This window comes from Paenibacillus mesotrionivorans (assembly GCF_046098205.1).
Taxonomy (GTDB): domain Bacteria; phylum Bacillota; class Bacilli; order Paenibacillales; family NBRC-103111; genus Paenibacillus_AR; species Paenibacillus_AR mesotrionivorans.
Map to the genome: position 1 here is coordinate 285,403 of NZ_JBJURJ010000003.1, position 57,671 is coordinate 343,073.

Sequence of the window (57,671 nt, forward strand, 5' to 3'; positions counted from 1 at the left end):
AATGCTCACCATGGCTCAATACTCCCATCCCTTGGCCCGGGAGGTGTACCGGAGGCTGTACCTGGAGGGTGCCATCGAGTTTCAAAGCCAATTATTCCGGCACATGATCGGTCTGGGTGTGTTTATTGAAGCGGATCCGGGAAGTATGGCGGCCCAATTCTATGCGCCGATATGGCTGATGTTAGGCTGGTCCGATCTTCAGACGGGAGGCGGGGAGCAGGCGTTGGAAGCTCTGCGCAGCCACATCCGCCAGTTCAGTGCGGTGTATGCCAAAGGAAAGGGGAGCATATGATGAAAGTAGCCATTGTGCACGGGCAAATGCACCGCGGAAGCACCTACCATATTGCCCGGATGGTCGCAGACCGGCTGGTTTCCCGGGATGAGGATGTGGAGGAATTTTTTCTGCCTAAGGACGGGCCAACCTTCTGTGTGGGCTGCTACAGCTGCTTCAACCGGGGGGAGGAGCATTGCGGCCATCATGAGCCTGTGCAGCGGATTGTGGAGGCTTTCCGGCGGGCGGATGTGATTATTCTGGATTCGCCTTGTTACGTATTCGGAGTGACCGGTCAAATGAAAACCTTCCTGGACCATATGGGCTATGCCTGGATGTCCCACCGTCCCGATCCTCTGATGTTCCAAAAAACAGCGCTGGTTATCTCCACTGCTGCGGGAGCGGGCGCCAAGTCCGTCACCAAGCAGCTCAAGCAGAATCTGTTCTATTGGGGTGTGCCTCAGGTGCTCCAGTATCCCTGCATTGTTGGGGCTGCCAGTTGGGGGGAGGTCAAGGAGGAAAAGAAGGCGGCCATCGTAAAGGATACGGCCAAGCTTGCGGCGCGGCTTGCCCGGATGGCAGGCAACGTGAAGCCGGGCTTGAAAACCCGGTTTATGTTTACGGTTATGCGTTTGAACCAGAAGCGCAACGATTGGAATCCGCTGGATAAGGAGCATTGGGAGCGGCAGGGCTGGCTGGGCAAAAAACGCCCTTGGTGAAGACCTGTTAGCCTTCTTTGGAACCCGATCACTGAAAATACTGGATGAATGGGAATTTCTGTTTTAGAATGAGGGCATCTCCATTGTTCGATCAGACGAATCCATGGACAAAGGACTGATCCCATTTGTTGAAAATATCAAATTCTGTGTTTGTTAATCAGGCGGGGTATCCGCTGAAGGGACCCAAGGTGTTTACCGCAGCGGAAGCAGGAGAGTTCGAACTCGTGGAGGCTGGGTCTGGGCGGATCCTTTATGAGGGAGTCATGTCCCCGCTGAAGGAGGACCGCGCCTCCGGATTGGCTGTTGCCAAGGGGGATTTTTCCGGGTTTGAAGAAGCTGGCCGCTTCTTCCTCCGGATGAAGGAGTCCGGCGCGGTATCGCCGGAGTTTGCCGTTGGGGAACGCCCTTATGCCGCCTTGGAAAAAGCGCTGCTTAAGAGCTTTTACTTCCAGCGCTGCGGTATGGAGCTGACGGCGGAGTATGCCGGGCCATGGTCCCATGGCCCCTGCCACTTGGCGGAGGCCCATGTGCACGGGAATCCGGAGGAACGGTATCCTCAGACCGGCGGCTGGCATGATGCGGGGGATTACGGCAAATACACCGTTGCTGCTGTGAAAGCGGTTGCGGACCTGCTGTTGGCTTATGAGCGCTTTCCCGGCGCATTCGCGGAGCCGGTGGGCATTCCCAACGCCAGCAGGCTGCCGGATGTGCTGGCGGAGGTGCAATTTGAGCTGGAATTTCTGCTGCTGATGCAGCGGCCGGACGGGGAGGTTTACCATAAGGTGACTACGGCAGAATTCCCGCCTTATGACTGCATGCCCGAGTTTGATCTGGCGGAGCTGATTTTCTCCCCGGTGTCGGATACGGCCACCGGCTCCTTCGCCGCAGGTATGGCCTTGGCGGCGCGGGTATATAGGGAGCTGGAGCCGGGGCTTGCGGAGCGGTACGCGGAGGCGGCCAAGCGGGCATGGCGGAGCCTGCAGGGGCGGCCTGCGGCGGAGGGCTTCCGCAATCCCCCCGGCATTATCACGGGGGAATACGGGGACAAGAGCAGTGCCGACGAGGTCTATTGGGCGGCGGCTGAGCTGTTCCGGCTTACGGGCGAAGCGGAGTATCTGCAGGCGGCGGAGGCGAAGCTGGAGGAAGGCTGGGAGAGCTGGACCGCCGTCCGTGGCAACGCTCTCCTGTGCAGGCTGGGCTGGGCCTATACCGCCGGGTATGGCACGTTGAGTCTGCTGGACGCCGGGCCGGGCCTGGTGCCGGAGGCTCTGCGCGCAAGGCTCCTTGGCGCCTGGCTTGCGGAGGCGGAGGAGTACGCAGAGCGCAGCGCCGCCGACGGCTTCGGCATTTCCTTGCTGCCGGAGGAGTATATCTGGGGCAGCAATATGCTGGTGATGAATCGGGCCATGGTGCTCATCACCGCCGAAGGGATGACCGGCGACAAGCGCTTCGGCCAGGCAGCGTTGGCCCACTGGGACTACCTCCTGGGCCGCAATGTGCTGGGGTATTGTTATGTAACCGGCTTTGGCGCCAATCGGGTGCTGAATCCCCATCACCGGCCCTCGGAAGGAGACGGCGTCGCCGAGCCGGTGCCCGGTATGGTGGCAGGCGGCCCCAATGTGCGGCTGCAGGACGAGACGGCTGTCTCTCTGCTGGCCGGGGCCGCTCCCGCTGCCTGTTATGTGGACCATATGGAGAGTTACTCCACCAATGAGATGACCATTTACTGGAACTCGCCGGCCGTATTTGTAGCCGCGTACGCCGGCCGTATTTAGTGGCGGCCCTTCCGGGGGAGGGCCCAAATGCAACAGTGCAGTTAACATCCGCTGACCAGCCGTGGAGGCGGGGCCATCCTGCAAATATGCAGTTATTTGGGGCTACTAGCCGGTAAATCCCGGTGAGGGGGCCAAAATAACTGCACTTTTGCAGGGAGAGACGCCTTTAACCGGCGGAAGCGGGAAATTAACTGCACTTTTGCAGAGTGCGAAACTGGTCTGTGCAGGATGCGCGGCTGGCGGGGTGCAGGATGCAAGGGCCGCGAGTGCAGGATGTGAGACCAGCCCGTGCAGATGCAAGATCGGCTCACGCAGGGTTCGAGACCAGCCATGCAAATGCGAGACCGGTCTGTGCAGGGTGCGCAGCCAGCGGACGGAGCAGGATGCGCAAGCCGGAGGGTGCAGTCTGCTGCGGGACGCCGAAGACGCAGAAGTCCGCAGGGGCCGTTGAGCCTCGCTGCGGACTTCTGCGTTTTTTCTGCGGACTTTTGCGCACTGCAGCGGATCATAACAAAACAATCCGCTGCCGGCCATGACAGGCCACAACGGCCCCTGACGGGCCATTATGGTCCCTAAAGATCCATCATAGTCCCGAAAGGTCCAACATGGCGCATCATGGCCCACAGCCACCAGACCCGCTTTCGAAGGCCTGCCGATAGGGCCATCGGCCTCCGAGCCCCGCCTGGACCCAGGGCCCGGCTGTCAGGAGCGGAGTGCCGCTTCCAGCCGGGCCCTGTTGGCCAATAGGCCCTGGTCGTCCGGCAGATAATGGAGCGCCAGCTCATTATGCCGGAAGGCGGCGCGGGCATCCCCCAGCCGCAGGCTTACCGCGGTCAGCCGGACATGGGGCAGCCAGCTCAGCGCCGCCGGCGATACAGGCCGCAGGCCCGTGTCCAGGCTCCGCACCGCGATAGCCTGGGTGTACCAATATGCGGCTGTGGCCCAATCGGCCCGCTCCTCGAACCATTCCCCCAGCTGGCAGCAGAAATCCGCCTGGGGCGGGCCATAGTGGAAGGAGCCCAGCAGGCTGTCCAGCCGGCTGCGCGCATCCCCCAGCCGCCTGTAGCAGTCGGCCAGCCGGAAGCAGGCGATGAGCCGGTCCTCCCGGTAGCCTGCCGGCTCCTGCAGCAGCTTGCGGTAGCCTTGGGCCGCCAGCCCATATTTTCCCCGCTCGAAGCAGAGGTTGGCGTACCAGAACAGTCGCCTTCCGCTCACCCCCGGCTCCTCGGCAATCCACCGGCGAAGAATCCGCAGATTGCGGCGGGTATGCCCTTCCGGGCGGGTATGCCGGATCATGGCATCCGCGTTGCGGATTTCCCCCTCCCGGGGAAATTCCAGAACCTCATGCACCCTGCCGGTCCAGCGGCAGCCGGATTCCCGGCGTACCAGCCGCAGCCTGCGGTCGGCAATCAGCGGGCGCCCGGCGGGGTCCTCCGCCAGACAATAGGGCAGCACCACTCCGGAAACCGGCGGGCCCAGCTCCGCCTTCAGAGCCAGCAGCCTGCGCCGGTCCTCCTCCGCGATCCGGTCATCCGCATCCAGCCACAGAATATAGTCTCCTCCGGCCAGACTGAAGGAATAATTCCGCGCCGCCGCAAAATCATCCTGCCAGATGTACGGAACGACCTTGTCGGTATACGCTGCCGCTATCCGGCGGGTGCCATCCACCGACCCGGTATCCACAATGATGATCTCATCGGCAATCCCCTCAACCGACGCCAAACACGCGCCCAGCGAGGCCTCCTCATCCCGAACGATCATACACAGGCTGATGGTTGCACTCACACGGTCCAGCCTCCTCCATCTTCCTCATCTTTATCCGTTCCTGCCGCCCATGCCGCATCCGCTGTTCCGCTCCCGCCAAAAAGCGCGATCCTGCCCCCGGTGCAGCCCTTAGTGGCATTGCGGGTATCGAACACCAGGCGCGCGTGGTCCACCAGCTGTTGATAATCCACCGCCTTATGATCCGTGGCGATGACCACAATGTCCGCACGGTCCCATAGGTCCGGCTCCGCCTCTTCGGACTCAAAAGCCTCCCCCGCCACCCGGCAAACCGGCACATGGGGATCGTGATAAGCTACCTTCGCCCCTTTTTCCAGCAGATGCTCCATCAGCTCCAATGCCGGAGATTCCCGCACATCATCGGTATCCTTCTTGTAGGCCATACCGCAGATCACCACCTTGGCTCCTTCCAACACTCTTCCATCCGCTTCCAGCAGGGCCTTGATACGCCCGGTCAACCGCTCGGGCATACTCCGGTGCAGCTCATCCGCCAGCTCGATAAATTTCAACCGGACGCCCATCCGCTCTGCTTTCCATGACAGATAAAGAGGATCGATGGGAATACAATGGCCGCCTACACCCGGTCCCGGATAAAAAGGCATAAACCCGAAGGGTTTGGTGGCCGCCGCATCCACTACCTCCCAAATGCTCACTCCCATCCGCTCACACAGCCCGGCCAACTCATTCACCAGCCCGATATTGACACTGCGGAAGGTATTCTCCAGAAGCTTCGCCAGCTCAGCGGCTTCATTGGAGCTGACAGGCACGACCCGCTGGAACACGGTTTTATAAAAGGCCCGGCCTACCTCCAGACAAGCCGGAGTGCTTCCCCCAATAACCTTGGGCGTGGCACGCAGGGAAAATTGCCGGTTCCCCGGATCCACCCGCTCCGGAGAAAAACAGACATAAAAATCCCGTCCCGCCTGCCAGTCCAGCTTCTCCTCAATCCGCCGGCGCAGCAAAAGCTCCGTTGTCCCCGGATAGGTAGTGCTTTCCAGAATAATCAGCGTTCCCTTCTTGATATGCCGGACAAGCTGGTCGACGGAGGCCTCAATATAAGAGGTGTCCGGCTCTCTTTTTCCATCAAGGGGAGTGGGTACACATAACACAGCAATATCCGCCTGGGCCAGCACTGCATAATCCGTACCCGGCCGGATAGCCCCGTAACCGGTCCATAACCCCAGCTCTCTTCCGTCCACATCCAGAATATAGGAGACGCCGGATTTCAGCTTCTCTATCTTATTCGGGTCGGTATCGATTCCGTGCACGGTATAGCCCGCCCGGACTATCTCCATGGATAAGGGCAGTCCCACATACCCCATCCCGATCACAGCTACCTCTGCAGCGCGTTTTTCAATTCCGGCAAGCAGCTCCACATCGTCTCCTCCTTCATGTCCTTGCGCTACGCTCGGGCAACTTATTGCGGGGTCATAAACTGGCTGAGCACCTGTTGCATTTCCTTGGGCGAAAGCAGTTCCTTCTTTTTTAACTTCTTCACAGAGACATTGGCATTGTGGATGACATTCACGTAATTCCGCCCGGCCAAAATCTCGTGGGGGAGCAGGATAACATTCCTATGGCCACCCCCGTTGGGGATTTCCACCCGATGGCCCGAAAGAAAATCGGGGACCGAATAAATAAAGGTATAAAAAGACAAACATGGATGATAAGACCTCTCCATCAGACCGTTGACTCTATCCCACGTATACCCGTGGGTATTCACTAACGCCACTGTGCCGGGCTTATGCTTGTAATCATGAAGCAGCTGGACGAAGCTTTCATGGTACAGATCATCCGAGTCAATCCGGGCCACATACAGCTCACGGGCTCCCTGCACATAGGCCTCCATCCGGCGTTTGCTTTCGCTACTGGTGCCGAACTGGACGTTAGCCGGCAATGGCTCGTATTTCCCCAGAATCTCTTCCACGATCTCGCTGCAGCCTCCCGCCAGCTTGACGACCGCAAGGAAGTTCTGATTGGATTGTTTTTTGAGGCTTCGCAGCGTCAGTCTCTGAAAAATACCGATCCGTTCCTCCAGCCACTTATGTGTCAGCCGGTCCGGATTCATTCCATAATTGTTGAAGTTAATTTCAATGACCACTTTTCGCTTCATGAATTTACCTCCTTTAGGTCTGTACAATAGTCAACCTATGTAAGCCCTCCGCAAAGTTACACGTACAAAGGACCATCACGCCGGAAATCGGGACGAATTTTGCGCCCAATTCGAGATCCTCCGGTCCGTTTTTGTCATTTAAAAAGCCTTCATCCCAAATGAGCTGAAGGCTGAACTCCTTATGGACCCCAGTGGCCCGGTTCGGACCTGCCGGACACATTCAATCGGGTGTCATAAACTCGCTTAACACCTGCTCCATTTCCAGTTGCGTGAGAAAATCCTTGCTGCGGATTCTTTTGGCCGAGCTGTTAGTGGAATGAATGATATTGACATAATTGCGGCCGGGGAAAATCTCATGTGGCAGGTCAATGACATTACCGTGTGTCCCTCTTCCTGGAATCTTTACTCTGTACCCGGCCAGAAATTCCGGAACAGAATAGATGAGGGTATAGAACTGCGGGGATTTGTGATAATCCTTCGCCATCTGCCCGTCCACCATGTTCCACATATACCCGTAACAATTCACCAATGCCACCGTTTCCGGCTGGGGCTTGTAATCATAAAGCTGCTGGACGAAGGTTTCGTGGTAGAGATCATCGGAGTCAATTCGGGCCACATACAGCTCCTTCGCCTCTTTGGCATAATCCCCGATCATTTGGTCGGTTTCGGCCATGGTCCCGAACCGGATATTATCCGGCAGCGGCTCCTGGCCGGCCAGAATGTCCTCTACAATCTCCGTACACCCCTCCGCCAGCTTCAATACCACCAGAAAATTCGGATTGGTTTGCTTCTTCAGGCTTCTCAGGGTCAGTCTTCTGAAAAGGTTGATCCGATCCTCCAGCCACTTGCGGCTCAGCCGGTCGGGGTTGATCCCCATATTGTTAAAATGGATCGCAATAACTACTTTTCTTTGCATGGTAGCGCCTCCTCTTAGGGCTGTACAATAGTCAACCTATGTAAGCCTTTCGCAAAATTACACGTACAAGGGACCAGCACACCGGAAATCAGGACGGATTCCCCGCCCAAATAAAGAGAGAATCCAATAATTCACCTGTCCGGGGGCATACACATATAACAGATGACCCGAGAAAGGAGAACTGATCTTCCGTGAACAGCATTCCATTAACCACCATACAGGTCCTGGACCGGCTGCAGCTGGCCTTGGAGAAACGCCGTCCCTTCTCGCTGGTGCGGATCGGAGACGGGGAAAATCTCGTTCTGGCCCAAAACTCAATATTCCCAATGGACTTCGTTTTGAAGGAGCGTTGGGCCATCAAGGCCAACCGGGGGCAAAAAGGGCTGCAGCTGCCCAATCTCCCTTTGCGCAACGCCGTCAGGGATGCCGTGGCAAAAGCGGATATAGTGGGAATCTTGCCTCATGAAGACACCTCCATTATTGCCCCCGCCTATCTCAAACGGCAGCTGACGGATCAGGTTTTCCAGTTCTACGGCCTGAAGCCTAAAGCCGTATGCGACGCCCGGATTAACCGGGAAATGCTGTTTACCCAGCAATTCTGGTCAGTGGTGACTCCCTGGCGGATCGTTCTGGTGACCCGTCAGCCGGAGCCATTGAAGGAGGCGCTTACGGCACCTCCTTACAGCCTGAATATTGTCCATACCCTCCCCTTCGGGGATTACAGCCAGATGGACACCACCTTGGAATGGCTCAAGCAAAACCGGGAAACCTTCGACCTGGTCTTGTTCAGCTGCGGTGTCAATGCGGTGGTGTTGGCCCAAAGGACTGCCGAGCTAACAGGGAAAGCCGCCATGGATTTCGGCAAAGCAGGCAATATTATTTTGAAGGGAACCCCTAATTAACCTCCTCGCATCCAAAGCAAAAAAAGCCTTCAACCGCTGATGCGGCTGAAGGCTTTTCGTGTAAAGTCCGTTATCTTGCGGAGGCGATGCCATAAAAGTCTTCCGGACCGCGCCGGACTGTCGTGGATACGCCGGCAATGTAAGCTGAATAGTTTATGATAGGCTGTGTCAGTGGGGCAAAATCGGCAGTAGAAAAGGAATGCAGCTCGTTGCTCCCGGTTGTGGCTATTGTACCTTGAGCATAATAAATGATTTTGGTCGCATCGAAGGTTTGGCCTCTGACAATAAAGATTTGATAGGGATCCCCCTCCTCACCGGTCAGGCCGATTGTGCCGCTGAGCACCACAACCGGATTGACCGCCGAGTTTGTTTGGAGTCCGATCTGTCCGAACAGTTCAGCGGCTCCAGTCAGAGGCGTATTGGGGTATCCGGTATTGCCGGAATTCACCGCAGTCGCCATATCAAGGAATTGTGCCATAGTATTTGTTCACCCCTCTCACTCGAGTTGCTCCATACTATGACCAAGCCAAACGAATTGATTGGGTAAACCCCCACTAGCCGTCGGACAAGTCTTGATTCACAGGAAAAAATTCCATTCACAGAAGCCTTTTCGGCCTGCTTATACAGACACATGACCGGATTTTGCAGACTATAATCCCCGTTGCTTCCGATACCAGCCCAGTCATCCCTTACATTCCATGCTCCACAAAATGGGTGTCATCCCAATATGGACTTAGCGGTCTTCCGTGGATTGAATCCGGTATTCCCCGGGGGTTTGGCCGCTAAGCTGCTTGAACCGGCGGATGAAGCTGGATACGTTGTAATAGCCCACCTCTTCGGCAATGGCTTTAAGGGGCAGCTGTGTGGCTGCCAGCAGGTTCTTGGCCTTTTCCATCCGCAGATGGGTGGTGTACTCCAGCAGATTCTGTCCGGTCCGGTCCTTGAAGAACTGGCCCAGGTTGGGCAGCGCCATACCGAACTGCTCGGACATACCCTGCAGGGAAAATTCGCACTCGTCAAAATGGGCATGGATATAGCTGATCATCAGCTCCACGGACCGGGCTGCGTTGGCTTCCCCGGCCTTCTCCTCCTCCGGCAGCGGCTCACGGCCGAAGGCCTCACACAAGTCGCGGCTTAGCCCCACAATTAGATTTTCGAACTCATCGATGGTTTCCAGACGCTCAATGGTGAAAATATCCGGGTACCGGTCGGAATTGGGATCGTCCAGCCCCAACTCCTTCCATACCCCGTTGATCAGCCGGATCATCTCGAAGCACAGCCCCCTGGCAACAATCAGGGGAGGCTGGTTCTGCTTAATATAGGACAGCAGCTGACTGAGGCTGGCTTCGATTTTGGGTGTGCTGCCGGAGCGGACCGCCTTTAAGAGCCCCTCCATATCCCCATAGGGAAAGGGGTGGACGCTGCCGGAGGTGATGGGAATCTGCCAAAAGAAGATGACCCGGTTCAACCCCTGGATAAACCGGTAGCCGATGGCCGTTTGCGCCTCCAGATAGGACTGGGGAGCGTTGGAAACCAACGCCTTGCCGCCTACCCCGACAGTAACGGGAAAATTGTTCCGGCTGCTTACCGACTCCTGGAAATGCCGGATGATCAGACCGATCTCCTCCGGCTCCAGATCATTGACGGACAAAGCGAAGATAGTCCGGTTCGGCTCCACATGTGCCATTCCGTATGCCGGGCACTCCTCGGGAAACAGCTTCTCCAACTCCTGGATAGCCGGGCGTTTCTCAGCGCCTGAGCCAGGGGGAAATTCCACAATGGCAATGACAACCTGACGGCAGCTGACCGGAAGCCCGATCTCGAGAGCGGATTCCTCCAGCTCCGCGGGGTCATCGAATTCCCCCTTCAACAAGGAAAGCAGCAATTGGTTTTTCGCTGCCGCCGCCTGATTCTTCACCCGCTGGTCCAGCTCCCGGTTCCGGACCAGGAGGCTGTGCAGGGCATCCCGGACCGTATCCAGCTCATTGGCGGAATGCCCCCGGTGGGACAAGGCTTGAATGCTCTCCTTGCGCAGCCGGTGGATAGGCCTGTAGTTGACCAGCATGCTGGTATAAATAATCCCCCCGCCCAGAAGCACCAGGGCTGCTACCCCGTAGGTAAACCATTTTTGCGCCTGCTCCACCTTGTGGAGAACATGCCGGACCGGAAGCAGGGTAGCGTATTTCCAGGCGGATTGTTTGGAGGTCACCACAAATAAATAATAGTCTTCCCCTTCTATATCCACTTTTTGATAATTTTGGTCATTGTGATTCCGGACCAGCTCCGTCACAACTTCCCCTGACGGGCCTGCCTCTGTGCCGATGCCTGTAATGAGCGTATTCTTCTGTTCAAACACCCAGGTAGAGCCCTCCGTCACATCATAGGTGGAGAGAAGCTGCTGGATGGCCTCTTCGTTAATAAGGTATCCCAATGTGCCGTAGGTCAGCTTCTGATTGGGAAACAGGGGAACGAACATCCGCAGATAGCTTTTGCCCGATATGGCATCCTTCCGGGGCGGCAGAATAACCGATTGATTCAGCCCGTTCAGATGGTAGTCCAACGCCTGCTCGTCAAGATCCTCGAAGCTGTAAATCTGCTTCGCCAGCACAGGCAGAGTATACACCCCATTGCTGGTGAATACGGCCTGCTCATTTTTGTAATAAAGCCAAATTTCATGGATAAAGGGACTGAGGCGCTGGAAGCGTCTCAACTCGCGGGTAAGCCCCCAGGCCTTATAGCCCCATTGATCGGAGATCCGGTATTGGTACAGGCTGTTATCGTCCAGCAGCAGCTGATGAGTCATATCCTCGATCCACTTCAGCTGGTCGTCCATGACGTAGCGCACCTTGTCCAAATTATTCAGGTTGCCGGAGATCACCTCCTCCTGAAGCCGGTGGACGAACAGGTTGTTCACAGCCAGAGTCAGCACGGTAATGGGAATCAGGAGCAAAATCAGATAAGAGGACAGATATTTGATAAAAAAGCGGTAAGCATTGGCCCGCATCCTCTTCCTCCTAATCAGAAAATGGAGACAGGCCGGAAACGGTTCTGTTTCCAACCTGCCCTTGTTGCCTTGGTCTCTACGATCTCTTCTGGTACCGCTCGTAAGCAGCTTGATAAATTTGAACAGCCTTTTCAATATTCATTTTCTTCAGGGTATCGGTATACTTGCTGTAGTTGTCCAGAGACTCATTGCCCATAATAAACTTGATGACCATTTCCTTCATGTAGGTGTCGGCTTCACTCATGATTTTGCTGATTTCCTGGCTTTCATCCCCCTTGAAAAGCAGGGGCGGCAGGAGCAGGGCTTTATCCGCATTGAACCACCGGTCATTGGCCTCCACCGCTTCCGGATACTGCAGCTCAAAGGATGCCCAGGCATCGAAGTCCATGACCTTGACCATACCCGACGTAGGGTAGGCATACCGGGAAACGGCCACTCTCGCCTCATAGTTGGGGTTCTTCAAAACCTCATCGGTAAATTTCTTCTTCCCGTTCTCCACCTTGTAGCTGACCCCTTCAATGCCCCAGTTCTGCAGATCGCTGCCTTCGGGACTAATCATGAAGTCCAGCATCTTCATCACGGTTTCCTTATCCTTAGCCTGAGAGCTGACCACAGCGCCCTCCAAAGGCACATACTGGGCCAGTTGACCGGCTCCGCTGTAGGATTTGCCTGCCGGTCCAACAGGAGGGGTGACGCCCACCAGCTTAAAGTTGGGTACTGTGGATTTGAGCTGGTTTTTGTAGGTATTGATCCCTGTAATGGTGCCGCCGTAAGCGCCCACCATATTGTTGGAGAATTTGGCTTCGAAGCCCTTTTTGTCCGTGGCAGCGAACTCGCTGTCGATGAGCCCCTCCTGGTACCACTTCCGCATGGTGGTGAGGAAATCCTTGAATGCCGGCTCATAAGGGCCGTAAGCGGCTTTGCCGGTATTCGGATTGATCTGGAAGGAGGTAAGCAGTCCGTACGCCGTACTGAAGGAAGCAATGCTTCCGAAGCTGTTCTGGTCTCCCAAAGGAATTTCATCCAGCTTGCCGTTGCCGTTCAAATCCGTGTTCTTAAAGGCCTTCAGCGCGGTATACCACTCATCAATAGTGGTTGGGGTCTTCAAGCCCACCTTATCCAGCCAGTCCTGACGGATCATGGTGCCGCTCCAGGCATTCCGGCGGAGATCCAGGTTCACTTGGGGGAACTTGGCGATGGTGCCGTCATCCAGCATCACCTGCTTTTTAATTTGTGGATTTTCATCCAGCAGCTTCTTGTAGTTGGGAGCGTACTTGTCGATGAGCTCGTTTAACCGGATGGCCACACCATCCTCCACCAGCTTGGCAATGCCGCCTGGGTAGCTGCCGGGCACATAGATAATATCCGGATAAGTGCCGGAGGCCAGCATAATATTGAATTGGGACAGGTTGGCCGTATCGTTGTCCTGAATTTTCAGGTTGATGTTAGTCCGCTTCTGGATTTCCTTGTAAGCCTCCACATCGCCGTAGCCCTTCAGCTCCGGGATCTTGCTGGAGAACTTGCCGTTCCAGAGGAAGCTGATTTCCTTGGGAGCGCCTTTGGTAGCCTCCGGGCTCTTAGAATCACCGGACGAATCCTCATTGCCGCATCCCGCCAATGCCGTAGCCGCCAGCAGAACGGACAGTGAGATGATTGCATAACCCTTCTTATTCATAGAAATCCCCCCGTTATCGTTATTAGTTGCCGCTGCTTATCCCTTCAATGCCCCGATCATGACACCCTGGGTAAAATACTTCTGGATAAACGGATACAGCACCAGAATCGGAACTGTCGCCACAATGATGGTGGCGTATTTCACCACTTCCCCCAGGAACGGATCTCCCGTGGTGGTAGACAGGTTGGTGGTATCGCCGGTGCTGTTCTCGATGAGGATTTCCCTGAGCACCAACTGCAGGGGGAACAGCTCCCGGTCCCGCAGATAAATCAATGCTCCCGTCCAGGAATTCCAGTGCCCCACCCCGTAGAACAGCACCATCACCGCCAGCAGCGGAACCGACAGGGGAAGAATGATCTGGAAGAACACCCGGAAGTCCGAAGCGCCGTCAATCTTGGCGGCCTCCTCCAGCTCATAGGGAATGGATTGGAAGGACGTGCGCATAATGATCAGGTTCCAGGTGGCGATCAGGCCGGGGACGATTAAGGCCCAGCGGGTGTCCAGCATCCCTAGGTTTTTCACGAGAATATAACCGGGAATCATTCCGCCGCTGAAGAACATTGTCACCACAACCATCATCATCATGTATTTTTTCCAATATAAATCCCGCCTGGACAGGACAAAAGCGAACAACGCCGTAAACAGCACATTCAGAATGGTGCCTGCCACCACATAAAACAGGGTATTTTTGTACCCGATGATGATCATGGGGTTCTTCAGCACCAGCCTGTAGCCCTCGGTGAAGAAGCCCTGAGGCTTCCAGAGAATCCCGCTGTGCTTCACCAGCTCTGACGGTACACTCAACGAGGCGAAGATCACGTAGAGGAACGGATACAGCGTAACCAGCATCAGGGTGCAAAGCAGCAGCACATTGAATATATCGAAGATTTTATCGCCCAGACTGCGTTTAATCATAGCACTCACCTCTTACCATAGGCTGGTTTCGTTCACTTTCCGGCTGATCTTGTTGGCCAGGACCAGCAGCAGGAAGTTCACAACCGAATTAAACAGATTCACAGCTGTGCTGTAGCTGTAATTGGCCTCCAATATCCCCCGCCGGTAGACGAAGCTGGAGATCACATCGGCAGTTTCGTAGGTCTGGGAATTGTACAGCAGTATAACCTTCTCGAAGCCTACATTCATCATGCCGCCGATGCGGAGAATCAGCAGGATCACAATGGTGGGCATAATGCCGGGCAGCGTAACATGGAGCATCTGCTTCCAGCGGTTGGCGCCGTCCACGGTAGCGGCATCGTACAGCTGGGTATCAATGGCCGTCAGTGCTGCCAGGTAGATAATGGAGCCCCAGCCGACGCCCTGCCAGATACCTGATCCGATAAAAATGGTCCGGAAGAGCGACGGGTCCAACAGCAGATTCTGTGCTTCCACCCCGAAGAAACCGAGAATCTTGTTGAACAGGCCTGCCTTCCGGGAAAAATCCACAATCATGCCGCTGATGACCACCACGGAAACAAAGTGGGGCAAATAGGTAATGGTCTGCACCAAACGTTTGAAGTAGGAACTGCGCACCTCATTTAGCAGCAAGGCCAGAATAATAGGCGCCGGAAACGCGAAAATCAGTTCATACACATTGATCAGCAGCGTATTCCGGATCAGCCGCAAAAAGTAAAAGCTTTGGAAAAAGTCCACAAAGTGATGAAAGCCGATCCATGGGCTCCCCATAATTCCCTTAACGGGGGAATAATTCTTGAATGCAATGATGACGCCATACATGGGAATGTAGCTGAAAATAATAAAGTAAGCGATTCCAAACGAGCCTAAAAAATAGATGTACTTGTTTTTGCGGAAGTCCTTGCGCAGCATTGCGAAGTACCCCGCTAAGTTTGCTTTCCCTCCCTGCCGTCTTGTTTGAATTGCGAATTCCGTTTCTGACATATTGATCTTCCCCCCTCCCGCATATCGGTTGTAAGCCGCAAAACGAATGTTACACCATCTGCGGAAGCGCTTCAATTTCCAATCTTTATGTGCAGAATTTATATATGCAGAAGTTATAAGCCTTGCGGCGCAAGGGATTGTTATCGGTAACAAAAAAATCAACCCCATTCTATCACAGATAGACGGGGTTGACGACAGGGACCGGGTTACAATGCGCCGCGGCGCCGATTATGGTTGGATCAGGTAAGTTTCACCTGCAGCTGCCGGCCACTCCAGTAGACTGCCTTCCTGCCGGACCGCTGCCTCTGTGCCGTCGGCGCGGGTGATCCTCAGCTTGCCTTCAGCATAAAGCCGGAGCTTGGTGCCGTTCACGGAGGTGATTGCCGCTTTCGTCAGCCTATGCTCCTCCCACTGGAGGTCCACGGTAAACCCTCCTCTGGCCCGCAGGCCTGTGACGGCTCCGGCAGACCACTGGGACGGCAGCGCTGGCAGCAGCTGGATATAATCCAGATGGCTTTGCACCAGCATCTCGGCAATGCCTGCCACAGCACCGAAGTTGCCGTCAATCTGGAAGGGAGGATGGTTGTCGAACAGATTGGGCAGGGTGGATTTTTTGAGCAGCTCCTTGGTGTGGGTGTAAGCTTCTTCCCCATCCAGCAGCCGGGCCCAGAAGTTGATGATCCATGCCCGGCTCCAGCCGGTATGGCCTCCCCCGTTGGCCAGGCGGTTCTGCAGAGTCACCCTGGCGGCCTCCGCTAATTCGGGGGTTTGCCCCGGGCTGATGGTGGAGCCTGGATGCAGGGCGAACAGATGGGAGATGTGGCGGTGGCCCGGGTCCATTTCCTCATAGTCCACCAGCCACTCCTGGAGCTGGCCGTGTTGGCCGATTTTCATAGCCGGCAGCCGGGAGCGGATGGACTGCCATTCTTCACGCAGGTCCCCGTCGGTGCCCAGAACCCCGGCGGCTTCCACACAGGCATCCAGCAGCTCGGTAATAATCTGGGTATCCATGGAAGGCCCGTAGCAGAGTGTTCCCGCTTCGCCGTTGGGCAGCCTGTAGCGGTTTTCCGGGGAAACGGAAGGGGCCGTAACCAGGAAACCCTCCGGACTTTCCACCAGAAAATCGGTAAAGAACAGAGCGGCCTCCTTCATAAGCGCGTAAGCCCGTTTAAGGGTTGCTTCATTGGGATTAAAGCGGTAATGCTCCCAGGCGTGCAGGGTTAGCCAGGCGCCGCCCATAACCCATTGGGTGGCCGGACCGTATATATCCTGGGGAGCCGTATCTGCCCAGATGTCTGTATTATGATGCGCCACAAAACCGCGGCAGCCGTACATGGTCTGTGCGGTAACACGCCCCTTGTGGATCATCCGCTCAATCAGGTCGAACAGGGGCTCGTGGCATTCCGCCAGGTTGCAGGTTTCGGCAGGCCAATAGTTCATCTGCGTGTTAATGTTGATGGTGAATTTGCCATCCCAGGGGGGCGTCATGGACTCATTCCAGATGCCCTGGAGATTGGCAGGCAATCCGCCGGGACGGCTGCAGGAGATCAACAGGTAACGGCCGAACTGGAAATACAGGGTGAAGAGGCCCGGATCATCTGCGCCTTCCTTCACCCTCTCCAGCCGTTTGGGGACGGGCAGGCTGTCCGGATTCTCCTCGTTGGAGGGTTGCCCTCCCAGGTGAAGCGTGACCCGCTGGAACAACGCACGATAGTCGGCGATATGACGCTTCTTCAGCTCCGCGTACGGCAAGGCGGCCGCCAGCTCCAGGAGGCCAAAACAATGCTGCTCCGGCTCCGGATGCCGGAAGGTGCTGGCCACAGCCAGGAGCAGCGTCACCTCATCCGCCTGCTCCACCCGGAGGTGCTCGCCGATGACCCGGACGCTGCCGCCTGCTGCAACCGCTTTGACCACGGCGCTGTACCTGCCCCCGTCCCGTCCGCCGCAGTCATTGGCCATAACCAGAGTATCCTGGCTGTGCTTGTAGACGGCATCCACATGCCGCCCCTTCTTGCGTTCGAACCGGGCCGTAAAAGTAAGCGCCCCGGGCTGGTCAGCGGTGAGGCGGATAGCCATCACCTGGTCGGGGAAGCTGCTGAATACCTCCCGTCGGAAGGTAACACCTCCGTACTGATAGGAAGTGGAGGTCAGCGCCTGCTCCAAATCCAGCTCTCTCCGGTAGTGGAGCTGCTCTCCGGCAGGATGCTCGAAGCGGATCATCAGATCGCCTGCGGTCAAATAATACCGCTGGCTTCTCGGTGTGCCGGAGAAGGCCATTTCGGCCAGCTGGTGGGCCTCCTTCAGCCTGCCCTCAAACAGCAGCTGCCGGATCAGCGGCAGATTCTCCAAGGCATCGGGATTGTTGCGGTCCCGCGGTCCGCCGTACCAGACGGAATCCTCATTAAATTGAATCTGCTCCTGCTCCACCGTTCCGTACACCATGCCGCCCAGACATCCGTTGCCAACAGGCAGCGCCTCCTCCCACACCTTGGCCGGAGCATCAAACCACATTGCTGTTTCCGATAGAAGAGTCATGAACTGTACCACCTTTTATAGGAATGAAAAAATGATAACCCTTTCAATACGCTTGCTACAGCTCCACAATGGCCTTGATGACGCCTGATTCCGGGCGGAGCCATTCTTCGTACTGCCCGATCATGTCCGCGAAGCCTGCCCGGTGGGTAATAAAGGAATCCGTATCAATTTTGCCTGTCCGAATCGCCTCAATCACATCCAGGAAATCCTCCCGCATGGCATTGCGGCTGCCCATAATGGCCATTTCCCGCTTATGGAAGTCGGGGTCATGGAAGGTAATATCCGACTTCACCAGACCCACGTACACCAGCCTGCCCCCATGGGCTACAAAATGGAGGGCCTGCTCCATGGAGCCGCTGTTGCCGGTGGCGTCGATGACAGCTACTGGAAAATCTCCTCCTGTTATCTTCTCCACCGCTGCCAGCGCTTCCTGCCCGGCAGTTACCGTTTCATCCACGGAAGCCCACTGCTTGCAGAAGCGCAGCCGCTCCTCATTGATATCCATGGCGATAACCCGCGCTCCCGCCAGCTTGGCAAGCCGCATGGCGCCCAGTCCGATTGGCCCTGCGCCGATAATCATGACCCAGCTGCCGGGACGGGCATCCGCCACCCGGACGGCGTGGGCGCCGATACAGAGGCATTCCACAATGGCGGCTTGCTCCGGAGCCAATCCCTCAGTTTTGACCAGATGCCGCAGGGGAACGGTCATATATTCCCGCATGCCCCCATCCTGATGCACACCCATCACGCTCATCCGGGTGCAGCAGTTGGTTTTGCCGCTGCGGCAGGCGATGCATTCCCCGCAATGCACATAGGGAATTACGCATACCTGGTCGCCGGGTGCCAAATCCGGGTCCTGCCCATTTATCTCTACGATTTCGCCGGACAGTTCATGCCCCAGCACCCGGGGATATTCGAAATACGGCTGCTTTCCCCTGTAGGCATGCAGATCTGTACCGCAGATTCCTACCCGGAGAATCCGCACCAGCGCTTCCTCCGGACCGAGTACAGGAACCGGTACTTCTTTCATCTCAAAGCGGCCCGGTTCCACACAAACGATGCTTTTCATTCCACCCGCACCTCCTCATTATGCTCCGGCCTGCCGCTATGCCAGGATAGACGCTGCACAGGCTTCAGAATCTCCAGCACTTTTTCCATCATGTCCGAGTCTGGCTCCCCCAAGGCAAAAGCGGCGTTGCGGCGGATATTCTCCGGGTTAGCCGTACTCACCAGGGTTGTGGGGATGCCGGGATGGCCCACGGAAAATTGAATGGCCAGCTTGGGCAGGGAATAGCCTTGGGCTTCGCAAAATTCAAACGCCCTCCGGCAGGCTTCGCGGATGGATTGGGTCGCCGGATGCCAGGCGGGGACCGGGTTCCCGGTTAACAGCCCCATGGACAACGGCGAGGCATTCACCAGCCCTGTCCCGGCTGCGGCAAGTCCGGGAAGCAGCTCCGTCAGCGAATCGTCATTCAGCGAATAATGGCAGTAGGATAGAATCACATCCACCGGATGGGCCTTCAGCACTTTTTTGAACATGGACAAAGGCAGCCCCGAAATCCCGGTATACCGGATTTTCCCTTGTGTCTTCAGCTCCTGCAGAGCAGGCAGCGCTTCCTCTATGATCTGGTTCACGTCGGCGAATTCAATGTCATGTAGATACAGAATATCCAGGTAATCCGTATGCAGCCGCTGCATACTTTCCTCTGCACTTCGGAGAATGCGGTTGTAGGAGAAATCAAATTTGTTCTCTCCGTAACGCCCGGCCTTGGTGCTGAGAATATAGCTGTCCCGGGGAATGCCCTTCAAGGCCTGGCCCAGCACCCGCTCCGCCTTCAACAGCCCGTAATAGGGGGAGACGTCCAGGTAATTCATGCCGCAGTCCAAGGCAGTATGGACGGTGCGGATGCTTTCGGCATCATCCGTTTCATGGAAAACCGAGCCCAAGGAAGAGGCTCCAAAGCTCAAAACCGGTACATTCAAATCTGTTTTGCCTAATCTGCGGTACTTCATGGGTGATTACTCCTCTTCCTTCCATTGGACGGCGACCACTCTTGCCGGGGCCCCGCTGCTGTCTCTGATTTTCACCGGGAGGGAAAACACATGCCACTGACCCTTCAACAGAGCCGGATCATCCAGCTGCAGACCCTCAGCGATCCAAATTCCCGATCCTAGCAGAGTCCGGTGGGTGTCCTCATTGTCCGGGCCGGTGCCCCCGATGCTGAAGTGGTCGATGCCCACTCCCCGCACTCCCTGCTCCACTAAATATCCGGCGCCCTCGCTGGACAGGTAGGGGGATTCATAAATAAACTCCCGGCTCCAGGAGCGTTTTTCTCCCCAGCCCGTATACAGGAAAACCACCGGTTCCCCGGACAGCCGTTCTGCATATGGCAGCAGGTCCGCCACCGTCACCGGTTCACCGGGCTTTTTCCCGTTCATATCAAGCACAACCAGCGTGCCCTGGAACCGTTCCACAGGAATAGCGTCCAGAGTCAGCCGGAAATCGGCCATATGGGCAGGCGCGTCCATATGCGTGGCGGTATGCAGGTTCATGGTCAGCTGCTCCAGATTCCAGCCGTCCCGAGGCCCGATCAGGATGTAGTCCAGCTTCGGCGGGGCAAACTCCGGCAGGACCGGGCAGTTGTGGTACAGCTCCTGGGACAGGTCAATCATTCGGGTGATGTTCACTTTAGCGCTCCTTTCTGATATTTTTATGTTACCGATAACAAAATAATAACACCGCAGTTTATATCGGTCAACTACATAGGACTTGAAAATTCACCGTGTATGTTTCATCATGGGTAATAAGGAATAAGCAGAAGCCGAAAGGAAGAAGTCCCCTTTATGGTCACCATATACGATATCGCCAAACGGGCCAATGTTTCTCCCATGACTGTTTCCCGTGTTATTAATAAATCGCCGCTGATTAAGGAATCCACCCGCCTGAAGGTGGAGGAGGTGATCCGTGAGCTGGATTATGTGCCCAATAAACAGGCCCGCAGCCTGACCTCCAAGGAAACACGGCTGGTGGCGCTGGTTATCCCCGATATTTCCAACCCCTTCTTCACCAATATCGCCCGTGGGGCGGAGGACAAGGCGCTGCAGCTGGGCTACCATCTGATTCTGGGCAATACCGACGAAAATCCGGACAAGGAGTCCCAATATATCGGCATGCTCATGTCCGCAGGAGTGGACGGAGTGCTGCTGGTGCCCTCCGGAGAGGCTTCGGCCAGCCATGTCAAAAAACTGGTGAAACGGAGTATTCCGTTTGTTTATGTGGACCGCATTATCCCCCAGGTGCCCGCAGACTCCATCTCCGGGGATAACTTACAGACCACCCGCCAGCTGGTGCAGCATCTGATTGCGTTGGGGCACCGGAAGATTGCCTTCATTAATGGGCCCTCCTCCCTCTCCAATGTACAGGAACGGGATCAGGCATTCCGGGAAACGCTGCAGCTTGCCGGGATTGAGCCCAATCCGGCTTATATGGTTGAAACTCACTTCAAACAGGACAACTTCGACGAGATTATCGCCAAGCTGGTTTCCCTGCAGCAGGGGGAACGGCCTACGGCCATCCTGGCGGCCAACAACTTCATCGGCGTGAATACGCTGCGGGCCTTGCGGACCCTGCAAATCCGCGTGCCGGAGGAGATGGCCGTCACCTGTTTCGATGATCCGGACATCATCCCGGATTACAATCCTTTCCTGACGGTGGCGAAGCAGCCCGCCTATGATATGGGCTTTCTCGGCATGCAGCTGCTTATCGAACGGATTCAGTCCGGCGCCCCCGCCAGCACGCGCAAAATCGTGCTGCCCTCGGAGCTGATCGTGCGCAGCTCCACCGGAAAGCCGCAGGAATAGGCGCTTCAGTGACGGAAGCGCGCGGAGGAAGCGATTAATGCAAAGGAGCTGTCTTCACCAACAGGTTTTCTGTTGGGGACAGCTCCTTTGTCTTGCTGGGCGGGGCAGATGCCGCACCGCGGCAGGACTAGCGCAGCGGGGGCTGATGTGCGGGGGCTGGTACGACGGGGACTGATGTGCGGGGGCTGATGGTGGGATTTGATAGGCGGGGCTGGTAGCGGATGCCCGAAAGGCTAACGGCGGTGAAAGCCTCTATTTGCCCAAAACGGGCAGCTTCCGCAGGCTAACGGCGGCCAGAGCCGCTATTTCCACCAATCGGGCATGAATTGCCCGTTTTGGAGACAAATAGCGGCGCTCACTTCCGTTAGATTTTCCCGGCCCCGTTTTTTCGCCAAATAGCGGCTCCTGCCGCCGTTAGAATCTGCGGGGGAAGCAACCCGCAGAGGATCAGGCCCTCAGGCGATCAGGACACAGCGCTACTACCCGGTTGAAGCTGACAGCAGTTCCTGTTCCCCTGTTTCCCTTTTCCGCCAACCAATTACTCCGCTGCTTCCGGCAGCTCCAGAAGCCACACCTCATAAGGCGGCAACGCGGCTTCCCCATTCAGGGCCGCTCCCGATAGCAGATCCTTCAGCGGGGTTTTCAGCTGCACCGGAGCAGGCTCCCCCGAATAGTTCAGGACGAACAGGAACCGTTTGTCCCCTGCTCTCCGGATACCCAGCTCCACCTGCGCCGGAGCCTCCAGGAAGTCAGCTGCCGGGGACACTAGCCCCAGCTCATCCGCAATGGCATCCACCACCGCTTCCGAAAAAGCTGCGCCGTAATACCACGCTTGTCCCTTTTCCACGAATCGCCGTGTCAGAGCAGGTTTGCCCGCATAATATTCGCTCGCATACTCCGCCAGGACCTCCGTGTCGGCATCCTCCACCTGCAGGATTTCGTTGAAGCCTTCTGCTTTAACACCTTCTGCCAGCCGGCTGTCCTTCCACCGCAGCTCCGCCGGGGCAACCGTTCCCTTCACCAGGGTGAAGTCCTCCACGGTGATGCCGCACAGTCCGGCAACGGGCCCCGGGAAGGGACGCATGTAGCAGTGGCCATGGATATTTTTAAAGCCGGTCCGGGCACCGAACAGAAGAATCCCTCCTTGCTCCACATACCGGGTGAGAAGCGCCGCCGTCTCATCCGTCATAATAGCCGGGTGCGGATACACAATCACCTTGTATGCGGCCAGCTCTTCCAGTGGCGTGGAAGCACGCAGCGTGATCATATCCGCCGGAATATGGCGGTGCTGAAGGCGTTTGTACCAGGCCCGGACACTTCGCCGCTGAAGCGGACCGCACCATGCATCGAGCTCCCCGTCCCAACTATTGTCGTAATCCTGCATGATGGCGACCTCTGCCTGGTAGGCGCTTCCGATCAGGCTGTTCCCCAGGCTGGCAAGTTCCCCGCCGATCTGTGCTATCTCCCGCACGCGGCGGTTGGGCCGGTTGTGGTAGTCATTAATGCCATGCCAATAAATTTCGGTACCTACCGTAGCCGTCCGCCAGCGGAAATAAACTAGCAGATCGGTTCCATGCAGCACAGACTGGTAAGACCACAGCCGGATTTGCCCCGGCTTGGGTGTACCCATGGCCATGGCGTCCACCCAGCCGCCCGGCCCGGACTGCTGCTCCATTACGCAGAAATTCGGCGAAATGGACCGGACCTGGGACAGCTTCATGCTCCATGCCCGGTCCAGAAGGGGCGCCTCCTCGTTGATTGTATCCAGGGAGCCAAACTGCGGATAAGAATCATACGAGAAGAAATCCAGCAGTTCCTCCGTCAGTTCATGGTTGTCCAGGTGCCCGAACATGCCGTTGGTGGTAATCCAATGCTGCGGCGCCAGCTCCCGGATAATCTCCGTCTGCAGCCTGGCGAAGGAAATTGTGATGTCTGAGATGAATCTTTTTTCGTCGAGGGCCATATGAGGGTTGGGGGAGCGGCTGACCATATGCCGGGTGAGATGCACCTGCTCCCAGGCGGTATAGGTCTGGCTCCAAAACACAGTGCCCCATGCCTCGTTCAGCTTGTCCAACGTCCCGTACTTGTCCTTCAGCCATTCCCGGAACGCGGCATGATCGGTTTCGGCGTAGAACACATCCATGTGGCAGTTAAACTCATTGTCAATCTGCCAGCCGATAACAGCGGGATGATCCTTGTAGGCCTCCACCATCTTTCGGACGATACGCTGGCACAGCTCCCGGTATTTTGCGCTGGTGTAGTTGGTATGCCGCCTCAGGCCATGCCGGTACAGCTCCCCTGTCACATCCGCATTCAGCACCTCCGGATACTTATGGGTCAGCCAAGCAGGGGGAGCTGCGGTTGGTGTGCCCAGGATCACCTTCAGCCCATAGCGGTGCGCCAGGTCCAACACCCGGTGGAACATAGCGAAATCGAATTTTCCCTCCTCCGGCTCAAAAATCGCCCAAGCAAACTCCGCCAACCGCACCACGGAGATATTCATCTCACGCATCCTGCGGAAATCATCCTCCCACAACGCCTCCGGCCAATGCTCCGGGTAATAGCAGACGCCCAGCGTTAATTTATCCATACGTATGGACTTTCCCATCCGCCCACATCCTTCCGTCCTTTGTCACCTTCATTGTAGCGAATGGGATACCCCGTTGAAATGACAAAATCCTGCGATTCATATTAAAATGTTGTTACAGGATATGAATCAATCATCTGAATTTATTATGAATGTGACTATTGGGTATCAAAATTTTGCGTTACTTAGGAGCAGCTATCCTATGCATGAGCACATCTATTTGCCCAAGCCGGTATTTCCCCGGTTTATCTGCTTTCCGGATTTTGTGGGAGGCTACAGCGATTTTCCCGAGCACCGGGTTAACCGGGAATACCGGACCAGCGAGAACAATATGGACCGGAACTATAACCTGCATATTGTGCTGGAAGGCAAAGGTTACCTCCATACCGGAACCAAGTCCTACGAGCTGACCCGGGGGCAGGGGTTCCTTTATGGACCCGGTCTCCGACAAACCTACCAGTCGGATTCCCGGGATCCCTGGAGCATCCGGTGGGTCCACTTCTACGGGACGCATCTGGAGGAGCTGCTGAACGGCAAAGGCCTGGACGACCCCTGGCTGTTCGGGCTGCTCAGCTTGGCTCCCATCGAAAGATTAATGGAGAAGCTGCTGCAGTTGGGACGGGGCTATCAGGTGGATGACGAACACAGGGTGGCCGCCACATTGTACGAGCTTTTGACCCGGCTGCAAGCTGATGCCACCCAACTGAACGTTCCAGCCACTCTGTCTGCGGACAAGCTTCGGACGGCAGCCAATTACGTCCGGGCCCACAGCCATGAGCCTGTGACGCTGGAGCAGGCGGCCATCATTGCCGGCTACAGTCCCCATCATTTCAGCCGGACCTTCAGCGCCGCTTTCGGCATGTCCTTCCCCGACTTCCTGCTGGAGGCCCGGCTGCTCCACGCCAAACGCCTGCTGGCCACCACCGGCTTGCCGGTCAAAACCGTCGCGCTGGAGGTAGGTTTCTCCCAAACCAGCTACTTCGGCAGGTGCTTCCGGGAGCGGGAGGGGATGACTCCGCTGGAGTTCAGGTATTTGCATACGCAGAGGGATTAGCCGTAGACGGAGTAGATGGTTGTTGAGGGGAAGCAGCTGGCGTAACGGAACTGAGAGGCTCTTAACCAACCTATTGGGTTGTTTTCCAGATTTAACGGAAATGAGAAGCGCTTAGAGGCTGCTGAGAGTGCAATTTGCGCCTCTTTTCCCTGCTAAGGTGCTCTCAGTTCCGTTACAATTCCAAAAGTAATATTTTGCGCCGCTAAGGGTCGCTGAGTTCCGTTAGCCAAATCCCCTGCCTGGCTGGTGTGAGGCTGGCCGAGTAGCGTTCACCGGGGACTGGCACGGCGGTGGGGCGCCGCAGAACTAAAGGTCAGCCAGCGCCCACCCAGCCAAGTCTATGCAGCCACGCTCAGCCACTCAGCCCCGCTCCTCAGCTCCGCCACTCAGCCTCGCCCAACGCAAAAGCAGCCTGCCGGAGGGGACTCAGGCAGACTGCTTTTATAAGCGGGTGGGCCAAGATGTGGCCCCCCCTTCCACGCCCGGCTTACATTTTGGCGGGATTAATATGGTCTGGTGCAGCTACCGGCTTGGCATAGCTGGTTTTGTCGGTGGCAGACACCTTGGTGTCGCCGTTGACCATCAGCTGCACCTTGCCTGCGCCTGTGGTTTCCGTCAGGGACAGAATCAGCGCCTGGGCTGCGCTGGCCGGAATCAGCTTGTCGGAACCCAGCAGCTTGTCGTTAAAGTTGGCGGTAACCACCGTGTTATCCTGGGACAGCTGGATTTGGAGCAGTCCGGTGTCCGGCGCCAATACGGAGGCCAGGCCCTTGCTGCTGTCCGGACCCTTGATAAGCTGTTCTACAGCGGCGGAGGCCACATCCTCGGTGCGCTTCACCATACGGGTCACCGGCACGTAGTAGCTGAAATCCTCCGCGGTTTTGTTCTGGAAGTACAGCGTTACCGGAACGGACTGGCCAGGGTTAAGGCCGCTGCCGAATTCCAGGTTGATCCCCATGGCCCGGCTCATCAGCGGATCTACCGGGGTTTTGGCCAGAGCCATCTCCTTCAGCTCCTTGCCCTCCACCCGAAGAGAGACCTTCTCCACATTGTCCAGCTCCGTCAGCGTCCATACCACAGCCTCCAGAACCTTGCGTTCGTCCTCAGCCTTGTAGTTGTTGAACTCCTTGGAGAAATCCACCACCGCCAGCTTTTGGTCGGCCTTCAGATCAATACCCTTGATGGCGGTGCCTTTGGGCAGAACGGCCTGGAAGCCGGTGGGAACGGCTGCGGCCCCTTCCACCATATACTCCAGTGACTTGCGCGCCACCTCCAGGGTTTTCGGGATGTACACCGATAACGGTGCCACCATGCCCTTGGGGTCCTTGAAGTAAAGCGTAACCTGCCTTCCGGTTTCCGCGGTGACGGGAACAGCAGAGGTTTGAACCGCGGCATCCGCGCCAGTGGGAGGCGGATCAATAGATTGTGCCCCTTCCTTCTTGTTGATCAGGGAGCAGCCGGTGGAGAGCATGGCGGTGACGGTTGCCACAGCGGCCAGCCGCAGCACGGTTTGCAGTTTCATGCCTGAATCCTCCTCTTGTTTGCCGCGGAGCTTGCCCCGCGGATTGTGGACTTGTTCTACTTGTACTATATGTATACGGGCCTGGCCGCATTTTATAACCTCATATTGTCCACTCGTCAAAAGAATCGGATCAGCATGAACCGCCGGCCGCCGCCAACTCCCTCCGTTAAGTAGTCGGGGCGCCGGGCCAGGTTTCCCCGGCATCGCCGGAGATGGCTGCCCTTAGTCCCGTCGGACCATGCTCCCCGACATATCCATGGATAGCTTCCGGCACCTGATTCAGGCTGCTCAGCGTAAGGAAAGCTCCCTTGGGCTTCACCGTGATATCCACCACATTGTAATGCCATTCATTGGGGGCGGGGATATAGATCACATGAATTCCCTGCTCAAGACCGGGAATAATATCCGTCCGCAGAGAATTGCCCACCATCCAGGTGATCGTGGGGTCAAAGTCCATTTTGTCCATAATTTTGGCCAGCGCCTCCACGTCCTTATGCTTGGAAATAAACACCCGGTTGTCAAAATACGCCGCCAGCTGCAGCTGGGAAATTTTACGCCACTGGTTTTTTTCCTCGCCTCCGGTATGCAGATATAGCTCATGGCCCGCCTTCTTCAGCTCCTCCAGCGTTTCGTACATATGGGGAAGCGGCTCCACCGGCATGGTAAACACACTGTAGCCCAGCTTCTCCAGCCGGTTTACCTCCTCTTCCCGGGGATTCCTTCTGGTTTCCTTGCAAAAATATCCATAGGCCGACATAAAGGACTGGGGCACATGGTCCACCGTCAAGCCGTTTTTGTCCACCACCGCCAGATCGTACTCCACCTGCTTGGCTTTTACCGTATCCGACGGAATCCCGGGAAACCATTCCTTCATCAGAGCGGCATATTGCTCATTAACCAGATGAAAATATTTATTGCATTCGATCAGCGTATCATCCAGGTTGAAAATAATGTTCTGCTTCTGCATACACATCCCCCTTTGCGCTTCATTATTTCCCCTGCCAGGTTTTGCTACTCGCCAGAAACTCAAAAAACGCCCATCCTCCCCCGCAATCCACAAAATGATATACTGGATCTATCAAAATCGAACGGGAGGATACATATGAGTAATGGCAGTGTGAGCGAAACCCCTTTTTTCTGCGAAAGAGACGGCTTGAGGATCCGGGGGATGCAGTATCTTCCTGATGGGGAGCAGAAAAAGGCAGCATATCCTGCAATTATCGTCAGTCATGGATTCACGGGTAATTATATGAGCGTTGCCGATTATTGCAGGGTATTTGCACAGATGGGATATGCTTCATTCAGCTTTCATTTCTGCGGAGGCGGCAGAATTGACGAGGATGAAAGCCTGAAAAGCGACGGAGATACAACGAAAACCACTATTCTGACGCAAATGGAGGACCTCATCGCTGTAAAGGATTATGTCAAAGAGCTTCCATTTGTGGATGAAGCAAATCTTATCCTGGTTGGGATAAGCCAAGGTGGCTTGGTGTCTGGCCTAACCGCCGCGAAATGCAAAGATGAAATTAAAAAACTCATTATGATTTATCCCGCACTATGTATACCGGATCATGCCAGAAGAGGCTGCCTCGGCGGCTCCCAATATGACGTTAATGATGTACCCGCAATCATAGATTGCAAGAAAACCCTGTTGGGTAAAGTCTTTCATGACACCGTGGTCTCCATGGATGTTTTCCTGGAATTGAGCGCCTATAAAGGACCGGTGCTCATCCTGCAAGGTCTGGAAGATGAAACCGTGAATTATTCTTACGCCATCCGTGCAAAGGAAAGTTATAAGGAAGGGCAATGCCACCTTCAGCTTATCCGGGATGTTGGACATAGCTTGGATGAAAAACAAAGAGAAAGTGCAGTTGCTTCCATAAGACAGTTCCTGCTGGAACGCAGGGAGCTGCTCACCATTGGTGTAATTATTACACAGATCGAAACGGCAACAGAGGGCGATTACCGGAAATCCGAGATTTATTTTACCGGTTATTGTGACACGGAGTATTTTCATGGGACGATTTTGCCGGGCGGTTGTGATACGCAGGAGTATTTTATGGATAAGCAGACTAAGATAAGAGCGGATTACACGTTGGCTGGTGTAGATATGGAAGGGAAAGCATGCCATCTTCACATCATCAATCAAAAGGTGGATGGGGAGTGGAAACCCACGGTGGAAACGGACAGTCGTAATCTCGCATGGCTCAACAATGCTGATTTAACAGCTGTTCTGGAAGGCAATAAAGAAGGACCAACGGTAAGAATATTCGGCAAAAAAGGAGAGTTGTTATGACCGGTGTTGAAATTGATCTGGTGGTCACCGACAGTCTGGAAGCGCTGCAATGGCTGGAGTCCGTATTTGAGGTGGAGCGAATCGAGGTATCCGATTTTGTGAAGGGGCAAAATGAGGCGATGTTCAGCCTCTACGGCACACGGTTCCATCTGCTGGATGAGAATCACCAGTACCATCTGTTTGCGCCCCAGCCGGGCAACCCTATGAGTGTCTGGTTCAATGTGACCGTGCCTGACATTCATGCCACGTACCACAAAGCCATGACAGCAGGCGGCAAGGAAATTCAGCCCGTTACCGAAATGCCCCAGATGGGCATGGCCAGCGCCATGTTCGCCGCCCCGTTCGGCTACGTATGGATGCTGCACCAGATCAACAAGGTGGTAGACCACGAGGAACGCACCAAAATTCTGGAGGAGATGGGGTTCGAACGGAGAAAATCTCCGGAATGATGAAAGGGAGGAGCCGGTTCAGCCGGTCCCTCCCCCTATCCATCGTCCTGCTTGTCGCCAATATCAGGAATCCGTGATACGGTCTGCGGGAATAAACCCGTTCCGCGACGTAAACCAACGACCTTCCTCCAGGAGCCTGCGGGCTCCTTTTTGCATGGTGGTGGAGGGTTCGTGGAGCCGGAAATCCTTTTTGTTTTTGCCCATGCCGAAAATCCAGCTGTAGATCAGCTCATGCTCCCGCTTCTGTCCGGCGCAGCGGGTGAACAGCCGGGAGAATCGGACCAGATTGGCATCCTCCGGCAGAATCTCCTCCACCTCGGTGCTAAGCAGCCAGCTGGAGCAGACAAATCCGCGGTACCGGGTTTCCGGGAAATATCGTTGGGCGAAGGCCCACGCCATCCGCATGGAGAGCGCCGCATCCTGAGGGGACATTCGGCTGCCGTCAGCCGGGATATGAATGTCGATGACCGGCTCCCCGTCCCGAACCACACAGGCATAATCTCCGGCAGGCAAACTCACCTTCCCGGTAAGGATGTTCCCGCCTGGGCCGATCAGGTTTGCGGTCACCGTTCCATCCACAGCCTCCCGCAGCTCCGTTACAAATTCCCCTTCCGCCGCAACAAAACCCTGCCCGTCCACCGCCAGTCCTGCCTCCGCCACTGCCGTCAGGGAGCCGTCCCGGAGCTTCCGGTAAATCCGTGATCCATACACAAAGGGTTTGCTGTACACAAACTGGAGCCGTCCCAGCCGGAACACCGTAGCCGTCATATGCCGGGTCAGCCAGCGGTAATCATCAATGCCCGCACGGCCTCCGTGAAGCTCCCGGTAGTTCTTGGCGCGCAGGTCGAAGTCACACAGTGTATCCGCCAGCACCTGGCGCGGATAACCGCGGTCCCGGTAGATCGCCGCGAGACGGGGAAAACCCAGCCCGTACACATAAGCCAGGTAACAGTCCGCATCCTCCCCAAGCGCTTGCTCCAGCTCCGCCCGGCGCCGGGTGTACATGGCCCAAAACTGCGGCTCGCCCCCTTCCCCGTAGAGCAGGTCCAGCAGCTCCTCCGCCAGTGCGGCCAGCCAACCGCAGTCCGCCGTTTTCCGGGCGACCCGTTCCATTCCCGCCAGGAGTCCGCGGTCGGTTATATACCGGGCCAGCCCTGTCATGGTCGTTTCGGACTTGCACCGGTGCGCCGGTAGACGCTGGTCCCGGCCACCACCGTTTCCTTGACGGAAATTTCACCGGCAGCAAGGTCATAATCGAACAGTGTCAGATCGGCCACGGCGCCTTCCGCAAGCACACCCCTGCCGCTCATCCCCATCACCCGGGCCGGACGCTCCGTAACCGCCGCCACCGCTTCGGCAAGGTCCATGTCCGTGTAGCGCACCGCATTGGCAATGCCCGAATCCAGGCTCACGGCGGAGCCTGCCAGAATCGCCGGATTGGCGGCGGTCTGCAGCCGCTCATTCTCCAGCAGCTCCACATCGCCGCCGATGAGGCTTTGGTAGCGCCCTGGGGCCATCCCGCCGAATTGGGTGCAATCGCTGACCAGGACCGAGCGGCTGCCCTTGGCCCGCAGCATCACCTTCAATACCGGTGGGGCAAGATGGTGGCCGTCAGGAATAAAGGTCCCCCACAGCCGGTCCTCCGCCAGCTGCTGCCAGATGTAGTTGGGGTGGCGGGGCAGCACCGGCTGGGAGCCGTTTCCCAGATGGGTAGACACCGTAGCACCAGCCTCCACCGCCGCCTCAATTTCATCGCTTGAAGCCATGGTGTGCCCGATGGCCACAACCACGCCGCTGTCCGTAAGCCGCCGGATAAAGGGGATGGCCCCCTCCCGCTCCGGGGCCAGAGTCACCATCCGGATCAGTCCGCCGGCCGCCTCCTGCAAACGCTGGAATTCCTCCCATCCGGGATTGCGGATAAACTCCCGGGGATGGGCGCCCCGGCTGCCGTCCTCGCCGGAGAGGTACGGGCCCTCCATATGGATGCCCCATATGGACTTGGCCTCCGGGCAGCCGCTGCCGCAATAGGCCGCAACCGCCGCCATTGCCTGGCTCATCCGCTCGTAGCTGCCGGTAATCACCGTGGGCAGGTATGCTGCCACACCCCGCTTGTGCAAGGCGCGGGTAACCCCTGCCACATCCTCCGGCGTGGTGATGCCCCCATTCAGATCATATCCGCCGAAGCCGTTCAGCTGCAGATCGGTCCAGCCTGCCGAGATATACGGCAAACCCGGATGCTCTCCCCCGGAGAGAGGGCGGATGCCGCTAATCCTCCCCCCGGCATCCACCTCAACCTCCACAGCCGCACCGCCTGCGGCCAATCTCCCTTGCCAGATCATGCTGCCGCCTCCTTTTGTCCCGCCGTGCCTGCCCGGTGATTCAGGTGTCAGCACCAGGCGTATACCAGCGCCGCCGATTCCTTGTCCAGGAACAGCTGCCAGCTGGGATGGGTTTTCAGAATCGTGGCCGGATACCGGCTGTCCACCTCCTGCTGCACCGTATCAGCAATGGCCTGGGCCTTGGCGGCGTGGGGCACCACCGACACAATGTGCCGGCTTCGGAGAATCTGCTTCACCGTCATGCTGATGGCCTGCTTCGGCACCTCACCGTTGTTGGCAAACCAGCCCTCGTTGACCTGCTGGGCCTTGCAGGTGTCGCTGAGATTCACTACCATATACGGCTCCTCCACCTGGAAGTTGGCCGGCGGATCATTAAAGGCGATATGCCCGTTTTCCCCGATGCCGATCAAGGCCAGGTCCACCGGCTCCTCCGCGATGCGGCGGTTCAACTCCTCTACCACCTGCCCCGGGTCGCCCTCCCCATTCACCAGCCAGGCCTTGCCCACGGGAACGTGCTGCAGGAACCGCTCCTTCAGATATTTGCGGAAGCTGGCCGGATGGGATTCCGGAAGCGCCACGTATTCATCCAGATGGAACATCTCCACCTTATCCCATTCGATATCCATTTTGACAAAATGCTTGAAGAAGGGAAACTGGGAGGCACCTGTGGAAAGCACGATTCGGGCCTTGCCCTGGGTGCGCACCGCCTCCTGGATAATGGCCGCGCTGACCCGCGCCGCCTCCAGTCCCATTTGATCCGCATGTTCGTATATATTCATTTTCATGTTGATTTCCTCCTCATGAATGGGAATTGTCTGGTCGATTGTATAGCTATCCCTGCCGAAACTCATCCAGATGCACCATCCGCTTCTCCAAACGGGAGCGCTCTGCGGCGAAGGCCATCAGATGGCTCTGAATGGAGGCTCTGGCCGAGGTGGCGCTGGTATGGGCGCCTTGGGTACGTACGGTTTTCACGAAGTCGGCCACCAGCCGGCTGTCCCCGCCGCCATGGCCCACATGTCCCCCTGCATCGGTCAGCCGGATGTTCTCCTCCTGCCCGCTGCCGAAGCGCCGGATTTGAATCTCGTTGGTTTCCATGGTTGCCCGGATTTCGCCCTCCGTGCCCATCAGCTTCAGGGTCCGGTTACACTTTTCCGTAAAGGCGCTCATAGTAAAAACGGCAGTAATCTCATGCTCGAATTCCATACTGACCACCTGGTGGTCCACAACATCATTGTCGCAGTGGTACACGCAGCGCCCGAAGGGGCCTTCCTTGATCGCTTTGTAGCGGGCCTCATAGCTGGGGTCGCTGCAGGCGGCCTCGGCCTTCCAGCCCCCATTTTCAATCAAATAAATGTTGGGCGCGTAATATTTGCACTCCTGGGAGACGGGACAGCCGTCGAGACAATACTTGGGCGCTCCGGGAGGCGCGAATTCCGGGCGAAAATAGGTGAGATGCCCGTAGGAGGCCACACTGAGACAGTCGCCTCCCGCCAGCCAGGCCATCATATCCAGATCATGGCAGGATTTCGCCAGAATCATCGGACTGGCCTCGCCGCTTTTGCTGAAGTATCCCCGGACATAGCTGTGGGCCTGATGCCAATACGCCACATTTTCGTTATGCTGGATGGACATCAGCCGGCCGATCCGCCCCTCGTCTACCAGCCGTTTGATTTCCTGGAAAAACGGAGCGTAGCGCAGCACATGGCAGATGGTGAGAATCCGGTTGTACTGCTCCGCCTGGCGGCCAAGGGCCACACATTCCTCCCAGTCGGGGGACATGGGCTTCTCCAGCAGCACATGGTAGCCTGCTTCCATGGCCTTCATGGCCGGTTCAAAATGATCCTTGTCCCGGGTGCAGATAAACACGGCATCCGCCAGCTTCGGTCCGGCAAACAGCTCATCCCAGCTGCCGAAGCAGCGTTCATCGGGGATGGAGAATTTCTCCCGGAACCGTTCCCGCCGCTCTGTCCGCGGATCGGCCACCGCCACAATCCGCATATTGTATTGGCGGTCCAGGGCAAAGCTGCTATAGATCATGCCACGCAGGCCCGCACCGATGACGGCTACCGTTACGGTCGCGGACAGGTTGGTCCCGGTTGGCCCGGCGCCGCTCTCCGCAGGCTGATTCATCCCCATCTTCAACTTCGTATCCATTGTCAATCCCTCCTCGTGGCTGTCGCCGACAGCCACTGCTCAAGCTCCGCCAGGTCCAAAACCTCAAGAACTCCCGGCATCACGATACTCATGGCATCCTCTTCGTCATATTCCGGTGCAGCCACCCATTCTTCTATTCCGGCGAAGGAACCCACGGACGTTTCCGGGACTACCCGCTCCTCCAGGACCGCCGCCAGGCGCACGTAGAAGGCATAGAGGTCAGGAGCGTAGAAGGTAACCCGCTCTCCCGGAGCTCCCAGCCAATCTGCCAGCGCCAGGGACCGCAGCACATCGTGGATACGGAGTGCGGCCAGGCTGTCTCCCAGCCACAGCAGCTCATCGGCCAGCTTGTGCAGGATACCGAAAAACCGGCGGGATGGTTTGCCGTAGAGGGGATAAGGCTCGTCTGGGCCTTCCCCCGACACATTCAGCACCAGCACGGAGCCGCCGTGACGGCAGGTTTCGGTAAGCCACTGCCAGTGTGGGGAGAGCCGTGAGGTTCCTCCCTGCCATACCGCCACAGTCAGGGGAAGCGGTGTCCCGGCGGCGTTGGCGGAGGTGGCGGCGCTCCGAAACAGATAGCCGCTGTTCATGATTCCCGGCTGGGACCACCAGAGCAGATTATCCGCCAGCAGCCCCTCCGTTTCCCCCAGCGGCACCCGCCTTGGGTTCAGGCTGCAGGTTTGGCGTGGGGCCACCACCCGGTTGGCCAGCCATTCCCGGGCCTGCTGCAAGGCTTCGGCAGGGTCGCGGGCGGCCCGCTCCTGCCTGAAGCGGGCGGCCAGCTCCCGGTTCTCCTCCAGCACCGAACGGGAGCGGGGAGCGGGCCAATCCAGCCGCACCTGTCCCGTGGCGGTGCAGATCAGGCTGTCTGTGGACAGGGCCGGCAGCTCCTCCGCCGGGGCCTCCCATTCCTTGCCGTTCAGCGTCCGGCTGAAGAAGGAAGCCGCCTCTGATGCCAGCCGGTCGGTATAACGGTGGGTTGTGGCATCCTCCTCAAGCTGCAGCGCCCCCTCTCGGCCCAGCATACCCCAGAACCGGCGGCAGCGCTCCACCGTCTGCCGGGTTGCTTCAATGGGGAAAAAATCATACTGCGCCGCCAGCACCAGAAGCGGCTTCGGTGCAAAGGCCAACAGCAGGTCCTCATGGTCGAAACCCTCCGCCGACCACCCCGGCCACACCTGCTCCGCATCCTGCACCCCTCCGGCATGCATATACTGCTGCCGGTTCATGATGAAGGTGCCCGGTGCAGCAGCAGCCAGCCGGTCATCGCATACCATCAGCATGGCGGTTTGGGTGCCTCCGCCAGAGTTGCCCGTGACCCCCAAGCGCTGGGGGTCCACCTCCGGGCGGGCGGCCAGATAATCCAGCGCCCGGATGGCATCGTGAACAAAGTAGCGAGCGATGCTGTGGCCCGCCATATAACATTGGGCCCCCAGCTGCTGATGCTCCTTGGTGCCCCACACCGGGGGGCGGTTCGGGTCCGCATTCTGCGGCCAGGACAGCCGCTCCCCCTGGCCCAGAGGATCAAGGGCCAGTACGATGAGGCCCGCCTGCACCAGCCGGAGAACAACCCGGTGATAATACGGGCTGTGTTTGCCCTCCAGCTCATGCCCGGCTAGGAACAGCACCGCACCGGTCTGTTGTTCTCTTATGCGGGGCAGATACAGATTAGCGGTTGCATAATGACCCGGCCTGGGCTCCAGCACGAGATTCTCTACGGAGTAGCCATCCGCCTCATGCCGTGCCGTCAACTTGGCTTCGAGGGAACCGCTGGCCGTGGGAAGACCGCCGATCGCGTGGATAAACCCCTCCCTCACCTGTTTTTGGCGCAGCCGCAGCTCCGTCTCACCGGAAATGCTGTCCCGCATCTTATCCCCTTGGGCAAACGCCTCATCCGCCCGACTGTAAATATGCCGCTTCAACTGATCCTTCGTCTCATACAGGGTGCACACATACTGCTCCAGCCCGGCTACACTTCCCATGTTACCGGCTCACTTCCTTGCCGGCAGCCACCCATTCCTTCACATCGGGAAACGGCAGCGCCCGCCCTTCGGCGATGGATCTGTTGGCTATGGCACCGATTAATAGGGACTCTGCGCCGACAGCGCTGCCGGCCTGCTGGCCCAGCAGGTCCTCCACATCCCCCAGAAACAGCGCCCGGCGGAGTTTGGCGTCACCGCCGCCATGCCCTGACGCGGAGGTGTCCACCTCTACGGTCTCGATGGTGCCGTCCGGCCGGAAAATCCGGATGGCGCTTTGGCTCCCCTGCATATCCGCATTGCTGTATATATTGGTCAGCTCCATTCTGCCCCCGCTGCCGTTGATGGCTGCCCGCCAGCCCTCATAGGGGCTGTAGGCCACCAGGGAATAGGTAAGCATGGCCCCGTTTTCGTATCCCACATTGACCGACATGGTGTCGTAGATGTCGATCCGCTCGTCGAACAGGCAGCGGTCCCGGATATAGCCGTCCTCATGCTCGGCCTCATAATAATAGCGGCGGATAAAAGGGTCCTGCTCAATGTCCATATAATATTCGCACTCCGCCTTGTAGCCGCAGGTGAGACAGCGTTCGCCGCGTTCGGTGCGGCCGTCCCCGTAAACCCGGCGCTTCCCGAGGGCGTGAACCTCCCGGGGGCGGCTGTCCATCCACCAGTTGATAATGTCAAAATGATGGGTGGACTTGTGAACGAGAAGCCCCCCGCTGTTGGCCATCTCGGCATGCCATCTGCGGAAATAGTCCGCACCATGGCGCCGGTCCAGGAACCATTCCAGATCAATCTGGTACACCTGCCCGATGGCCCCGGCGAGGAGCAGCTCCTTCACCGCCGCAAAATACGGGGCAAACCGCAGATTGAAGGTGACCGTCACCTTTTTCCCCGTAGCCTGCTCCGCTTGGAGAATGGCCCGGCATTTCTCCTCGTCGATGGTCATGGGTTTTTCGGTAATCACATCGCAGCCGAACTCCAGCGCCTGGATGATATACGTGTGATGGGTATAGTCCGTGCTAGCCACAATCACCGTATCCGGCTTCGTCTCCTCCAGCATCAGCCGGAAATCACCGTACACCGGCACCCCGCCGCATTCCCCGCTCAGCAGGTTGGCCCGGACCGGGTTGATGTCGTACACCCCCTTAAACAGGAGCGTATCCTTCCATTCGGTTGCCATGGGTTTGGAGAACATGTGCAGAGCCCGGGAGCCCGCACCTACCAGCACATATGTTTTCATGTTGACCTCCTAAGAGCTTTCCCGTAGGGAAAGCTGACTTCGTAAGCATCTACTGAGCTTTTCGTAAGAAAAGCTTGTTTCGTAAGCATTCGCTGAGCTTTCCCAAGGAAAGCTGACTTCGTAATACGGGGCGGTTATCATTCTAACGGCGGTGAGCGCCGCTATTTGCCCCAAAACAGGGCATTTCAAAATCTAACGGAAGCAGGAGACGCTATTAGGCTAAAAAAGGGCTGGCAGCGGCCAAAATGATGCGAATAGCGGCTGTGGCCGCCGTTAGATTTTGGGAGGGACTGTTTTCGCGGAAATAAGGGCTCTAGCCGCCGTTAGAATCCGCCGATGCCCGCTGGCCCAAAAACTCCGCCGAGAACATAGCATCTGCAAACCACCCGCCGACGTTTCCGCTCCATTTTCACACTGCTGTCCTTGCCTGCTTCCCTCATCTGCTGTCTTCACCGCTCCCCCGGGTCCCCTAAGCCCCTACCCCTTCAGCCCCGTTGAGGCGATGCCCTGCACAAATTGCTTCTGAGCAAACAGATACACAATCACCACCGGCAGCGTAGTGACTACCGCTCCTGCCATAAGCAGCGCCTGGTTCACATTCTCCGACTTGAGGTACAGGAGCCCCAGAGGCAGGGTGTACAGCTCCTTGTCCTGCAGATAGATCAGCGGCCCCAGCGTGTTGTTCCAGGCCCCCATGAAGGTGAACACACCCAGCGCAGCCAAGGCCGGCCGGCACAGCGGCAGGTAGATCCGGAAGAATATCCCCGGCGGCGAACAACCGTCTATGGTAGCCGATTCATACAGCTCCTTGGGCAGTGAACGCAGATATTGCAGCATCAGGAAAATCCCGAAGGCGCTGCCCAGATAGCTGGGAATAACCAGCGGATAATAGGAATTCAGGGCATGAAACTCCTTCCAGATGAAATAGGTCGGAATCATCGTCACCTGGGAGGGAATCATCAGCGTCGCCAGCATCACCAGATGGATGGGACCCCGCAGCTTAAACTTGAACATGGCCAGGCCGAAGGCCACCATAGAGCAGGACAGGAGCGCTCCCACCATCTCCAGGGCCACCAGCAAAAAGCTGTTCCAGGTATATCGCCCGAAATCCACCTTGCTCCAGATGGTGGCATAATTCTCCCAATTCAGCGGGTTCGGAATCAGCTGCGGCGGCATCTGCGAGATTGCCCCTACCGTCTTGAGGGAGGTGGAGAGCATCCAGATAAACGGGAACACCATAAATACCGCACCGGCGATGAGCAAAAGATAAATGGGTATCCGGATGAAAAGCGGCGTTGTTTTAGTCATAGTGCACCCACCTCTTCTCAAAGGTCTTCTGGAACAAGGTAAAGGCCAAAATCACCAGGAACAGCAGCCAGGCCGTAGCCGAGGCGGGTCCCATCTTAAACAGCAGGAACGCATCCCGGTAGATCAGCAGGTTGGGCACCATATTTTGCTCCGGAATACCCGTAGTGATCGAGCCAAACAGCCCCAGGAATACATCAAAGGCATGAAAAGCCGAGATAGTGGACAGGATCATCACCAGATAGACCATAGGCGTTACGATGGGAAACACAATGCTGGTCAGCTGCTTCCAGCCCGATGCGCCGTCAATCTGTGCCGATTCCAGCACCTCCTTGGGCACATTCTGCATGCCCGCCAGAAGAATGATCATGGATTGTCCGGCTCCCTTCCACACATTCACCACGGCGATGCTGGCAATAACCACCAGCCAGTTGGGGCTGTCGATCCATTTGCCAGGACCGATGCCCATGGTCCCCAGAAACCAGTTCAGCACGCCATATTGGTTGTTGAACATCCACACCCACACTACCCCGCCGGCAATCCAGGGGGTCACCACAGGCAGAAAGTACACCAGGCGGAACAGGGACTTGGCCCGGATGGACTGGTTCAGCATAAAGGCCACCAGAAAAGCAAGCACCGTCTGCAGAGGAACAAATATCAGGGCAAATACAAACACATTTCGCATCGATACCCAGAACTCATGCTTTTGCAGCGTACGGACCCAATTGTCCAGCCCAATCCAGCGGGGAGGATTAAACAGGTCCCACTCAGTAAAGGAAATATACGTCGAGAATATGACGGGAAACAACAGGAATACCACCACATTGAGAACAAAAGGAAGGGTAAACACGTACCCCCAGATTCCTTGTTTGTGCATAGCAAAACCAGCCTTTCTGTTACCCCCGGAAGTCCGTCTTACCATGCTGCTTCCGCATCCGGGGGCCTGATTCTTCCCGCTCTACTTCTTGCCGTCCAGCACGTCCTGCACCTTCTTGTGGATATCCTTGGCGCCGTCCTCCACCTTCACATTGCCCTTGACGATTTCGTTGACCACCTGCTGGACGAGGATTCTCCATTCGCTCCATGTGGCGTTTTCATCCAGAGTCACTCCACCCTCGGCAATCCCGTCTGTAAAGGCCTTTTTGTTCAGGGGTTTGGTTTTACTGTCATTGAGCAGCGCATTGGCCGATTTCTTCACGGGCAGAGTGGAGCCGCTTTGGGCCACAACCGCCTGCGCCTTGTCGCCCAGATAATACTTGAGGAATTCCCACGCCGCCCCCTTGGCATCCTGGGAGGCCCGGGAGGAGATCAGCCAGGAATTGGCCACCATGGGCACGTAGCGTTTGCCGTCGGCGCCTTTGGGGATCTTCACCGTATCCCAATCCGTATCGGGGAAGCTTTTGTTCATATTGACCTGGAGGCTGTACTGCATAAAGTACATCGCCGCCTTGCCGCTGGAGAAGGCCTCCAGCTCGCCCCCGCTGGCTTTTACAAAATCGACATCAGCAAAATAGCCATTCTTGAGCCCGTCATACAGCTGGGTGAGGCCGGTTATGGTCTTGGGGTCATCAAACCGGGACTTGGTTTTGGTATCATCAAGAGCAGAGCCCCCAGCCTGCTTGATCCAGGGAAACCAGCCGTTGGTGATGGAATAGGAGCCGATAAAGCCGAATTGCGAGGGTTTGCTGGAGGCATCCTTAACCGTCAGCTTTTTGGAGGTTTCGATAAGATCATTGAAGGTCCAGTCATCGGTGGGAAGCGGTACTCCGGCTTTTTGGAAGGCGGTTTTATTGTAGGCCAGAGCCACCGGGTTAATGCCATGGGGCACACCCCAGACCTTGCCCTCAGGTGTTTTGGCCGAAAAAAGCCCGTCGATGTACTCATCGGCCTTCAGATCCTTGGCGATGTAGGGTGCCAGATCCTCGGCCACTCCGCGTTTCCCGTAGCTCAGGATAGTGGCGTTTTCCTGAAACCATATATCCGGCATGGTATTCCCGGCAATCTGGGTGGCAATTTTGGAGGTGAAGTCGCCCCAAGGCGCTTCCTGAATCTCCACCTTGATGTGGGGATGCTCGGCGATAAAGCCGTCGATAATCTCCTTGCTGGTCACCTCGTAGCTGCCCGGCAGACCCAGCTTCAGCGTCACCTGCTTTTTGGGGGCGCCGGATGCTCCGGCGGAGCTGCCCGGTCCGGGGGAGGAATCGCCGCCGGAGGAAGAGGACGAACATGCGGCAAGAGTCATTGCCCCCGCCAGCAGCAGAATGCCTGCACTTGTACCTTTTTTCATTTTCACATACCTCCTCAATAGATATTGATTCTAGTAATCGATTTCTATGTGAGAGTATATCACATGATTATAAATACCGCCAGAAAAATCTAATATATTCTTGCTTCTGCGTCAAAATACCTTACATAACATTTGTTTTCCCCGTTACCGTTCGCTTTTCCGCATGATATCCAGTCCATTTCCTGTAATCGATTTCCATAAACGTCATCATTTCTGCCAATAAAAGAAGCGCTTACAATTTAAACAGAAAATAACCGGCCCTTCCCCTGGTTCTCCGGCGGAGATAACCGCCTTTCATATTCTTCACCCTCCTTTGAATTTCACCTGTTTGCGCTCTTTAACGCGTCCCCTGTTTCGTTATTCCGTTTTTGCTCCCTGCAAAGCTGGACTTTGCTGCATCATAAATTATGCAGTAATCGATTTCTATTGCGATTATAACATGGGATCACCGTTTTGAATAGCGCTTTTTCAGAGCAAGTTTATTGCTGCCCCGTCAGGCATGCCAAAAAGAGGATGCGTCAACATCCCCTTTACAGCTGAAAAAATAGCCTCAGTCCCCGGTAATATCGCGGACCGATTTGCGCTCCAACAGCTTGGGCTGCAGCACAATATCAAACATCGGCCCGGCATCGTCCATCATATCCATCAGCATTTTGCAGGCCATCTTACCCATTTCGTAGTCCGGCTGTTTGATGGACGTCAGAGGGGGGTGAATCATCTGGCCCACATCAATGCCGTCGAAGCCCACCACGGAAATATCCTGGGGCACCTGCAGCTCCCGCCGGGAGAGCTCATTAATCACCCCGAAGGCCATCATATCATTGCAGGCAAAAATCGCCGTAGGCGGATTGGGACGGTCCATCAGCTTACCGGCCAGTCTTTTGCCGGAATCAAATTCATACACGGCGTTGTAAACCTCATCCGCGGGAGATTCCTCCACCATGGGCTCCAGACCTGCCGACTGCATGGCCTCCAGGTAACCCTGGCAGATGCTCCGGCGGCTGGGGCGGTCTATTTTGGAGGTGACATAACCGATCTGCCGGTGGCCCTTGGCTTGAAGGTGCCGGGTGGCCATAGCCCCGCCTTTATGATAATCGAACTCGATTTGGGAGATACCCTCCCCTTCGATCTTCTGGTCGATGGCGATGACATGCAGCCCGCGGTCCAGCAGGCTTTTCAAAAGCCGCTTGTCCTTGGATATGGAGGAGATAATCAGTCCCTTCACCTGCTTTTCCACCAGGGTGCGGATATATTCGTCCTCCAGAGCCGGGTCCTGCAGCGAGTTGCACGTGATTACCGTAAAATTGTGCTGGCGCGCCACCTCCTCCACCCCGAACAGAACAGAGGAGTAGAAGGGATTGATAATGGATGGAATAATAACGGCAATGGTCATGCTGGAATTCATCTTCAGCTGTTTGCCCAGCAGGTTGGGAATGTAGTTGGACTCCTTGGCGATCCGCTGGATCTTCTCTTTCAGCTCCTTGCTCACGGGGTAGCTGCTGTTGCTCAGCACCCGGGAGACTGTCGCCGATGAAACATTGGCCATTCTTGCTATATCATGGATGGTGACCGGCTTGTTCATACATTCTCCTCATTTTTACAGTAATCGGTTACTATCCAGTATACAAATTGGACAGGCAGAAAGCAATAAGGGACCTCCAAGAAAAAACAGCCTCCGCTACCGGAGACTGCTTCAGTTACATCTTTATGCCCCATCATCCTTTGCTCAAACCATCCCGCCAAGCTCCCGGAAGTCCTGCTGTTGCGGCCAAAGCCGTGCAGGAAGCAGGAAGATAAGAGCAGTTAGCAAAACCGCGCTGCCCACCGGGAGCAGCACCGTACCGGCCGACAGGCTGATGCCGATATGCATCAGGAGAGATAAACCTAGCTTCACCAGCCCAACGTATAAGCCCAAGGAAAGCAGCAGGCTGAAGAGAAGGGAAATAACCGCCTTTACAGCCGTATGCCGGAGAAGGAAGCCGCTTCCCAGCCCCATGGCGCGAATGACCAGACCTTCCCGGTAATCCTGGAGAATTCCCATACAGACGAGATTCAGATTAAACAGGATGGAGGAAAAAATGCAGACGGCGCAGAGCCATTTGAACACGGCCAGAAAGTCACTGATCATCTTCGCCAGATATTCCCCCTGAAGGCCCACATGCAGGGTGATGATGCTGCTCACCCCCTCCTTGAACCGGCTGGAGTCCGCTTTAATCAGGAACGAAACCCGCTCGCTCCCCTCCTGGGCCACCGCCGGCTTCAGAATATCCCACTGGTTGATGCCCCCCGCTTCGTATACTCCCTTAATTGGAAGCTCCACCGGCTCCCCGCCAATTTCCGTCCTCAGGAGGCTGCCCACGCCGATGCCCAGCTTATCCCGGAAGCTGGAGGAAATCAGCACCCCGTCGGCCGGACCTTCAAACACATCCTCCCCCTCCAGCAGCTTGTAGCGGACCTGATACTCCTCCGGCTTCAGCCCGCTTACCTGAACGGGGCGGCGGACACCCTCCCGGTCTGTCACGAATCCGGAGCGCACATACAGCTTGGTATAACCGGCCACGTCCGGCGTCTCCTTCAGCGCCTGCTCCAACCCGGCCGGATCACCGGTGGCAGCCAAGTAATTATAGGAAAGTTTCGCCTCTGTCCCTTGATTGAAGCTGTCCCGGATGGTTTGGTCCAGTGTAAACCCGATCAAGAGAAACAGGATGGTCAAGCCCAGACTGAATACCGTTACGGCAAAGGAATGCCGGTTGGCACGCAGGCTCCGTGAGCTGTAAAGCATCAAGCGGCTCCGGTACGGCCATGCGGATATGACCCGGATACCCAGTAGGGCAATGCCGAAGAAAAGCCCGGTGAACAGAAGAATCAGCATACTGCTGAGAAGCGCCGAGGACCGGCCCACATAAACGGCATAGACAATCAGTGTAACCAGTCCAAAGCCTACGGACAGCCAGGTGATTTTGCGCCGGGATTTTTTCCAGGAAACAGCATCCCCGCGGACCACAGTCAACGGATGAATGGCGTCCATCGCCATGGTGGCAATAAAGATGAACACTACATAAATAAATATAAATAATAGTGCACCCGAACCCACCATGCGCAGCGCCCCAAAGCCGCCTGAGCTATCCGGCACTCCGTTAAACTTCAGCAGATGCCTGGCGATGGGGATACTGAGGAGAGCCCCAAGAAGCACAGCAGGCACCAGCAGTAAACCAAGCTCCGCCCGCAAGGCGGTCCGCAGGGCCTTCACCGGTGTACCCAGCATCCGGATGACAGCCGTATCCCGCTGCCGTTGCATTATAATCATGAAGATACTGCTCAGAACCGACAGCAGCGTCATGATATAGCTAAGAGTATGGAGAATGGTCAGGGCAGCCGTATTGGTATTCAGCTTGGCCTGGATTTCCGCCAAACGGTCGTCCACCGTGGAATATTTGAAGCCGGGTTCGATTTGCGCCAGCTGCTCCTTGAGCTTCCCGCTGTCCCCGCCGTCAAGCAGAAAGAGAGTGACAAATGGAGTCCGGCCCATATTGTGAAAGCCGGCCGTTTTGCCGTAGCCCAGCATTTCCGATTGCCCGTCCACACCGTACGCCGCCTGCTCTACCCCCACTACCCGGTAAACGCGTCCGCCCACTGTCACTGAGCCGCCTTCCTTCACATGCAGCTCATCCGCCAAAGCTTTATACAGGAGGATTCCGTCCTCCGACAGATCGTAATCCCCGGCCACAATATCGCCGTAAGCCTGGATAGCGCCGTTCTGGAAAGGGACGGAGTATACTCCTGCGGTTTTGACGGTTATCCCTTCCCCCCGGAGCTTCTCTACCGCCTCCCGGAAGGCGCGGGATTCATACTCCGCCTCCACCTTTAACCCCGCCCCGTTGAGCTCCGCCGCCTGCCCGTTTAAGGCAAGCTCGGTCCGGGCCATAATCTGCGGAATCGCCAAGGCAATGCTGACCGCAATCACCACCGACAGCATGACGAAGCCGTACAGCAGCCTCTGGCTCCGGAGCATTCTCAGATTATACAGTCTGAAGAGCTTGATCCACTCCAAGGACCTCACCCCCGTTCAGCACAATCCTGCGTTCACCCATGTCGCCGATCTCTCTGTCATGAGTCACGATCACCAGCCCGCAGCCGGTTTCTCTCCGGGTGAGCAGCAGCAGCCCCAGCACCAAACGGCTGTTTTCCCGATCCAAAGCTCCCGTCGGCTCATCGCACAAAAGCACCTGGGGATGGTTCACCAGAGCCCGGACAATGGCTACACGTTGGGCCTCCCCGCCGGACAACGACTTGACATTGCTGTTGGCCTTGTCTGCCATCCCCACCTTTTCCAGCAGCTCCATGGCAGCCTTGCGGCCGGATCTGCCTTTATGCCGGGCGTCCATGGCCAGAAGCAGATTTTCCAGCGGGTTCAGGCAGCCGATCAGATTGGGATTCTGGAAGATCAGTCCGATCTTGTCCCGGCGCAGAGCCGACAGCTCCTTTTCCTTGCGGAAATCCACCTGCCTGCCATCCACATAGACACTGCCTGAAGTGGGCTCCGCCAGCAATGCGGCGATGTTCAACAGGGTAGACTTGCCGCATCCGGAAGGACCCATTATGGTCATCCATTCCTTCTCCCGGATGGTCAGATCCACCCCATTGAGAATGGAATGCTCCTTTTCTCCGTCCTTATATGATTTGTGTACATTCGTTAGCCTGATCACGGCAACGCTCCCCTTTCCGCCAAAAGACCGGTTTGACCCCATCTTAGCAGAGCGCGCCTTACCTCCCCCTTAGCCCAACCTTACACCAGCCTTACATTTGCGGAAGCTCGATGATAATTCCGAAGGTATGATGGTCTGTGTTCAAGCGTACAGTGCCACCGTGGGCGGAGATTATTTTCTTGACGATGGCCAGTCCCAGGCCGGAGCCGTCGGGATTCAGGGAACCGGCCTCCACATCCCGGACGAAGGGCTCCAGCATAAGGTCACCGCCTCCCGCCGAGACGATGGCACTGTCGTTGACCACCGCCAGCCGGATCACACCCTTTCCCTTCTCCAGCCGCACCCGGAGCAAGGACCCCTCCCGGTGATATGCGATGGAATTGTACAGAAGATTGGACAATACCCGGCGCATAGCTTTTTTGTCAAAAGGAAACGGAATTTCCTCCTCGGCAATATCGAATTCCGGCACCAGCCCCGCCGCCTCCAGCTCCGGCAGCATCCGGATCATCTCCGTGCGGATAAACTCGGCGTAATCATCCCTTGTCCGCTCCAACTGGAACGCAGGGCTGTCCATCCGGGACAGCTCGAACAGGTCCATAATCAGCTCATTGGCCCGCAGGCTGTTTTCATAGATAATCTTCAAGTAGCCGTCCTGCTCGGGTCCGGCGGGGACCTGTTGTTTAAGCAGCAGCTCGGCATATCCGGACATGCTGGTCAGCGGGTTCTTCAGATCGTGGGAGATATCCAGCACCAGGCTCTTCCGGTTCCGTTCGCTTTGTTCAATCATGTCCATCTGCTTCTCCATTTGCTCGGCCATGTGGTTAAAGCTCAGCTCCAGCTCGCTGAATTCCTGGTTATTGCCCACAGGCACCCGGGCGCTGTAATCCCCGTCCCGCACCCGCTTCACCCCTTGGGAAAGCACGCGCAGAGGCCGGATAAAGCGGATAGCCGTAATTTTGGAAAAAATGAAGGTGACCGCCAGTGTCATTCCCAAGGAAATCAGGGTAAACAGAAGCACACCCTGAACGTTGAGAATAATCCGGATGTTGCTGAAGAACGCCACCTTATTCTTCATGGAGACGATCAGCCAAAACTGCTCCTTCTCATTATAGGCAAAATGAATCACATGACGGCTGGTTACACTTTCCATCATCTGGTTGACAAATTCATCCGGCTGGAGCTGACTGGTTCCCAAGGGATTCAGCCCTTCAGACCGGAGCAGATTAAATTGGCTGTCCAGCACCTGGACACCGCCGCCCTTCTCCACAATGGGGCCGGCGGAGATCGCGGTGTAATCATCCTGCATCAGCTGCTCGGCGAGATTGCTGCTATACATTTCGTTGCGGGAATCCAGCCTGGTCAGGCCAATCATCACCAGCACGCTGAGCAGGGGAAAAATAAACAGAACCAGCATGTAATTTTTGAGCAGCTGATAGGAAATCCGCTGTTTCTTCATCCCGCTACTCCTCCCGGCGGAACATATAACCCAGGCCCCGCTGCAGGACAATATATTCCGGGCTTTTGGCATTGGGCTCAATCTTGTTGCGCAGGCGGCTCACCGTGACCATCAGGGTATTGTCGTCATAGCAGTATTCATCCTCCCAGACCTGCTCGTACAGCTGCCTTTTGGTAAAAATCCGGTTGGGATGCCGCATCAGGAACGCCAGCATTTTGTATTCCTTGGCCAGCAAGGGGATGTGGGTGTCTGCGATATACAGCTTGCATTCCCTCAGGTCCAGCCTGAGGCTGCGGTACTCCAGAATTTCCTCCGGCACCGGTGTTTCCTCCGTAGAATCATACACATGCCTGCGACGCAGCTGAGCCTCCACCCGGGCCACCAGCTCCGCCTGGCTGAAGGGCTTCACGAGATAATCGTCCGCCCCGAGACCCAAACCCAGCACCTTGTCCATTTCCTCGTTCCGCGCCGTCAGGAATATCACCGGAATATGGCTGGTTTTACGGATTTCGCGCAGCAGATTAAAGCCGTCCAGCCGCGGCATCATCACATCGAGAACGGCCAGATTCAGCTCAAACCGCCCCAGCAGCTCCAACGCCTCCAAACCATCCTTTGCCTCAAAAATACGGTGCCCCTTCTCCTCCAGATGGAGCCGGATGAGCCTCCGGATATCCGTTTCATCTTCCGCAACCAATATATTCATCTGTTCGCCTGCTTTTACAGTTGATTTTTACAGCTTTTTTTACCAACTCCACTAGTATAGCAGATTCCAACAAGTCCGCTGCGGATGGAAAAGAGACAAAATCCGGCGAATCAGGTACACTATTCACTATAATGAAAAGACCTGCAATTTAAGGACCTGCAAGGAGGACCCGATGATGGAATTACGCACCCTGCGCATTATGGGCGATAAAGATAAATCAAGCGATGACCGCGATGAATATGAACGTGACTACAGCCGTCTTATCGGCTCCCCCGCCTTCCGCCGGCTGCAAGGCAAATCCCAGGTGTTCGGCGCGGGCACCGGGGATTATTACCGGACCCGGCTGACCCACTCCCTGGAGGTGTCCCAGATCTCCCGGGAGCTGGCCGGACGGCTGAACCGGAAGTACCCCACCCTGGCCGCCGAAACCCATCCCGGTCTGGTGCTGGACAAGGCGGTGGTGGAAATTGCCTCCTTGGCCCACGATCTGGGACACCCTCCTTTTGGCCACAAAGGGGAGGAAGTGCTCAACGACATCCTGGAGAACCGCTACGGCATGAAGTATGAGGGCAACGCCCAGAATTACCGGATTCTGATGTTTCTGGAGAAACGGGCAGGCAGCGACCGGGGACTGGATTTGACCGCCGCGACCCTTTTGGCCATTAACAAATATCCCTTCTCTCTGGAGGAAGAAGGCCGGCTGAAGGGTGTTTACGGTGCCGAATGGGCGGAGATCTCCAAGCTGCGTGACCTGTGGGGTCTGCCCAAGGGCTGCCTCACCCTGGAGGCGCAGCTGATGGACCTGTGCGATGACATCGCCTATTCCACCCATGACATTGAGGACGGTATCCGCGCAGGCAAAATTCAGATGCATGAGGCCTTTTTCACCAACCCGCGGCTCATCGCCAATCTGGTTCAGGAGATCCGCCGGGAGGAAGGGAACGGCCGGTTCTACTGGAGCGGCGTGGACGTGGAGGGCACCGTACGCCGGGTGCTGGAGCAGTATTGGGAGCAATGGAGCCGGATTTTTGCCGAGTGCAATAACGAAACCTCCCGGTCCAGGCGGGAGCTGAAGGCCCAGTGGGTAGGGCTGTATGCCGGATCGGTGGGTATCGTGGACGACGGGGCCAAGGGCTGGAAGCGGATCGCCTTCGTCAGGGATGGCCAGGAGGACCTGGAGCTTCTGCGGACCATGGAGGTGCTGAAGAAGCTGGCCTGGGTCACCATGATCACGGACTTCCGGGTGCAGCGCATCCAGAAGCGCAGTGAGAATATTCTGGAGAAGCTGTGGGAGGCCTTCGACGATCCGTTACGGGCGCCCCTGATTCTCCCGCCGGACTGGAATGCCCGGTATGAGAAGAACCAGGACAAATGGCCGTGGCCCCGCTTTATCGCGGATTATATCGCCGGTATGACGGACGCTTATGCGGAGAAGGTGTTCCAGGAGCTGTACGGCAACCGCAGCGGCTCTATTTATGAACGGGACTAATCCACAAAAAAAGACTTTCCGGAGGCAGCTGAAGCGGCTGCTTGTGCGGAAAGTCTTTTTCTCTGTAGGAGAGGGGATACGCCGGCTTACATAAACGGCGCCACCAGCTCCATCAGGTCTTGATTGGTAAACAGCATCCGGTAGAAGCCGCCCATAATGTCATTCTGGAGCTGCATCATGTCCTCATCCGTCATGGTGCTCAGCTCACGGCTGTTGGCAGCGGTAAATTCCGGCCAGGAGGGGTTGGATAATTGCTCCATTTCCTGCGCAATAGCCAGCTTGAGATTGATCTTCCCGGCAGGCCCGGCTGCGGGTTTGGAATCCACCGTAATATCCACCTTGCTGTCCGTTCCGGTTTTTTTGCCGTCCTCTGCTCCGGTTTTGGTGGTGTCCATGCTGATGTTGATCGCATATTGGTCTCCCTCCAGCTTGGGGTCAACCTTAACGGTTTGCTTCACATTCAGCTTGCCGGCAGATTCCTCCACGGCTTCCCGGTGGTAGCCTGCTTTACCGGCGGATTCCTCCTCGCCGTCGGACACCAGCTTCCACTCCAGCTCGTGGTCCGCTTTTTTGCCGTCATAGGTATAGGTGTCTGTCAGGGTGAGCAGGTTTTCCTTGCCGCCGTTATCCTGGCCGGTAGGTTTGACGGTGACTTGGAAGCTTCCCTTGCCTGCTTCTTTGGCAGCCCATTGGCTAGATGCATAAGAAAGCTCGGCGCCTTCCTTGGATTCGGCTTCGGTGCCGGCAAAAGCGGTTTTGATCTTCCGGTCGACAATGTTGCCGTCCTTGTCGGTCACCACCTTCATTTCGAAGCCGCCGGTGAAATCCACCTTATCGAGGTTTTCCTTCAGCCTGGTGAAGGTTTTCTTCAGTTCGTCCTTACTAAGCGGCACAGGTGCCCCGGTGGCTGCGGCAGCCGGAAGACGGGTGGATGCACTGGCATTCTGTACAATAAAGTCCAGCAGCTTGTCGTCATTTTCCGCTTTCGTCAGAAGAAGCTCCAGCATAGTTTTCATATCGCTGTCCGTAAGGGTCAGCGTATATTCCTTCAGCTTTTGCTTCTCCCCGTAGGGATTGGTGTACTCGATTTTTTGGGAGGTCACCTGGCTGTCCTTGATATTTTCATAAATAAGCTTGAAATAATCCTTGGCGTAGACCTTCAGGTCGCCTTCCTGCCCGCGAGCGGTTTTGTAATAATCAAATAAGTTCAAGGTATCCGGCCCCGTATAAGCGGGATTCATCTTCTTCATGAATTCGCCTGCCTTGTCATTCTGCAGGGTCACATAGGTCGGCAGCAGCTGGGGCACCTTGAGTGCGGTAAGCTTAGGCCCGGTATAAGCCTCCACGCCAAGCAGCTCCTTCTGGTTGTAATCCCAGCCTAGCTTCATCTGGTATTGCTTATTGGGTTCGTCCATGGTTTGCTCGAACCGCAGCGCGCTTTTATCCAACAGGTCCAAGATGGGCTGCACCTGCTGCTCCGTCTCCGCATCCATGCCGTCCACCTTCACCTTGCCGCTTACTTGCAGCTTTTGATGGAAAGGGACGCCAGTTTTCATATGCGTATAAAGCAGATCCGTTTTGAGGACCTGGTCCATTTGCCGCTTGGTCACATCCAACTGCTGCGCCTCGGCCTTGAAGTAGGCGTTCCTCGGGTTTTCCTCTACCAACTGCTGGTACGCGTATGCTGTGCCCCCTGCGCAAACCGCCAGCACTGCCGCACCAATGATAATCTTTTTCATTCCTCCACCTCCAAAAATTAGCATTTCCCAGTATAACGGATTACCTTGGGAAAACAAGGGAACAAAGTCCCTATAACCGGAATAAGAACCGTTCTGTGGGAGGGGCAGGGAGCTGGCAGAGGCCCCGGGATCTCCAGATGGGCCGATTAAACTCGTTTTTTCATATACGATTGGCCTGGGGACCTCCAGTTGGGCGAATTAAGCTCGATTTTTCATATTGGATTGGCCTCGGGACCCCTACTTCAGCGATTTTAACTCGATTTTTCATATACGCCCCCCGCTCGCTCTCCACTCCCCGGTTCCTTATCTTCCAATTCCTCTACTCCTCCTCGGTTCTCTCCCTCGCACTCCCTACTCCTTTCACATTAAACCGGAACCATCTTGATCAACCATTGCCCCGGTCCATTCACAACTGCCATTGCCCTGGATAATCCGCGGCAACGCAAAAAAGCCTCCTTCTCAGGAGGCTTACGGCTGGACGCCGGCTTATGCGGCGCAGCGTATGGACGAACGGAACGGGCTGTGCCGTCCGGACAGCCGGTCCAGACGCAAACGGGTGCTTCCGCTGACGGAAGCGGGCGCCTTGGTTTGGCGGTGCGCCTCCTCTTGGAGCAGCTGCAATAGCGCCGCCACATTGCCGGAGCGGTAAGCGGCGGACAGCAGCTCCAGACGCGCGCGCGTTTGCGGGTCCTGCTGCTCCGGCACAGCCAGGGTCAGCTCCCGGCGCACTGTGTCCATCATCTGCCGGGCCCGGTGCAAAGCGGATTTGACGGCCCCCTCCGACATCCCCAGCAGCTCCGCCGTCTCCCGGATGGAATGATCCAGCACATCCGCCAGCAGCCAGACGCTTTGTTGTTTGCCGGTCAGGGCTTTCAGCACCGCCGCGAACATCTCCTCCAAGGTCCAGGGGAGCTCTCCCTCCTTAGCAGCCGGGTCAAAAGCTCCGCTCTGCAGAAGGCGGGTGAAGCGCTGCTGTCTGCGGCAATGGTCGATCCAGGTGGTTTTGGCAATCCGCAAGAGCAGCGCCTCCGGGTTAGGGTGGCTTGCTCCGGCTGCAGACGCCGCAGCCTTGACCCAAACATCCTGGGCCAGATCCTGTGCATCCCACGGCGAGCTGGTAAGACTCTTGCTGTAGCGCAGCAGGACGGCATACAGCTCCCGGGCGGCGGTAGTGTCAGTGTTCGTTTCCATGAGACACATCCCTTCTGTGGGCGGGGCAAAGCCCCTGTTTGCTATGCAAACGAATGACGGAAGCCAAAGGATACGCGTTCAAAAAATATTTTTTGGCGCGAATCCTTCCTTAGGTTTGGTTCGGTTACCTGTCAAACGAGGCCACAAATAGCCCCGTATGCACCCACATTCACAAAGGAGGACACCACCATGCAAAGCAGCTTCATTCCCTACGTCATCGAGCAAACCGCACGGGGCGAACGTTCCTATGATATTTACTCGCGCCTCTTGAAGGACCGGATTATTTTTGTCGGCTCCGAAATTGAAGACCAGATGGCCAACAGCATTGTCGCCCAGCTTCTGTTTTTGGATGCGGAGGATCCGGAAAAGGACATCCACATGTACATCAACAGCCCCGGAGGCTCAACCACGGCGGGTTTCGCCATCTATGACACCATGCAGTTCGTAAAACCCAAGGTGAGCACCATCTGCACGGGGATGGCTGCGTCCTTCGCCGCCCTGCTGCTTCTCGCCGGGGCCAAAGGCAAACGTTATGCCCTTCCCAACAGCGAAATCATGATCCACCAGCCTCACGGCGGCACCCAGGGCCAGGCCAGCGATATTGCCATCCGGGCTAAGCGGATTTTGGATATCCGCGACAAGTCCACCCGGATTACCGCGGAACGGACCGGCCAAACCTACGAGAAGGTAGCCAAGGATATGGACCGGGATTATTTTATGACTGCTGAGGAAGCATTGGAATACGGCATCATCGACGAAGTGGTAAAAAGGCTGTAAGGAACAGCGCTCTCCGGCTACTCCATTTTTGCGCGGAAAAATACCACGGTACCCTCCTGCTCCTCCCGCCTGATCCGCCCCCGGCGTTCAAGGTGGATCAGATGGGCCAGGGTTTCGGACATGGCAAACCGGAACTGATGCACCGTCAGACGGCTCCCGAAGAGGCCGGTGCAGCATTCGTAGGCGGTACAAGGTCCGGGGCCAATGCGCTCCTCCATTTGGCTCAGGCGTTTGTCGTGGTGGACGATCAGTTCGCCGCAGCGTTTGGCGAAACCCTGAAAGCTGTCCCGGTGTCCCGGATAAGCCCGATCAACGGCATATTCGGCCAACAGGCGCAGTCCGTCCAGGAAGGAGGCCAGCGGGTCCTCCTCCACTCCGGGCATATACCCGATGTTGGGGGAAATCCGAGGCAGCACCGCATCGCCGCAGAACATCTCCCCTGTATCCTTGCGGTAAAAGGACATATGACCAGCCGCATGTCCGCCGGTTTCCACCGCCTCCCAGAGGCTTTCTCCCAGCTGCAGCAGGTCGCTATTGCGGATGGGGGCCGTCTCCGGCCGCGGCGAAACCAGCTCCACAAAGCCGGCCATATGCGGCAGCATGGCATCCGCCATCGCCGCATCCATGCCGTGCTGCCGGAACAGCGTCCAGAGGCGGCGGGCCGCTTCATCGCCATTGCCCCATAGATCGTCCGCCTGGCGGCGTCCCCATTCCGAAAGGAACACGGGGGCGCCGCTTTTGTGCTGGAAAAACCCGGCCAAGCCGTAATGGTCCGGGTGATGGTGGGTCAGGACGATCCGCTCCAGCTGCCGGAAGCCGATTCCGGTGGTGCGGAACACCTCCTCCCACAGCTCCAGCGCCTCCGGCGAATGAATCCCCGGGTCCATAACCGTCCAACCGCCATCCCCCTGGATCAGGTAGGCATTCACATACTGCAGCGGATAAGGAACCGGCACCCTCACCTGGAGAATGCCGGGGTTATCCTGAGGGACAATTCCGTAAACGCTGCTCATGCTTCTTCCCGCTTGCTTCCGGTCATAATCAGCCTTAGGGAGGTTTCCGGATCATAGGGTGTTCCGTCATAATGGCCATATGCCGCTTCGATGGTTAGTCCTGTTCCTAGGGCCATCCGCCTGAAATCCTCCAGACCAAACAGCCGCACCTGTTCCAAATACTTCCGGTCGGGCTGTCCCGGCTCGCTCAAGGTGATGCGCTTACGTACGAAGCCGTCCTCCACCGCCCGCTTCTCATCGATAAGGATACCGTTATCCCGGCGCTCCGAATGGGGCACCAGATTATTTTCAACATAACGTGCATTCAGGAAGTCGATGATGAACTTCCCTCCGGGCGCCAGCACCCGGCCGATTTCGCCCAGCACCCGGGCATTCTCCTGCTCCTCCTCAAAATATCCAAAGGAGGTAAACAGATTCACCACAGCGTCAAAAGGCCCATCCACGGGAAGCTTCCGCATGTCGCCCTCCACCCAGGTGATCCGCCCGCTATCATCCAGCTTGTGCGCCTCCGCCAGCAGCACCTTGGACAGATCAAGGCCCGTAACCTGGTAACCCTCATCCGCCAGCGCCACCGAATGCCGGCCCATGCCGCAGCACAGATCCAGAATGCGAGACCCGGCTGGCAGCTTCAGCCAATCGATCATCCGTTTGACCTCCGCCTGGGCGCCGTGCAAATCCCGATGTTTATATACCAGGAGGTAATCCTCCCCGAAGCTTTCCTCATACCATGCCGCCACTGCTCGTTCCCCCTACATTGACTGGATAATGAATCCTGAACATTCACATACTTCTATCCAGTATACCACGGGGAGGCAAAAACAGGTTAATGGGTGGGAGCGACTTGCTGGCACTTCTGCCACCATCCCAAACCTGATTGTATTGCACTGTATGACTCTTCATATTACGCACCTAATCTGCATTCCCTACAAATTTATCCACCTATTTACAATTCAACGCACTAGACGTATCCTAATTTTAGGAATTAAGAATAGTAGATTGGAAGCTCCTAATATAAAATAAAGTGTAGTGAGTAAGACCAGTGTCGTAACATGGTAGGTTATGACGAGGAGAGAATAAAAATGGAGATAATTTTGGAAGTAAAAGATTTGTGCAAGCGTTACCCTACTTTTTCTTTAAATAATTTAAGCTTCAAGCTTCTTGAAAATACAATAACAGGCTTTATTGGAGTCAATGGATCTGGAAAAACAACAACGATTAAGACAATCCTTGGGCTAACACCTAAGGATACAGGTGATATAAAGATTTTCGGAAAGGAACTTGCCGAGAATGAAAAAGAAATCAAAAACAGAATTGGCTTTGTTTTTGATGAAGGGTATTTTTATGATCATTTAACTATAAAAGAGATGAAAAGCGTAATAGCTCCAGCATATTCAAATTGGTCTGAGATGGATTTTAAAGGCTATTTGGATAGATTTCATTTAGATCCAAAGCAAAAAATTTCTACACTATCAAAAGGTATGCGTGTAAAATATGCCCTTTGCATAGCACTATCACATCAGGCAGATCTATTAATTCTAGACGAACCTTCCAGCGGACTGGATCCGCTAGTACGCAGTGAAATTCATAAGCTGCTATTGGAGTTTGTGTCTCAAAAAGGAAAAAGCGTATTTTTTTCCACGCACATCATATCAGATATAGAGAATACAGCAGATGCAATCCTATTCATTAATAAAGGGTGTATTATTCTGGACTGTAATAAAAATGAATTGCTCGCGATTCATAAATTAGGTGATCCACGGGTTTCATCCCCAACCTTAGAAGAAATAGTTCTAGCCTACTTAAAGGAAGGAAACTAGACTATGGTAAATTCTTTGTATTATCTCGTAAAGAAAGAGTTTTTATTAGTTAAAGCTTATCTTTTGGCAATTATTTTATTAACTGCTGCCATTCCTTTATTTGTAAATGCACAATTGGATCCTATTATCGGTAAAAGCTCTGGTTTTCTGGCCTACTGCTTAGAAGCAATATTTGTACAGTTCTTACTATCTAGTTCTGCTTCGCTCATGGAGTCAAAATACCCTAAAGCTCAAGCATTACTTTCTACAACTCCTTACACCAGAAAATTATTGGTTGTGGCAAAATACTCGTTTTTCTTGATCATATTCGTATACTCAACTTTAATGTTTATGCTTTTCTCCACCATATCCCCCAAATATTTTGGAGAGTTTGATGCTCTCGTGATTGGTCCAGTTTTTTTATTTCTGTGTTTATTTATTGGTATTGTCGTACCTCTGGAATATAAGGTTGGGTATGAAAAGACAAAATTTATATACAGCTTTGCATTAGTCATTATTCCATTTATCATTTCACGATTTTCCAAATTATCTGATCTATTAAGCATAAAAAGATACATTGAGAACATACCTGATGGTTTGCAATTCACTCTTCCCATTCTATCAGGTTGTTTTATTGCATTCATATCAATCTGTATATCAATTGCCATCTATTCAAAAAAAGAACTTTAAAGTTTTGCTCTGTTACGGAAGAGAACCATGGAGTGTACTAGGCCGTGTTTGCAAACACGTTATCCAGGCAACTCATGCGAACTAGGGCCTACCTTCATTCTCGCTTGAGGGCATATTTTATCGTCTTTTCGTTCAGGGCTATTGTTACTTTCGCTTGACGTACCCCCGGTACACCTTCACAAAAGTTCCATGCCTGGAACGAAAATCCGGCAAAAATTGCTCCCCTCGGAGTTTGAAGACAGACCCTAATTTCCTTTACGTTATTATTTTTCGCTACCTACTCCCGCAGCCACACCGCCATCTCGCCCTCGCCCCGGTTGCCCCACAGGTAGTAGGGAATCGCCTTGAATTTCACGGGCACACCCTTCTTCTCCGAAGCGCTGTACAGCCCGCCGCTCCAACCGGATTCCTCCTCCAGCACCGCCGGTCCTTCGATGACCACTGCACCGCCCAGCAGCGCCGCGTCGAACCGTGCCTCCATCGGCGCATCCTTGCGGATGACCAGCGAGGACAAAGGACCGCCGCCGTTGTCCACCTCCTCCACCGCATACACCAGCGGCCCCCGCTGGATGGCGACCCGCCCGGCGTTAGCCCGGAGCTGCGGGTGGGAACGGACCAATTGCGGCAGCATGGGCAGATCGAGTTCCACCCGGTCACCGGGGCTCCAAACCCGTTCCACATATGCATAGCCGTCCCGCACACAGGCTCCCACGTCCACCGTCTCCCCGTTCACTGTCACCTGCGGTGCGCTGCACCAAGCGGGCAGCCGCAAGGCCAAGGTGAAGTTGTCTGCCGACACCGGTGTTACCTCGAGGCTGACCTTGCCCTGCCATGGCAAGGAACTGGCCATTCGCAGCTGAGCCGTCATTCCACCGTCCAGCTCCACCTCTGCCTCGCCGCCCATGTACAGATGGACAAACAACGTCTTTTCTTTTACCGTAAACAAATACTCCCCAAGGGAAGACAGCAGCCGGGCCACATTGGGCGGACAACAGGCGCAGGAGAACCATCCCGGCCGCACGGGTTTGACATGATGCTTGCCCGGATTGCCGCGGCTGGCCTTGGGCCACACCTCCAGCGGATTCACATAGAAGAAATGCCTGCCGTCCCGAGCCATTCCGGCAATCACAGTATTGTACAGCGCCCGCTCCAGCACATCCGCATATTCCGACCGAGCCTCCAGCCGCAGCATCCGCGACGCAAAAAAGATCAGTCCGATGGACGCACAGGTTTCGGCGTAGACCGTATCGTTGGGCAGATCATAATCGAAGGTGAAGGCTTCGCCATGATGGGTGGAGCCGATGCCTCCGGTAATGTACATCTGCTTATGGACGATGTTGTCCCACAGCCGTCTGCAGGCGCCAAAAAGCGATTCATCCCCGGTATAAGCCGCCAAATCCGCCATCGCCGTATACATGTATACCGCCCGTACCGCGTG

At 56.1% G+C, this 57,671-nt stretch carries 47 protein-coding genes (2 of these 47 only partly in view); 12 read left to right on the top strand and 35 right to left on the bottom strand.

Annotation, left to right across the window (positions count from 1 at the left end; genetic code table 11):
* The 3 genes from ACI1P1_RS05810 to ACI1P1_RS05820 all read left to right on the top strand — a co-directional run.
* Nucleotides 1-292 carry the end of a TetR/AcrR family transcriptional regulator gene (locus ACI1P1_RS05810; RefSeq protein WP_416215430.1) on the top strand. 338 nt of this gene lie to the left of the window's left edge, so the window shows 292 of its 630 coding nt (coding positions 339-630); its start codon lies beyond the left edge, outside the window; its stop codon occupies nt 290-292.
* A complete protein-coding gene (locus tag ACI1P1_RS05815; RefSeq protein WP_416215431.1) occupies nt 289-990 on the top strand; it encodes a flavodoxin family protein in 702 nt (233 codons plus the stop codon). Before ACI1P1_RS05810 ends, ACI1P1_RS05815 begins: the two co-directional genes overlap by 4 nt.
* Nucleotides 991-1,118: 128 nt before the next feature.
* Nucleotides 1,119-2,765 carry a glycoside hydrolase family 9 protein gene (locus tag ACI1P1_RS05820; RefSeq protein ID WP_416215432.1) on the top strand — a complete coding sequence of 549 codons (1,647 nt, stop codon included), beginning with the start codon at nt 1,119-1,121 and terminating at the stop codon, nt 2,763-2,765.
* Between the two features lie 702 nt (nt 2,766-3,467).
* On the opposite strand, the gene ACI1P1_RS05825 is transcribed toward ACI1P1_RS05820, so the two are convergent.
* The 4 genes from ACI1P1_RS05825 to ACI1P1_RS05840 all read right to left on the bottom strand — a co-directional run bounded on the left by ACI1P1_RS05825 (nt 3,468) and on the right by ACI1P1_RS05840 (nt 7,576).
* Nucleotides 3,468-4,550 carry a tetratricopeptide repeat-containing glycosyltransferase family 2 protein gene (locus tag ACI1P1_RS05825; protein WP_416215433.1) on the bottom strand — a complete coding sequence of 361 codons (1,083 nt, stop codon included), beginning with the start codon at nt 4,548-4,550 and terminating at the stop codon, nt 3,468-3,470.
* Nucleotides 4,547-5,923 carry a nucleotide sugar dehydrogenase gene (locus tag ACI1P1_RS05830; RefSeq protein WP_416215434.1) on the bottom strand — a complete coding sequence of 459 codons (1,377 nt, stop codon included), beginning with the start codon at nt 5,921-5,923 and terminating at the stop codon, nt 4,547-4,549. Before ACI1P1_RS05830 ends, ACI1P1_RS05825 begins: the two co-directional genes overlap by 4 nt.
* A gap of 41 nt (nt 5,924-5,964) precedes the next feature.
* Nucleotides 5,965-6,660 (bottom strand): glycosyltransferase, encoded by a 696-nt coding sequence (locus tag ACI1P1_RS05835; protein ID WP_416215435.1) that lies wholly within the window; start codon nt 6,658-6,660, stop codon nt 5,965-5,967.
* A 220-nt stretch (nt 6,661-6,880) separates the two neighbouring features.
* Entirely contained in the window at nt 6,881-7,576 is a 696-nt protein-coding gene (locus ACI1P1_RS05840) for a glycosyltransferase family A protein (protein WP_416215436.1), read from the bottom strand.
* A gap of 191 nt (nt 7,577-7,767) precedes the next feature.
* Here ACI1P1_RS05840 and ACI1P1_RS05845 point away from each other — a divergent pair, with 191 nt between their 5' ends.
* Nucleotides 7,768-8,478: a GT-D fold domain-containing glycosyltransferase gene (locus ACI1P1_RS05845; RefSeq protein WP_416215437.1), complete on the top strand. Its 711-nt coding sequence runs from the start codon at nt 7,768-7,770 to the stop codon at nt 8,476-8,478.
* Nucleotides 8,479-8,548: 70 nt separating this feature from the next.
* Here the strand turns inward: ACI1P1_RS05845 and ACI1P1_RS05850 are convergent, their stop codons facing one another.
* The 9 genes from ACI1P1_RS05850 to ACI1P1_RS05890 form a co-directional block, all read right to left on the bottom strand.
* Nucleotides 8,549-8,956 carry a hypothetical protein gene (locus ACI1P1_RS05850; RefSeq protein ID WP_416215438.1) on the bottom strand — a complete coding sequence of 136 codons (408 nt, stop codon included), beginning with the start codon at nt 8,954-8,956 and terminating at the stop codon, nt 8,549-8,551.
* A gap of 255 nt (nt 8,957-9,211) precedes the next feature.
* A complete protein-coding gene (locus ACI1P1_RS05855) occupies nt 9,212-11,482 on the bottom strand; it encodes a helix-turn-helix domain-containing protein (protein WP_416215439.1) in 2,271 nt (756 codons plus the stop codon).
* A gap of 76 nt (nt 11,483-11,558) precedes the next feature.
* Entirely contained in the window at nt 11,559-13,157 is a 1,599-nt protein-coding gene (locus tag ACI1P1_RS05860; RefSeq protein ID WP_416215440.1) for a type 2 periplasmic-binding domain-containing protein, read from the bottom strand.
* Nucleotides 13,158-13,193: 36 nt separating this feature from the next.
* Nucleotides 13,194-14,072: a carbohydrate ABC transporter permease gene (locus ACI1P1_RS05865; protein ID WP_416215441.1), complete on the bottom strand. Its 879-nt coding sequence runs from the start codon at nt 14,070-14,072 to the stop codon at nt 13,194-13,196.
* 12 nt (nt 14,073-14,084) lie between these two features.
* The gene (locus tag ACI1P1_RS05870; RefSeq protein ID WP_416215592.1) at nt 14,085-14,981 is read right to left on the bottom strand and encodes an ABC transporter permease; all 897 of its coding nucleotides are present in this window, start codon (nt 14,979-14,981) and stop codon (nt 14,085-14,087) included.
* A gap of 300 nt (nt 14,982-15,281) precedes the next feature.
* A complete protein-coding gene (locus tag ACI1P1_RS05875; protein ID WP_416215442.1) occupies nt 15,282-17,588 on the bottom strand; it encodes a glycoside hydrolase family 95 protein in 2,307 nt (768 codons plus the stop codon).
* Nucleotides 17,589-17,643: 55 nt separating this feature from the next.
* Nucleotides 17,644-18,657 carry a zinc-binding alcohol dehydrogenase family protein gene (locus ACI1P1_RS05880; RefSeq protein ID WP_416215443.1) on the bottom strand — a complete coding sequence of 338 codons (1,014 nt, stop codon included), beginning with the start codon at nt 18,655-18,657 and terminating at the stop codon, nt 17,644-17,646.
* Entirely contained in the window at nt 18,654-19,601 is a 948-nt protein-coding gene (locus ACI1P1_RS05885) for an aldo/keto reductase (protein ID WP_416215444.1), read from the bottom strand. The genes ACI1P1_RS05880 and ACI1P1_RS05885 overlap by 4 nt, the downstream gene beginning before the upstream one ends.
* A 6-nt stretch (nt 19,602-19,607) precedes the next feature.
* Entirely contained in the window at nt 19,608-20,276 is a 669-nt protein-coding gene (locus tag ACI1P1_RS05890; protein WP_416215445.1) for a cyclase family protein, read from the bottom strand.
* A 156-nt stretch (nt 20,277-20,432) separates the two neighbouring features.
* On the opposite strand from ACI1P1_RS05890, the gene ACI1P1_RS05895 reads away from it, so the two are divergent.
* Nucleotides 20,433-21,449, top strand: a complete 1,017-nt coding sequence (locus ACI1P1_RS05895; RefSeq protein ID WP_416215446.1) for a LacI family DNA-binding transcriptional regulator — start codon at nt 20,433-20,435, stop codon at nt 21,447-21,449.
* A gap of 538 nt (nt 21,450-21,987) precedes the next feature.
* On the opposite strand, the gene ACI1P1_RS05900 is transcribed toward ACI1P1_RS05895, so the two are convergent.
* Nucleotides 21,988-24,057, bottom strand: a complete 2,070-nt coding sequence (locus ACI1P1_RS05900) for a beta-galactosidase (protein ID WP_416215447.1) — start codon at nt 24,055-24,057, stop codon at nt 21,988-21,990.
* Between the two features lie 181 nt (nt 24,058-24,238).
* Between ACI1P1_RS05900 and ACI1P1_RS05905 the strand changes: the two genes are divergently transcribed.
* A complete protein-coding gene (locus tag ACI1P1_RS05905) occupies nt 24,239-25,090 on the top strand; it encodes a helix-turn-helix transcriptional regulator (protein WP_416215448.1) in 852 nt (283 codons plus the stop codon).
* A 487-nt stretch (nt 25,091-25,577) separates the two neighbouring features.
* Here the strand turns inward: ACI1P1_RS05905 and ACI1P1_RS05910 are convergent, their stop codons facing one another.
* Both ACI1P1_RS05910 and ACI1P1_RS05915 read right to left on the bottom strand, forming a co-directional pair.
* Nucleotides 25,578-26,612, bottom strand: a complete 1,035-nt coding sequence (locus tag ACI1P1_RS05910; RefSeq protein ID WP_416215449.1) for a GerMN domain-containing protein — start codon at nt 26,610-26,612, stop codon at nt 25,578-25,580.
* Nucleotides 26,613-26,778: 166 nt separating this feature from the next.
* Nucleotides 26,779-27,579, bottom strand: coding sequence for an HAD family hydrolase (locus ACI1P1_RS05915; RefSeq protein ID WP_416215450.1), 801 nt, complete (start codon nt 27,577-27,579; stop codon nt 26,779-26,781).
* A gap of 135 nt (nt 27,580-27,714) precedes the next feature.
* Here ACI1P1_RS05915 and ACI1P1_RS05920 point away from each other — a divergent pair, with 135 nt between their 5' ends.
* Nucleotides 27,715-28,908 (top strand): alpha/beta hydrolase, encoded by a 1,194-nt coding sequence (locus ACI1P1_RS05920; protein ID WP_416215451.1) that lies wholly within the window; start codon nt 27,715-27,717, stop codon nt 28,906-28,908.
* On the top strand, nt 28,905-29,357 hold the full coding sequence (locus tag ACI1P1_RS05925) for a VOC family protein (protein WP_416215452.1): 453 nt from the start codon (nt 28,905-28,907) through the stop codon (nt 29,355-29,357). The genes ACI1P1_RS05920 and ACI1P1_RS05925 overlap by 4 nt, the downstream gene beginning before the upstream one ends.
* Nucleotides 29,358-29,420: 63 nt before the next feature.
* On the opposite strand, the gene ACI1P1_RS05930 is transcribed toward ACI1P1_RS05925, so the two are convergent.
* From ACI1P1_RS05930 to ACI1P1_RS05995, 14 genes are all read right to left on the bottom strand, one after another.
* Complete coding sequence (locus tag ACI1P1_RS05930) at nt 29,421-30,518, bottom strand: acyltransferase domain-containing protein (RefSeq protein ID WP_416215453.1); 1,098 nt, start codon at nt 30,516-30,518, stop codon at nt 29,421-29,423.
* The gene (nagA, locus tag ACI1P1_RS05935) at nt 30,515-31,696 is read right to left on the bottom strand and encodes an N-acetylglucosamine-6-phosphate deacetylase (RefSeq protein ID WP_416215454.1); all 1,182 of its coding nucleotides are present in this window, start codon (nt 31,694-31,696) and stop codon (nt 30,515-30,517) included. The genes ACI1P1_RS05930 and nagA overlap by 4 nt, the downstream gene beginning before the upstream one ends.
* A 47-nt stretch (nt 31,697-31,743) precedes the next feature.
* Nucleotides 31,744-32,481, bottom strand: a complete 738-nt coding sequence (locus tag ACI1P1_RS05940; RefSeq protein ID WP_416215455.1) for a glucosamine-6-phosphate deaminase — start codon at nt 32,479-32,481, stop codon at nt 31,744-31,746.
* A 46-nt stretch (nt 32,482-32,527) separates the two neighbouring features.
* Nucleotides 32,528-33,829, bottom strand: a complete 1,302-nt coding sequence (locus tag ACI1P1_RS05945; RefSeq protein WP_416215593.1) for a Gfo/Idh/MocA family protein — start codon at nt 33,827-33,829, stop codon at nt 32,528-32,530.
* 26 nt (nt 33,830-33,855) lie between these two features.
* Nucleotides 33,856-35,838: an alpha/beta hydrolase family protein gene (locus tag ACI1P1_RS05950; RefSeq protein WP_416215456.1), complete on the bottom strand. Its 1,983-nt coding sequence runs from the start codon at nt 35,836-35,838 to the stop codon at nt 33,856-33,858.
* 1 nt (nt 35,839) lies between these two features.
* The gene (locus tag ACI1P1_RS05955; RefSeq protein ID WP_416215457.1) at nt 35,840-37,081 is read right to left on the bottom strand and encodes a Gfo/Idh/MocA family protein; all 1,242 of its coding nucleotides are present in this window, start codon (nt 37,079-37,081) and stop codon (nt 35,840-35,842) included.
* A 477-nt stretch (nt 37,082-37,558) separates the two neighbouring features.
* The gene (locus ACI1P1_RS05960) at nt 37,559-38,389 is read right to left on the bottom strand and encodes a carbohydrate ABC transporter permease (protein WP_416215458.1); all 831 of its coding nucleotides are present in this window, start codon (nt 38,387-38,389) and stop codon (nt 37,559-37,561) included.
* The gene (locus ACI1P1_RS05965; protein WP_416215459.1) at nt 38,382-39,263 is read right to left on the bottom strand and encodes a carbohydrate ABC transporter permease; all 882 of its coding nucleotides are present in this window, start codon (nt 39,261-39,263) and stop codon (nt 38,382-38,384) included. Before ACI1P1_RS05965 ends, ACI1P1_RS05960 begins: the two co-directional genes overlap by 8 nt.
* Nucleotides 39,264-39,344: 81 nt before the next feature.
* On the bottom strand, nt 39,345-40,673 hold the full coding sequence (locus ACI1P1_RS05970) for an ABC transporter substrate-binding protein (RefSeq protein ID WP_416215460.1): 1,329 nt from the start codon (nt 40,671-40,673) through the stop codon (nt 39,345-39,347).
* A gap of 550 nt (nt 40,674-41,223) precedes the next feature.
* Nucleotides 41,224-42,255, bottom strand: coding sequence for a LacI family DNA-binding transcriptional regulator (locus ACI1P1_RS05975; RefSeq protein ID WP_416215461.1), 1,032 nt, complete (start codon nt 42,253-42,255; stop codon nt 41,224-41,226).
* A 144-nt stretch (nt 42,256-42,399) separates the two neighbouring features.
* Nucleotides 42,400-44,724: an ABC transporter permease family protein gene (locus tag ACI1P1_RS05980; RefSeq protein ID WP_416215462.1), complete on the bottom strand. Its 2,325-nt coding sequence runs from the start codon at nt 44,722-44,724 to the stop codon at nt 42,400-42,402.
* On the bottom strand, nt 44,693-45,379 hold the full coding sequence (locus ACI1P1_RS05985) for an ABC transporter ATP-binding protein (RefSeq protein WP_416215463.1): 687 nt from the start codon (nt 45,377-45,379) through the stop codon (nt 44,693-44,695). The genes ACI1P1_RS05980 and ACI1P1_RS05985 overlap by 32 nt, the downstream gene beginning before the upstream one ends.
* 91 nt (nt 45,380-45,470) lie before the next feature.
* Entirely contained in the window at nt 45,471-46,835 is a 1,365-nt protein-coding gene (locus ACI1P1_RS05990) for a HAMP domain-containing sensor histidine kinase (protein WP_416215464.1), read from the bottom strand.
* 4 nt (nt 46,836-46,839) lie between these two features.
* Nucleotides 46,840-47,538, bottom strand: coding sequence for a response regulator transcription factor (locus tag ACI1P1_RS05995; protein WP_416215465.1), 699 nt, complete (start codon nt 47,536-47,538; stop codon nt 46,840-46,842).
* A gap of 175 nt (nt 47,539-47,713) precedes the next feature.
* Here ACI1P1_RS05995 and ACI1P1_RS06000 point away from each other — a divergent pair, with 175 nt between their 5' ends.
* Complete coding sequence (locus ACI1P1_RS06000) at nt 47,714-49,027, top strand: deoxyguanosinetriphosphate triphosphohydrolase family protein (RefSeq protein ID WP_416215594.1); 1,314 nt, start codon at nt 47,714-47,716, stop codon at nt 49,025-49,027.
* Nucleotides 49,028-49,113: 86 nt separating this feature from the next.
* On the opposite strand, the gene ACI1P1_RS06005 is transcribed toward ACI1P1_RS06000, so the two are convergent.
* Both ACI1P1_RS06005 and ACI1P1_RS06010 read right to left on the bottom strand, forming a co-directional pair.
* A complete protein-coding gene (locus tag ACI1P1_RS06005) occupies nt 49,114-50,766 on the bottom strand; it encodes a hypothetical protein (RefSeq protein ID WP_416215466.1) in 1,653 nt (550 codons plus the stop codon).
* A gap of 486 nt (nt 50,767-51,252) precedes the next feature.
* The gene (locus ACI1P1_RS06010; RefSeq protein ID WP_416215467.1) at nt 51,253-51,957 is read right to left on the bottom strand and encodes an RNA polymerase sigma factor; all 705 of its coding nucleotides are present in this window, start codon (nt 51,955-51,957) and stop codon (nt 51,253-51,255) included.
* A 189-nt stretch (nt 51,958-52,146) separates the two neighbouring features.
* Between ACI1P1_RS06010 and clpP the strand changes: the two genes are divergently transcribed.
* Nucleotides 52,147-52,734, top strand: a complete 588-nt coding sequence (clpP, locus tag ACI1P1_RS06015) for an ATP-dependent Clp endopeptidase proteolytic subunit ClpP (protein WP_416215468.1) — start codon at nt 52,147-52,149, stop codon at nt 52,732-52,734.
* A gap of 17 nt (nt 52,735-52,751) precedes the next feature.
* Here clpP and ACI1P1_RS06020 read toward each other — a convergent pair whose 3' ends face one another.
* A complete protein-coding gene (locus ACI1P1_RS06020; RefSeq protein WP_416215469.1) occupies nt 52,752-53,747 on the bottom strand; it encodes an MBL fold metallo-hydrolase in 996 nt (331 codons plus the stop codon).
* The gene (locus ACI1P1_RS06025) at nt 53,744-54,484 is read right to left on the bottom strand and encodes a class I SAM-dependent methyltransferase (RefSeq protein ID WP_416215470.1); all 741 of its coding nucleotides are present in this window, start codon (nt 54,482-54,484) and stop codon (nt 53,744-53,746) included. The genes ACI1P1_RS06020 and ACI1P1_RS06025 overlap by 4 nt, the downstream gene beginning before the upstream one ends.
* Before the next feature lie 342 nt (nt 54,485-54,826).
* On the opposite strand from ACI1P1_RS06025, the gene ACI1P1_RS06030 reads away from it, so the two are divergent.
* On the top strand, nt 54,827-55,564 hold the full coding sequence (locus ACI1P1_RS06030) for an ABC transporter ATP-binding protein (RefSeq protein ID WP_416215471.1): 738 nt from the start codon (nt 54,827-54,829) through the stop codon (nt 55,562-55,564).
* 3 nt (nt 55,565-55,567) lie between these two features.
* Nucleotides 55,568-56,233, top strand: a complete 666-nt coding sequence (locus ACI1P1_RS06035) for an ABC-2 transporter permease (protein ID WP_416215472.1) — start codon at nt 55,568-55,570, stop codon at nt 56,231-56,233.
* A 277-nt stretch (nt 56,234-56,510) separates the two neighbouring features.
* Here the strand turns inward: ACI1P1_RS06035 and ACI1P1_RS06040 are convergent, their stop codons facing one another.
* Nucleotides 56,511-57,671: the 3' portion of a glycoside hydrolase family 127 protein gene (locus tag ACI1P1_RS06040; RefSeq protein WP_416215473.1), read on the bottom strand. 810 nt of this gene lie beyond the right edge of the window; the window shows 1,161 of its 1,971 coding nt (coding positions 811-1,971); its start codon lies beyond the right edge, outside the window; the stop codon is at nt 56,511-56,513.

What these genes read in the sequence shown, in the direction of transcription:
- ACI1P1_RS05970 (WP_416215460.1), bottom strand. Translation starts at nt 40,673, where the DNA reads ATGAAAAAAGGTACAAGTGCAGGCATTCTGCTGCTGGCGGGGGCAATG.
- ACI1P1_RS05990 (WP_416215464.1), bottom strand. Translation starts at nt 46,835, where the DNA reads ATGAAGAAACAGCGGATTTCCTATCAGCTGCTCAAAAATTACATGCTG.
- ACI1P1_RS05910 (WP_416215449.1), bottom strand. Translation starts at nt 26,612, where the DNA reads ATGAAACTGCAAACCGTGCTGCGGCTGGCCGCTGTGGCAACCGTCACC.
- nagA (WP_416215454.1), bottom strand. Translation starts at nt 31,696, where the DNA reads ATGATCTGGCAAGGGAGATTGGCCGCAGGCGGTGCGGCTGTGGAGGTT.
- ACI1P1_RS05835 (WP_416215435.1), bottom strand. Translation starts at nt 6,660, where the DNA reads ATGAAGCGAAAAGTGGTCATTGAAATTAACTTCAACAATTATGGAATG.
- ACI1P1_RS05905 (WP_416215448.1), top strand. Translation starts at nt 24,239, where the DNA reads ATGCATGAGCACATCTATTTGCCCAAGCCGGTATTTCCCCGGTTTATC.
- ACI1P1_RS05955 (WP_416215457.1), bottom strand. Translation starts at nt 37,081, where the DNA reads ATGAAAACATATGTGCTGGTAGGTGCGGGCTCCCGGGCTCTGCACATG.
- ACI1P1_RS05850 (WP_416215438.1), bottom strand. Translation starts at nt 8,956, where the DNA reads ATGGCACAATTCCTTGATATGGCGACTGCGGTGAATTCCGGCAATACC.
- ACI1P1_RS05930 (WP_416215453.1), bottom strand. Translation starts at nt 30,518, where the DNA reads ATGACAGGGCTGGCCCGGTATATAACCGACCGCGGACTCCTGGCGGGA.
- ACI1P1_RS05815 (WP_416215431.1), top strand. Translation starts at nt 289, where the DNA reads ATGATGAAAGTAGCCATTGTGCACGGGCAAATGCACCGCGGAAGCACC.
- ACI1P1_RS06010 (WP_416215467.1), bottom strand. Translation starts at nt 51,957, where the DNA reads ATGGAAACGAACACTGACACTACCGCCGCCCGGGAGCTGTATGCCGTC.
- ACI1P1_RS05950 (WP_416215456.1), bottom strand. Translation starts at nt 35,838, where the DNA reads ATGGGAAGTGTAGCCGGGCTGGAGCAGTATGTGTGCACCCTGTATGAG.
- ACI1P1_RS05995 (WP_416215465.1), bottom strand. Translation starts at nt 47,538, where the DNA reads ATGAATATATTGGTTGCGGAAGATGAAACGGATATCCGGAGGCTCATC.
- ACI1P1_RS06030 (WP_416215471.1), top strand. Translation starts at nt 54,827, where the DNA reads ATGGAGATAATTTTGGAAGTAAAAGATTTGTGCAAGCGTTACCCTACT.
- ACI1P1_RS05870 (WP_416215592.1), bottom strand. Translation starts at nt 14,981, where the DNA reads ATGCTGCGCAAGGACTTCCGCAAAAACAAGTACATCTATTTTTTAGGC.
- clpP (WP_416215468.1), top strand. Translation starts at nt 52,147, where the DNA reads ATGCAAAGCAGCTTCATTCCCTACGTCATCGAGCAAACCGCACGGGGC.
- ACI1P1_RS05880 (WP_416215443.1), bottom strand. Translation starts at nt 18,657, where the DNA reads ATGAAAAGCATCGTTTGTGTGGAACCGGGCCGCTTTGAGATGAAAGAA.
- ACI1P1_RS05895 (WP_416215446.1), top strand. Translation starts at nt 20,433, where the DNA reads ATGGTCACCATATACGATATCGCCAAACGGGCCAATGTTTCTCCCATG.
- ACI1P1_RS05865 (WP_416215441.1), bottom strand. Translation starts at nt 14,072, where the DNA reads ATGATTAAACGCAGTCTGGGCGATAAAATCTTCGATATATTCAATGTG.
- ACI1P1_RS05975 (WP_416215461.1), bottom strand. Translation starts at nt 42,255, where the DNA reads ATGAACAAGCCGGTCACCATCCATGATATAGCAAGAATGGCCAATGTT.
- ACI1P1_RS05900 (WP_416215447.1), bottom strand. Translation starts at nt 24,057, where the DNA reads ATGGGAAAGTCCATACGTATGGATAAATTAACGCTGGGCGTCTGCTAT.
- ACI1P1_RS05945 (WP_416215593.1), bottom strand. Translation starts at nt 33,829, where the DNA reads ATGAATCAGCCTGCGGAGAGCGGCGCCGGGCCAACCGGGACCAACCTG.
- ACI1P1_RS05925 (WP_416215452.1), top strand. Translation starts at nt 28,905, where the DNA reads ATGACCGGTGTTGAAATTGATCTGGTGGTCACCGACAGTCTGGAAGCG.
- ACI1P1_RS05855 (WP_416215439.1), bottom strand. Translation starts at nt 11,482, where the DNA reads ATGCGGGCCAATGCTTACCGCTTTTTTATCAAATATCTGTCCTCTTAT.
- ACI1P1_RS05960 (WP_416215458.1), bottom strand. Translation starts at nt 38,389, where the DNA reads ATGACTAAAACAACGCCGCTTTTCATCCGGATACCCATTTATCTTTTG.
- ACI1P1_RS06035 (WP_416215472.1), top strand. Translation starts at nt 55,568, where the DNA reads ATGGTAAATTCTTTGTATTATCTCGTAAAGAAAGAGTTTTTATTAGTT.
- ACI1P1_RS05885 (WP_416215444.1), bottom strand. Translation starts at nt 19,601, where the DNA reads ATGAAGTACCGCAGATTAGGCAAAACAGATTTGAATGTACCGGTTTTG.
- ACI1P1_RS05840 (WP_416215436.1), bottom strand. Translation starts at nt 7,576, where the DNA reads ATGCAAAGAAAAGTAGTTATTGCGATCCATTTTAACAATATGGGGATC.
- ACI1P1_RS05860 (WP_416215440.1), bottom strand. Translation starts at nt 13,157, where the DNA reads ATGAATAAGAAGGGTTATGCAATCATCTCACTGTCCGTTCTGCTGGCG.
- ACI1P1_RS05940 (WP_416215455.1), bottom strand. Translation starts at nt 32,481, where the DNA reads ATGAAAATGAATATATACGAACATGCGGATCAAATGGGACTGGAGGCG.
- ACI1P1_RS06000 (WP_416215594.1), top strand. Translation starts at nt 47,714, where the DNA reads ATGGAATTACGCACCCTGCGCATTATGGGCGATAAAGATAAATCAAGC.
- ACI1P1_RS05965 (WP_416215459.1), bottom strand. Translation starts at nt 39,263, where the DNA reads ATGCACAAACAAGGAATCTGGGGGTACGTGTTTACCCTTCCTTTTGTT.
- ACI1P1_RS05920 (WP_416215451.1), top strand. Translation starts at nt 27,715, where the DNA reads ATGAGTAATGGCAGTGTGAGCGAAACCCCTTTTTTCTGCGAAAGAGAC.
- ACI1P1_RS06005 (WP_416215466.1), bottom strand. Translation starts at nt 50,766, where the DNA reads ATGAAAAAGATTATCATTGGTGCGGCAGTGCTGGCGGTTTGCGCAGGG.
- ACI1P1_RS05875 (WP_416215442.1), bottom strand. Translation starts at nt 17,588, where the DNA reads ATGACTCTTCTATCGGAAACAGCAATGTGGTTTGATGCTCCGGCCAAG.
- ACI1P1_RS05915 (WP_416215450.1), bottom strand. Translation starts at nt 27,579, where the DNA reads ATGCAGAAGCAGAACATTATTTTCAACCTGGATGATACGCTGATCGAA.
- ACI1P1_RS06020 (WP_416215469.1), bottom strand. Translation starts at nt 53,747, where the DNA reads ATGAGCAGCGTTTACGGAATTGTCCCTCAGGATAACCCCGGCATTCTC.